The sequence below is a fragment of the Bradyrhizobium sp. CIR18 genome (assembly GCF_014198295.1).
Classification (GTDB): domain Bacteria; phylum Pseudomonadota; class Alphaproteobacteria; order Rhizobiales; family Xanthobacteraceae; genus Bradyrhizobium.
In genome coordinates this window covers 1-57,671 of the sequence record NZ_JACIHF010000014.1, presented here as the reverse complement: position 1 = coordinate 57,671, position 57,671 = coordinate 1, and the positions used below count along the sequence as shown (strand labels likewise).

Sequence of the window (57,671 nt, the reverse complement as noted above, 5' to 3'; positions counted from 1 at the left end):
CACGCCGTCGGCGGTCTTCGGCTCCGGCTTGGCCACGAAGGCGCCGACCGAAGTGGAGACCGCCAGATATTGCGAGGTGATGTCCTTGGCCGTGGTCTGTACCGATGCCAGCCCCGCCAGCGCGGCAGTATCGGCGAGGTCGTCGAACTTGAAGCGGATCTTGTTGCCGACGCTGTTGAGCTCATCGGCCGCGATCTTGTTGTTCTCGCGCGTCAGGACGATGATCTCTCCGAACACCTTCGTGAAGCGCTGAAACTCGGCCTCCAGCTTGCCGACCTGCTCGCGGCGGGCGGCGCCTGTCGTGGCGGACATCGACTTGGCGATCGCGCTCTTCAGATTGTCTTCGGCAGCCTTGGCTGCGGTCTCGTCGTCCACCGCGCCCGTCAGGGTATAGGCCCGGGCCAGTCCCTGATAGGCGATCAGCTCACGATCGACCGTCCGCGCGAGGTCGGCTTCCGATACGCTGGTGCGGTAGGAAGCCACGGCGGCCTGGATCCGCTCGAAGCCGAAATAGGCGAAAGCCATGCTGACGGCGAGGATGGCTAGCACCGCCACGAAGCCGAGGATGATTTTTGCGCGAAAGCGCAAGGTTGGCAGCTTCGATTGGTTCGACTTCGACTTGGACTTGACCGACATTCCCCCACCCCATTCCATTCGCGGAAAACCAGGCGCAGCCCGGAAGCAGCCCGCTTCCTGACTCGCCCGCACGGTAATCGGCAAAGGATAAGCTGTGGTAAATTTGTGGCGCCGCAACTCGCGGTTAGGTGACGCGGGGAAGATGCGTACTCCGCTGTCGTCCCCGACAAGCGAAGCGCAGATCGGGGACCTCCGCGCTTGCGCTCGTCGCCATAGCCACAGTGGTTTGGCGAAGACTCGGAGTTACGGGTCTTGCGTCCCAACTTCTCCCTGGGGTTATGGGTCCCTGCGTTCGCAGAGACGACAGCGGAGAGCTGGCGATAGCGGAGCGTCTAACGCTCAGCGAGCCTTACGCCGCCCGAATATTGGCCATGAACCGATCGAGCTCGGCGCGCAGGCGGGTGCTTTCGGATGACAGCGTCTTGGCCGAATGAAGCACTTCCTCCGAGGCCGAACCGGTCTCGGCGGCGCCGCGGTTGACCTCGCCGATGTCGGTGGCCGCGGTCTGGGTGCCCTGCGCGACGGTCTGGACGCTGCGCGCGATTTCCTGCGTCGCCGCGCCCTGCTGCTCGACCGCGCTCGCGATCGACGTCGAGATCGACGAGATCTGGCCGATGGTCGCACCGATCTCCTTGATCGCGGCAACCGATTCGGCCGTGGCGCCCTGCATGCCCGTGATGTGCGAGGAGATCTCGTCCGTCGCCTTCGCGGTCTGGCTCGCCAATGACTTCACTTCGCTGGCGACCACGGCAAAGCCGCGGCCGGCTTCACCGGCGCGTGCCGCCTCGATGGTGGCATTGAGCGCCAGAAGATTGGTCTGCTCGGCAATCGCGGTGATCAGCTTGACGACTTCGCCGATCTGCTGGGCGGCATGCGACAGCTTGCCGATGCGACCGTCAGTCTCCTTGGCCTGCACCACGGCAGCTTCCGCAATCCGGCTGGAATCGCGGACCTGACGGCCGATCTCCTCGACCGAGGCCGAGAGCTCTTCCGTCGCGGTGGCGACCGACTGCATGTTGGAGGATGCCTGCTCGGACACGCCGGCGACCTGGCTCGACAGGCTCTGGGTGGTCTCGGCAGTGCGGGTCAGCGTGGACGCCGCCGATTCCAGCTGCACGGCCGAGGCCGACACGTTGGAGACGATGGCACCGACCGCGCTCTCGAAATCATCGGCAAAGCGGATCAGCTCGGAGCGGCGGGCAGCGCTCGCCTCCCTGTTCTGGGCTTCGCTGGCGGCGGCATCGCGCTCGGCTTTTGCCACGGCCTGGACCTTGAACTCCTCGACCGCGCCGGCCATCTCGCCGATCTCGTCCTTGCGGCCGAGACCGGGCAGCACCACGTCGAAATTGCCAGAGGCGAGCTCACGCATCGCCTTGCACATCGCGATCATCGGACGCGAGATGCCGGTGCCGAGCAGGAAGGCGAGGACCGCCCCAAGCAGCGTACCGCCAATGGCCAGCATCAGCACCAATTGCTCGGTCTGCCCGATTGTCGCTTCCGACTCCGTGTCCAACCGCTGCTGTTCGGCGACGAGGTCCGCCTTCATGGCGGTCGCGCCTTGCTGGATCGCACCAGCCGAGCCGCTCATCTCGGTGACGAGTTCGTCGACCATCTTGGCGTTGGCGATCAGCTTCTCCAACGCCTCGCGATAGGCGCCGAGGATGGTCTTGGCCTCCTTCAGGCCGGCGACGATCTTATCGTCCATGGAATAGACCGCGCCGAGCGAGTTCTCGACGAATTTCAGCCGCGCCAGCGCGCTGGTCGCGATGGCCTGATCGGACGTCAGCACGAAATTGGTGGCTGCAGCACTCGCGGTTTGGAACTGAGCGTTGACCTGCTTGGTGCCGAACTCGATCGCCTGCGCCTCGGAATCGGAAGCGTTGTTGCCGACGTCGTCGAGCTTGTACTTCAGGAGATTGGCTTGGCGCTGCAGCTGGTTCTGCACCAGCAACGTGCTGTCACGCTTGGCCTGCAGAACCTTGCCGAAGGTTGCGGAGAAATTCGCGAACTCCTTGGCGAGCTTGTCGAGACTCTCCTTCCGTGCCGGGGTCTTGGCGCTCTTGACGGCCTGGTCGATGGCATTCTTCAGGCTGGCCTCGGCCTCGAGCGCCGACTTGGCGTCATCTTCCTTGCCGGTCACGACGAAATATTTGACGGCCGAACGGTAGCCGAGCAGCTCGCGGTCGATGTTGCGGGCGAGGTCCGCCTCCGACACGCTGCTACGGTAGGACCCGACCCCGGCGGAGACTCGCTCGAAGCCGAAATAGGAGAAGGCCATGCTGCCGGCGGAGATCGCCAGCACGACCGCAAAGCCCAGGATGATCTTGGCGCGGAACCTCAGGGTGGGAAATATTGTGCGCTTTGACGGCGACGCGATACGCCCGGACATTCCCACCCCCATTATTCCAAACAGCCGCGATCCGAAGGCGCCCCGCCTCCCCGACCGCATGCGCAAAACTAAGGCAGAATCGTCAAGGGGCGGTAAATTCCTCCGGCCCGCAATCCCGGGCTGCGCAAGCACCAGACCGGCAACTTCCAGTCCGGGTCGGAGACCGCGCGACGTGTTGCGGGTAGACTGGAAAAGCCCTAGTGTTTTCGGCACTTGGCGGCAGATCTTGGCGACAGACCAAGCCGGTCCTTGAGGAGAGAAACGAAGTGGGGCAGGCCGATCTTCGGTTTGGCGGTTCGTCCGGCGTTGCGGTCGCGAAATCGAAAGCTCCGACCGTGGACGAGGCCGTTGCCGAGCTGGTCGCCCAGCTTCCGTCGGACGAGCTGGCCCTGGTCCTGGTCTTCCTCTCCCCCTGCTACGATCCTCATCGGTTCATCGCCGAGATCACGCGACACTTTGCGGACACGCCGGTCTGCGGCTGCACGACGGCCGGCGAGCTGGCGCCGGACGGCTGGGACGAGAACAGCGTTGTCGCGATGACGTTCAGCCAGGCCGACTTCAACGCCGTGGTCCGGCCGATCCTGAATCTCGCCAATTTCCGCGTCGAGGACGGCCGCCGGATCGGCAGCGAGCTTCGCCACGAGTTGCTGCGGACGACCTCGGAGGTCAGTGGCGGCAACCCGTTCGGCCTGGTGCTGATCGACGGCATGTGCCGCCGCGAAGAGGCTGTGATGTCCGCCCTCTATGCCTCGCTCGACAATATCCCGATCGTCGGCGGGTCGGCCGGCGACGGCCTGCGCTTCGAAAGGACCTGGGTGTTCTTCGACGGCAGGGCCCACACCGACGCGGCTCTCCTCATTCTCCTCAACACGTCGCTGCCGTTCCGCGTGTTCAAATGCGACAATTTCGAGCCCACCACACAGAAGATGGTGGTCACCGAGGCCGATATCGAGCAGCGCGTCGTCAAGGAATTGAACGCCGAGCCTGCCGCCGCGGAATATTCCCGCGCCGTCGGAATCATCGACGCCAAGCTCGACCCGTTCTCCTTCGCGTCCCATCCGGTGCTGGTCCGGGTCGGCGGGTCCTATTATGCGCGGTCGATCCAGCGCGTCGATCCCGACGGCTCGCTGCGCTTCTTCTGCGCGATCGATGAGGGCATGGTACTGACGACGGCAACCTCGTGCAGCCTGGTCGGAGCCACCCGCGACGCCTTCGCGGAAACCCGTGACCAGATCGGTGACGTCTCTCTCTATATTGGCTTCGAGTGCCTGCTACGCCGGCTGGATGCCGAGCAGCACCAGCTCTCACGCGAAATGTCCGAGCTGTACCGGCAGAACCGCGTCGTCGGATTCCATACCTACGGCGAACAGTTCGGCTCGATGCACGTGAACCAGACCTTCACCGGCGTCGCCATCGGCAGGCGGCCGACGTAACGGAGCCGATGTGGCAGAGACCTGGCAGGATGCCGAAACGATCGAGCAGCTCCGGCGGGAGTCCGTCAAGCTGAAGAAGATCAACGCGGCGCTGATGTCCCGCGTCGAGCGGTCGATGGATCAGCAGCTCAATGCGTTCTCGCTGTTCGAAACCGCAATTTCGCTCGACCATCAGATTCGCGACCGGACCCATCAGTTGCGGGATGCTCTGCGTTCGGTCGAACGGGCCAATGAAGGCCTGTACCGCGCCAAGCAGCAGGCGGAGGCTGCAAGCTCGCTGAAATCATCCGTGCTGATTTCGGTCACCCACGATCTCCTCCAGCCGCTGAACGCGGCGCGCCTGACCCTGTCGGCACTCACCGAGATGATGGAGTCGCAGGAAGCGGGCCTGCTCATCGACCAAGTCGACCGGTCCCTGGTCACGCTGGAAGACCTGCTGCGCTCGCTTCTGGAGATCGCGAAGCTCGATGCGGGCGCGCTCCGGCCCGACGTGCGGCCGATCGCGCTTAAGCCGCTGCTCGACCAGCTCCGCGACGAGTTCGAGCCGATCGCCTGGAGGCAGGGACTGTCCCTGCGCATCCGCACCTCGCCGCTTGCGGTCCTGTCCGACCCGCTGATGCTCCGGAGGATCCTGCAAAACCTTCTCGCGAATGCGATCCGCTATACCCGCAGCGGCGGCGTCATCCTGGGATGCAGGCGGCGTGGCGATCGCATCGCGATCCAGGTCTCCGATACCGGACCCGGAATTGCGCAAGCGCAGCAGGAGGCGATCTTCCGGGAGTTCCAGCGCGGCGATGCGAGCGCGACCGACCAGGCCGGCTTCGGTCTCGGACTTTCGATCGTGCGCCGCTTCGCGACGGCGCTCGGGCACGAGGTGCGGCTGTCGTCGCATGTCGGCCGGGGATCGACCTTTGTGCTCGACCTGGAGCCGGCCGATCGCGCCGATGTCAGCGACGATCTCCAGGAAATGAAGCCCGCCGATCTGCACTATGGCGCTCTGGGAGGGGCCAAGATCCTGCTCATCGAGAACGACGCCTCGGGCGCGGAGGCGCTGGCCGCCTTGCTGGAGGGATGGGGCTGCGATGTCGCGACCACGAGATCCGCCGCGGACGCCGCCCAGCGTTTGAGTGAGCTAGGCGGCTCGCCGGACGCCATCATCGCCGATCTCCATCTCGATCACGGCGAAAGCGGATTGTCGGCCGTCGAGGAAATCCGGCGCCAGTTGAACTCGGACGTGCCGGCGATGATCATCACCGCGGATTATTCCGAAAAGGCTGCGGCGGAAGCCAGCCGCTATGGGCTGGAAGTGCTGAAGAAGCCGATCAGGCCGGCGGAAATGCGCGCACTGCTGTCGTTCCTGCTGAGCTAGTTCATCACCCCGCGCCGCATCGACGGTGATAGAGGCTGCATCATGCGGGCGGATCGGTCCGGGCGCGGTCGCGCTTCGCGGCAGCTCCGGAGCCCGCCAGCGTGGCAAAATCGATCTTCGACATTTCGACGATCGCCTTGGTGCGGCTCAGCACGTTCAGCTTGCGCAGGATATCCGAGACGTGAACCTTCACGGTGGTCTCGGAGATCTTCAGCTCAAAGGCGATCTGCTTGTTCTGCAGGCCGCGCTTGAGCATTTCAAGGACGCGCAATTGCTGCGGCGTCAGATCGTGAAGGCGCTTCAGGAGATCCTGGGCCGCGATCGGCGAGCGCTGCGGGCGGGCCAGCGCGCGAAAAGCGGCCGGCAGACACACCGCGCCGCGCACGACTTCGCTGATCGAATGCGCCAGCTCCTGCTTGGACGAGGATTTGAGGATGTAGCCGGATACGCCGAGCGACAACGCGCCCGAGATGATCTGCGCGTCCTGGTGCCCCGACACGATGACGACGGGAATGCGGGGAAACGCCTTGCGGATGCGGATGATGCCGGACAGTCCGGTCGTCCCGGGTATCGACAGGTCGAGGAGAATGAGGTCGACATCGGGTCTCGACGCCAACAATTCGAGCGCACCGTCGATCGAGGTGGCCTGAAGCATATCGGCATCCGGCGTCGCCATTTGCAGCGCCCCCTCGAGCGCCTCGCGAAACAGCGGATGATCCTCGACAATCAGAAATCGCATCAGATTTGGGCCGTTCCCAGCTCGTCACCGAAGTCAGCGATCAGAGCGGCGAGCATGCCGTCGCCGGAGCAATCCGGCTTGATCCAGATCAAGTCGGACCAGCAGCTCATTGCGGCCTCCCGCGATCGGTCCTTAGCTGGGGCCGCTGCCGCGGATCCGGCAGATCGACCTTGCCGATCTCGACGATCGCCTTGTTGCGGCTGAACAGTCCGAGCTTGCGCAGGATCTCGGTGATGTGCGCCTTCACGGTCGATTCGGCGAGTTGAAGCTCCTGCGCGATCTGCCGATTCGGATAGCCGCGACGAAGCAGATCGAGCACGCGAAGCTGCTGCGGCGTCAGTTCGCGGAGCTTGACCTTGAGTGCCTTGCTGCTGTCGGCCCGCTTCCGCTGCGGCTCCGCCACGAAATCCTTCGGCACGGACACCGATCCGCCGAGCACGCCTTCGATCGATTGCGCGAGCTCGCGCTTGGACGTGGATTTTGGCAGATAGCCGGCAGCACCCAGCGCCAGCGCCTCGCGGACCACATGCTGATCCTCCTCGCTCGAGACGATGGCGACCGGCAGGCGCGGATAGGTCTCGCGCAGCCTGAGAAAGCCGGAGAAGCCGGTTGCGTCGGGAAGCGAGAGATCGAGCAGCGCCAGGTCGATCCCGCGTTCGACCGAAAGCACCCGCAAGGCGTCCTCGATCGACATCGCTTCCAGAATGCGGGCCTCCGGCAGCGCCAACCGCACGGCATTGCCGAGCGCCTCGCGAAACAGCGGATGATCATCGATGATCAGGAAGCTGGTCATGGCACCTTCCCCGGGGTCCATCGCGCGGGCGCATCCATCGGACGTTGGTGCCGATGGATGCGAAACGGACCCTAGAACATCTCCCCGATGCCCTCCGGTCAAGACCATTCAGTCGTTCGATTCGACCTGAACCGTCAGCAGAAAGGCGTAGATGTTGTCGAACTGGCTGTCGGTGAAGACCTCTTTCCAGGACGGCATGCCCTTGGCCGGACGCCCCTCATGCACCGTGGTCAAGAATTTCTCTCGCATCTCGTCGCCGTAGCGGTGACGCAGCAGCCTCAGATCGATCTTCCGCTCGCTCTGGATCGCGTCGGGACCATGGCAATGCGCACAGGTACCGTTGAAGATCTCCTTGCCCTGACCGACAGCTTCGGCATTTGACGCCAGCGCGTCGCCCTTGGTCTCGGTCGCGACGACGTTAGCCACTAGCGCCACGCCGGTCCCGGCGCCGGTCGTGGTTCCCGCCGGTGTCTGCACGGCGCTGAGGCGGAGAGGCTGACCGGTCGGCAGGCCATACTTCACCTTGAGATCGGCGATGGTCCGCTCGAGGTCCGGCAAGACCGCATCGATCTGGTCGCGCAGCTCTGTCGAGGCCTTCGCGAAGCCGATCGCCGCGTCCCACGACAAACCTTCGCCTTCGGTGAGCTGAACGCGATAGCGATCCTGGTAGACGGTCTTGTTCAGCCAGCCGGCCACGGGTCCCCAGATAAAGGCGACGTCGGCCTTGCCCCGATCCAGCGCCTGCATGCCTTCCTCGGGCGACAGCACCGTCACCTTCTGGATGTCGTCACGCATCGCCAGAAGGTTTTGCGGCGTGCTGGCGAACTGCACGGCGACCCGTTTGCCCCGGAGATCGTCGATCCCTGAGATCGTCCGGTCCTTTGCGGTCACGAGGGCATAGCCTTCACGCGCAACCGTGCTCGAGAAGATCACGGCCGGCCCCATGAAATCCTCGGAGCGCGGCAGGCCGATCATGGCGTCGCATTGCTTGCCGAGCAGTGTGACGCGGACAGTGCGCTTGCCGAAATACGATTTGTACCAGTCGTAGGCGATCGGCCGCCCGAGCGCCCGCGCCAGCGCCTGCCCGATCTCGACATAGAGGCCGGGTTGCGAGGGGCTGTTGCTCGAGAACGGAAGATTGGTCGGATCGGCACAGAGCCGGAACGGCTGCACTTCGTTCGCGCGGCTCGGGGCGGCTGGCACGATGAGCGCGGAGCCGGCAACACATGCGAGCAAAGCTGCGATGGCGCGACGTCTGCTGTGGCCAAGGCCAGAACGATTTGGACGCATCCTCACCTCCCGTGGTTGGGCATCGTTGGCGTGACGTTGGGACAAGGGCTGGCCTCGGCCGCAACGACGCGATCACATTTTGGGAAAAGAGCGCGTGTATCCCGTCACCCGGGATACACGCGCCAGTGGTCACTGGACGGAGAACACGAAGAGCGAGCCGCCCTCGGGAGCTGCAGCCGTCATCTTCTTGCCAACCTCGCCCAGGAACGCGGGCAGCGCTGCCGTGCGGCCGACGACGATGGCGACGTATTGCTTGCCGTCGACCATGTAGGTCACAGGGCCCGCGCCGATGCCGGAGCCGAGATTCTTGCTCCAGAGCATTTTGCCGGATTTCGCATCGATGGCACGGAAATCGCCATGGATGTTGCCGGCGAACACCAGGCCGCCGCCAGTGGTCAGCGTCCCGCCATTGAAGGGCAGGTCTTCCTTGATGGACCAGACCTTCTTCTGGTTGACGGGATCCCAGGCCACGAGCTCGCCGAGGAAGCCACCGGGGCCTTCCTTGGTCGGGAATTCGGCTCCGAGATAGAACACGCCGCGCTTGTAGGCGACGTCGCTGACCGACCAATCCATGCAGACATTGTTGGAGGGAATGTAGACGAGACCGGTCTGCGGGTTGAACGACATCGGCTGCCAGTTCTTGCCGCCGATCAAATTGGGGCAGATGTCCTTGGCGGGATGGCCGGGGCCCGGACGCTTGTCGGGATCCTCGACCGCGCGCATGGTGGCGAGATCGAATTTCTGCGCCCAGTTCGAGAAGACATACTTCTCCGCCGAGAGAACCTTGCCGGTCTCGCGGTTGGCCACGAAGAAGAACCCGTTGCGATCCGCCTTCATCAGCGCCGGAACGTTGCTGCCGCCGATGTTGAGGTCGGCGAGCACGGCCTCATTCACGCCGTCATAATCCCAGGCGTCGGCGGGTGTGGTCTGGATATGCCATTTGATCTTGCCGGTGTTCGGGTCGAGCGCCAGCGTCGAGGCCGTGTAGAGATTGGTCAGCTTGCCGAAATCGCCGTTGCCGGTCGAGCGCACGGCAGTGTTCCACGGCCCGGGATTGCTGGTGCCCCAATACACGGTATCGGTCTTGGGATCATAAGAGCCGACCAGCCAGGCCGCGCCGCCGCCATGCTGCGCGGAATCGCCCTTCCAGGTATCGCCGCCGGGCTCCTCCGGCGTCGGAACGGTGTAGGTCTGCCAGGCGAGCTTGCCGGTGTTGATGTCGAAGGCCTGAAGCGCGCCGCGCACGCCGTACTCGCCACCGCCGAAGCCGGTGATGACCTTGTCGCGCACGACCAGCGGCGGCGAGGTGATGACCGAGCCCTGTTTGTAATCGACCACCTTCGCCGTCCACAGCGCCTTGCCCGTCGCGGCGTCGAGCGCGGTCAACTTGCCGTCGAGCCGGCCGACGAAGATCTTGCCGTCGGCGTAGGAGACGCCGCGATTGTTCACGTCGCAGCAGGCGTATTGCAGCACGTCGTCCGGAATCTCCGGCTCGTAGGTCCACTTTCGCGCGCCGGTCGCAGCGTCGAGCGCATAGACGTATTTCGGTCCCCATGATGTCGAGACGTACAACGTGTTGCCGATGACGATCGGCGAGGATTCGTTCGAGCGCAGCGATGCAAGCGAGAACGAATAGGCAAGCGACAGCTTGCCGGCGTTCTCGGCGTTGATCTGGTTGAGCGGGCTGAAACGCGTGTTGGCGTAGTCGTGGCCCGCCACCGCCCATTGATTGGAATCGGATTGCGCTTTGAGCAGTGAATCGTTGGCGCGAACGCCAACCGTGCCGGCGCCCAGCATCGCGATCATCGAAATGCCGGCCAAGAAGCCCCTCGTTCCAAAGGTCATTTATTCCCTCCGTGATGTTGCTTTGCGCGCCACGTTGAGCGCCGATGCGCTTTTGCGCTTTTCGATACGCAGTTCGACTGCGAACCATCACGGAAATTACAGCATCGCCTTTTCGCGCTTAGTATAGGCGGAAGGTAGTAGTGCAAATCGTTGTCAGGCTTGGCCGCTCATCTCGTTGTCGGCACTCGTTTCTTGTCGCTTGTTGGCAGCTCCAAACCAGCGATCGGATTGCGGCAACATCGTGTGGCCATCCGCGCGTTCCGTCGAAAGTCGGCATCAGCGACGACCGCAAATCACGACGACGGCTCAACCGCGGCGAGGGCTGCTGAGCGGTTACAATATCCGTCAATGTCGCTGTATCGTTGCAGCTCGCTTTGACCGGCCCGCATTCAGGCACGAGGGTGATGCTCGGTCGGCGAAACCATCTCGAAAGATTGGTTGTCTTCTTCGCGTCCATCGATCGCCAGGGATCAGGGCGGACTTGGGCAGGCCGCCTCCCGGCAGGCCCGCCAAGCCGGCCCGGCTCGTCATGGCGGATCAACATTCCAATAAAATCAATGGCTTATCGTGCAAGACCCTACTACCAAGATCGCGATTACAAAGTTGCCCGGCCGTGCTCCTATTTGCGGAGCGACGACAGGAGTCGTCCCAAGGGAGAGACAATCGGCGGCGCCAGGACCGACATCCACGGGGCGAGCAGCCTTCGCGCGATGGCAGAGCAGGACGCCGCGGAAGACGCGAGAGACCATCTCCTTGCAAGTTTCAGACAGGTCGCGCCATGCACTGGCGGCGACACGGATCGGTGTTGTCTGATCGCGGCGCCTCGACGACCGTTTCGTGACACCCGGCGACCCAAAATCCCAGTTGCAAAGTTTCATCGCGCTGTTTCTAATTGGAATAACTACAAACATTCTGGGAGGACGACACCGTGTCTACAGTCAAACTGACAGTGAACGGCAAGGCCGTTGCTGTCGACGTCGAGGACCGCACGCTGCTGGTCCAACTGCTGCGCGATCATCTCAATCTCACGGGGACCCATGTCGGCTGCGACACCAGCCAGTGCGGCGCCTGTGTCGTGCACATGGACGGCCGAGCGGTGAAATCCTGCACCATGCTGGCGGGCCAGGCCGACGGCGCCAGCATCACCACCATCGAAGGCATCGCCAAGGGCGACGAGCTGCACCCGATGCAGGCCGCCTTCCGCGACAATCACGGCCTGCAATGCGGCTATTGCACGCCGGGCATGATCATGTCGGCGATCGACATCGTGCACCGCCATGGTGGCCAGCTCGACGAAGCCACCGTCCGCACCGAGCTCGAAGGCAATATCTGCCGCTGCACCGGCTACCACAACATCGTCAAAGCCGTGCTGGATGCAGCCGGGCGCATGAAGGTCTCGCAGGCGGCCGAGTAAAGCGGCGCGCCTCGAAAAGAACCACGGCTGCAGCTTTCGAGGGAAAGCGCGGTCAAAGAAATTTCCGGTCGGGAGGACCAGACATGGGTGTTGAAGGCATCGGCGCGCGAGTCGTGCGCAAGGAAGACAAGCGTTTCATCACCGGCAAGGGCCGGTACGTGGACGACATCAAATTGGTGGGCATGACCCATGCCCATTTCATCCGCAGCCCGCACGCCCACGCCAAGGTGAAGGGGATCGATTCCTCCGCCGCGCTGAAGATGCCGGGCGTGGTCGCCGTGCTCACGGGCCGAGAGATTGTCGACGACAAGGTCGGCAATCTCATTTGCGGCTGGGCCATCACCTCCAAGGACGGCAGCCCGATGAAGATGGGCGCATGGCCGGCGATGGCGCCGGAGACGGTGCGCTTCGTCGGGCAGGCCGTCGCGGTCGTGATCGCCGAAAGCAAGAATCTCGCGCGCGATGCGGCCGAAGCCGTCGTCGTCGATTACGAGGAACTTCCCGCAGTCGCCGACGTCCAGGCCGCGATCAAGTCTGGCGCACCGCAGCTTCACCCCGAAGCTCCCGGCAACCAGGTCTATGACTGGGTGATCGGCGACGAGGGCGCCACCGATGCCGCCTTCGCCAAGGCCGCCAATGTGGTCAAGCTCGACGTCACCAACAACCGCCTCGCCCCGAACGCGATGGAGCCGCGCGCGGCGATCGCCGATTACGACGCGGCGGAAGAGCATTTCACGCTCTATACGACCTCGCAGAACCCGCACGTCGCCCGCCTCGTGCTCTCGGCGTTCTACAACATCGCCCCCGAGCATAAGCTGCGCGTGATCGCCCCTGATGTCGGCGGCGGCTTCGGCTCCAAGATCTTCATCTATCCCGAAGAGATGGTGGCGCTGTGGGCCTCCAAGAAGGTCGGCCGTCCCGTGAAATGGACCGGCGACCGCACCGAGGCCTTCCTCACCGACGCGCACGGCCGCGACCATGTGACCCATGCCGAGATGGCGTTCGACGCCAACAACAAGATCACCGGCTTCAAGGTGAAGACCTACGCCAATTTCGGCGCCTACATGTCGCTGTTCTCGTCCTCGGTGCCGACCTATCTCTACGCGACGCTGCTGTCGGGCCAGTACAACATCCCGGCGATCCATGCCGAGGTGATCGGGGTCTACACCAACACCACGCCGGTCGACGCCTATCGCGGCGCGGGCCGCCCCGAGGCGAGCTATCTGATCGAGCGGCTGATGGAAACGGCGGCGCGGCAGCTCAAGGTCGATCCGGCCGAACTGCGCCGGACCAATTTCATCACCCAGTTCCCGCATCAGACGCCTGTGATCATGGCCTATGACACCGGCGACTTTAACGCCTCGCTCGATGCCGCGATGAAGGCGATCGACTATGCCGGCTTCGCCGCGCGCAAGGCGCAAGCCAAGTCGCAAGGCAAGCTGCGCGGCATCGGCGTGTCCTGCTACATCGAGGCCTGCGGCATTGCGCCGTCGAAGGCGGTCGGCAGCCTGGGCGCCGGCGTCGGCCTGTGGGAATCGGCCGAGGTGCGCGTCAACCCGGTCGGCACCATCGAGATCCTGACGGGATCGCACAGCCACGGCCAGGGCCACGAGACCACGTTCTGCCAGCTCGTCGCCGATCGCCTCGGCGTTCCCATCAGCCAGGTCTCGATCGTCCATGGCGACACCGACAAGGTGCAGTTCGGCATGGGCACCTACGGCTCGCGCTCGGCGGCCGTCGGCCTCACCGCGATCCTGAAGGCCATGGAGAAGATGGAATCGAAGGCCAAGAAGATTGCGGCCCATGCGCTGGAAGCTTCCGAGGCCGACATCGTCATCGAGAACGGCGAGTTCAAGGTGACCGGCACCGACAAGGCGATTGCCCTGCCGATGGTCGCGCTCGCGGCCTACACCGCGCACAATCTGCCTGACGGGATGGAGCCGGGTCTGAAGGAGAGCGCCTTCTACGATCCGACCAACTTCACCTTCCCGGCCGGCACCTATATCTGCGAGCTCGAGGTCGATCCCGGCACCGGCAAGACGTCCTTCGTCAACTTCGTCGCGGCCGACGATTTCGGCCGGCTGATCAACCCGATGATCGTCGAGGGCCAGGTCCATGGCGGCCTTGTTCAAGGCATCGGGCAGGCGCTGCTCGAGCACGCGATCTACGATGCCAACGGCCAGCCGGTCACGGCCTCGTTCATGGACTACGCCATGCCGCGCGCCGACGATGTGCCCTCCTTCAACCTCTCCCACACCACGACCCTTTGCCCGGGCAATCCCCTGGGCATCAAGGGCTGCGGTGAGGCCGGCGCGATCGGCGCCTCTGCGGCCGTGATCAACGCGATCACGGATGCGATCGGCAAGAACAATCTGGAAATGCCCGCAACCCCTGATCGGGTGTGGCGCACGATCAACGCGGCTTAAGAGGGAGGAACGAAGATGTACCAGACCACCTATCATCGCGCTTCCTCGGTCGACGAGGCTGCAAGCCTGTTCGCCAAGGGCAGCGAGTCCAAGTTCCTTGCCGGCGGCCAGACGCTGCTGCCTGTGATGAAGCAGCGCCTCGCAAGCCCGTCCGACGTGATCGACCTCGGCAAGATCAAGGAGCTGCAGGGCGTCGAATTGTCGGGCGACACGCTGACCATCAAGGCCGCCACGATCTATTACGACATCATGACCAATGCCGATGTGAAGAAGGCGATTCCTGCGATCGCCTATCTCACCTCGGTGCTCGGCGACCCCGCCGTGCGTTACCGCGGTACGATCGGCGGCTCGATCGCCAACAACGATCCCGCCGCGGATTTCCCCGCTGCATTGCTCGCACTCGGCGCCACCGTGAAGACCAACAAGCGGTCGATCTCGGCCGAGGACTTCTTCCAGGGCCTGTTCACCACGGCGCTCGAAGACGGCGAGATCATCACCGCCGTGTCGTTCCCGGTGCCGGCGAAAGCAGGCTACGAGAAGATGCGGCATCCGGCCTCGCGCTTTGCGCTGACCGGCGTGTTCGTCGCGCAGACCAAATCGGGCGAGGTTCGCGTCGCCGCGACTGGTGCCTCGCAATCCGGTGTGATGCGGGTGCCCGCGATTGAAGCCGCGCTGAAGGCGAACTGGTCGCCGTCGGCGATCGATGGCGTCAGCATTTCGGCGAGCGGATTGCTGGCTGACATCCACGGCACTGCCGAGTACCGCGCCAACCTCATCAAGGTAATGGCGCAGCGCGCGGTGGCCGCGGCGCGCTGATAGCGCCTCGACACAAATTTTCCGCGGCGCGCACTTCGGTGCGCGCCGTTTTATTTTGGCGGTGCGGCATCAAAAGCGCTTGCCTCGCTGGCATGAAGGCGAGAAAAGTTAATCAGCCGATTAACTCGCTCCAAGAATAATGTCAGCGGCGATACCGAACCATCGGCATCCGCCCGCGACCCGAGGAAACAACAACGTGCTCGATAAATCAGCGCCCACCTCGACCGTCCGCGCCTCCGGCCCGCTCTCGGGCTTCCGCATCGTCGAATTCGCCGGCATCGGCCCTGGCCCGTTCGCCTGCATGATGCTGGCGGACATGGGCGCCGACGTCGTCACGCTCGACCGGGTCGGCGCGAAGAAGAGCATGAAGTCGGTGGCGGGACGCGGCCGCAAGGTGATCGAGCTCGACCTGAAGGACAAGGCGGCGATCGCAGAGGTGCTCGACCTGCTTGCCAGCGCCGATGCGCTGGTCGAGGGCTTTCGTCCCGGCGTGATGGAGCGGCTCGGGCTCGGGCCGGACGTCGTGCTCGCTCGCAATCCCAAACTGGTCTATGGCCGCATGACCGGCTGGGGCCAGGAAGGCCCGCTCGCCAACGCGGCCGGCCACGACATCAATTACATCTCCATCACCGGCGCGCTGGCCGCCATCGGCACGAAGGAAGCACCGGTGCCGCCGCTCAATCTGGTCGGCGATTTCGGCGGCGGCGCGCTCTATCTCGTCGTCGGCGTGCTCGCAGCCCTGCTGGAAGCGCAGCGATCCGGCAAGGGCCAGGTCGTCGATGCCGCGATGTGCGACGGGGCGGCCTCGCTGATGTCGTTCTTCTTCGACATGACGACGCTGGGCCGCTGGACCGAGGGGCGCAACCAGAACTTCCTCGACGGCGGCGCGCATTTTTACGGCGTCTATGAATGTGCCTGCGGGCACTTCGTCTCGATCGGCTCGATCGAGCCGCAGTTCTACGCGCTGCTGCGCGAGCATGCGGGCCTGACGGATGCCGATTTCGACGCGCAGATGAACCCCAAGGCCTGGCCGGCGCTGAAGGAGAAGCTGAAGGCGGTGTTCAAGAGCAAGACGCGCGAGGACTGGTGCAAGATCATGGAAGGCACCGACATCTGCTTCGCGCCGGTGCTGACCATGTCGGAAGCAACCCAGCATCCGCACATGGTCGCCCGCAACGTGTTCGTCGAGCGCCACGGCGTGAAGCAGCCCGCCCCGGCGCCGCGCTTCTCGCGGACACCGTCGGCGGTGCGTGAGCCGGAGCCGGCGGAAATCGGCGCGGTGATGCAGGCGTGGAAGAGGTAAGTCTCACCCGGACAAAGGTCGCGTAGGGTGGGCAAGGGCGCGCAGCGCCGTGCCCACGTCTTCGCATCAACTGGGCAGGACGTGGGCACGCTTCGCTTTGCCCACCCTACGGCAGTGTGCGTGAGGCTGGAACCTACGCCGCATCCACCTTCAAAACCCCGCGCCGGATCTGATCCTCCTCGATCGATTCGAACAGAGCCTTGAAATTGCCCTCGCCGAATCCGTCGTCGCCCTTGCGCTGGATGAACTCGAAGAAGATCGGGCCGATCGCGTTGGCCGAGAAGATCTGGAGCAGCACCTTGGTCTGGCCGCCCTCGACCACGCCCTCGCCTTCGATCAGGATGCCGTTCTTCTGGAGACGCGCGAGGTCCTCGCCATGCTTGGGCAGGCGCGCGTCGATCCGCTCGAAATAAGTCTCGGGCGGCGGCGGCATGAACGGCAGGCCGGCGTCACGCAGGTCTTCGATGGTGCGGTAGATGTCGCGGCAGCCGCAGGCGATGTGCTGGATGCCCTCGCCGCGATAGGTCTTCAGATATTCCTCGATCTGGCCGGAATCGCCGGCATCCTCGTTGATCGGAATCCGGATCTTGCCATCCGGGCTGGTCAGCGCGCGGGAGAACAGTCCGGAGGCGCGGCCCTCGATGTCGAAGAAGCGGATCTGGCGGAAGTTGAACAGCTTCTCGTAGAAGCCGGCCCAGACATCCATGCGGCCGCGGTGGACGTTGTGGGTGAGATGGTCGAGATAGAACAGGCCGGCGCCGGCAGGCCGCGGATCGCGTGCGCCGAGCCATTCGAACTCGGCATCATAGGCCGAACCTTTAGCACCGTAGCGGTCGACCAGATAGAGCAGGCTGCCGCCGATGCCCTTGATCGCGGGCACGTCGAGCGTCTTCTGCGCCGATGACACATCGGCAGGCTCCGCACCGAGCGAAATCGCGCGGTCATAGGCCGCCTTCGCATCGACGACGCGGAACCCCATCGAGGGCGCGCAGGGCCCGTGCGTGGCAACGAACTCGTAACCGTGGCTGCCCGGCTCCTCGTTGACGAGATAGTTGATGTCGCCCTGGCGGTAGACCGTGATCTTCTTGGTCTTGTGGCGCGCGACGGGCGCATAGCCCATCAGCTTGAACAGCGCATGCAGCTCTTCTGGATTGGGATGCGCATATTCGACGAACTCGAACCCATCGGTGCCCATCGGATTGTCGGCGCTAACAGTGGCCGGCAGTGCATCGTGCGGAAACGGTCCCATAGGCGGCTCTCCCAAATTGCTGCTGGGAGGAACTATCCTTCATGGAGCCCGCAATGAGCGTGCAAACGAGACGGTCTTTGGCTATCATATGCACAATCCGTGCATGATAAGGGCAAACGACGCATGATTTCGGTTGACGCCTTCGACCTCAGGATCCTGGGCGCGCTCCAGGACGATGGCCGCCTCACCAACCAGGAGCTCGCCGACCTCGCGGGGCTTTCGGCCTCACAATGCTCGCGCCGGCGGATGCGGCTGGAGGAGGAGAAGGTGATCGCGGGCTATCACGCCGATCTCTCCAGCGAGGCACTCGGCTTCGGCGTGGTCGCCTTCATCCAGGTGACGCTCGCGACTCACTCGCCGGATAACTCGAAGCGGTTTCGCGCATTGGTTGGCCGTATCGACGAGATTCAGGAGGCCTATTCGCTCACCGGTGACGCCGACTACGTGCTGAAGGCGGTGCTGCGCGATCTCAAAGGGCTCTCCAACCTCGTCAACGACGTCTTGATGCCGCATCAGAGCGTGGCGCATGTACGCTCTTCCATCGTGCTCGACAGGCTGAAGGAGAGCTCGCGATTGCCGCTCAGGGAGATCAAGGCCGGCTGAAATCGAGGGAACTACGTCATTCGCGCTTCCCCCGCGATCTGCGATGATCCCGGCCAATCCGGAGATTCAGCCATGGCCCTCCAGCTTCGACCGAACTGCGAATATTGCGACCGCGACCTGCCGCCCGATGCAATTGATGCGCGGATCTGCTCCTACGAATGCACGTTCTGCGCGGATTGCGTCGAGACGAAACTCTCCAACGTCTGCCCGAACTGCGGCGGCGGTTTTGCGCCGCGCCCGATCAGGCCGACGCAGGAATGGCGGCCGGGCGTCTGCACGAACAAGCAGGTGCCGTCGGACAAGCGGGTGCATTTGAAATACAGCGTCGAGGACGTCGCGGCACATTGCGCGCGGATACGGGACGTGCCGCCGGAGAAGCGGTAGATCTCGTAGGGTGGGCAAAGGCGCGTTAGCGCCGTGCCCACGTCATCGATATGGTGGGCACGCTTCGCTTTGCCCACCCTACGAGACCGGAGCGCGCCGTAATCACTCCGCCGCCAAAATCGTCCCCTCGACCTCGCCGAAGCCGACGCGATAGCCGTTGCCCTGGCACCAGCCGCGCATCACGAGGCTGTCGCCGTCTTCCAGGAAGTAGCGCTTGGCGCCGCCGGGCAATTCAACTGGCTCGGTGCCGTTCCAGCTGATCTCGAGCAAGCTGCCGCGCTGGTTCTTTTCCGGACCGGAGATGGTGCCGGACCCTAAGAGATCGCCGACATTCATGGCGCAGCCGGAGGAGGCATGGTGCATCAGCTGCTGCACCGAGGACCAATACATGTATTTGAAATTGGTGCGGCTGATGCTGGCGGGCGCGTTGGCGCCGGCGGCGCGCAAGGAGACGTCGAGCTCGACATCGTAATTCTGCGGCCTGCCCTGCCTGAGATAATCGAGCGGCACCGGCTGCTGCTCCGGTCCATTCAGGCGGAACGGCTCCAGCGCCTCGCGCGTCACCACCCAGGGGCTGATCGAGGTCGCGAACGCTTTGGCCAGGAACGGACCGAGCGGCACATATTCCCATTGCTGGATATCGCGCGCGCTCCAGTCGTTGAGCAGCACGAAGCCGAAGATCATCTCTTCCGCCTGTTGCTCACTCAGCAGGCCGCCCATCGGCGAGGATTGGCCGATCACGACGCCCATCTCCAGCTCGAAATCGAGCCGCTTGCAGGGCCCGAAGCTCGGCACCTCGACGTTCGGCGGCTTCAGCTGCCCGCGCGGCCGCTTCACCTTGGTGCCTGAAACCACCACAGTCGAGGCGCGGCCGTTATAGGCGATCGGCATATGCAGCCAGTTTGGCTGCAGCGCATTGTCCTTGCCGCGGAACATCACGCCGACATTGGTGGCGTGCTCCTTCGACGAATAGAAGTCGGTATAGCCGGAGACGGCGAACGGCAGATGCAGCCTGGCATCGCGCATCGGCACGAGCGCGCGGCTACGCAGTTCCCCATTGTCACGCAGCTCAGGATGATCGGCCCGCAGAAGCTCACTGATCCGCGCCCGGGTCTTGGCCCAGACCTTTGGCCCCAGCGTCATGAAGGGATTGAGCGAGGGCCCGGAGAACACCCCAAGCGGGCCGACATCGAGCCGGGAATCCTGCTCGAGCTCCCAGAGATCGAGCACGTAATCACCGATCGCGACACCGACCCGCGGCATCGGATTCCCCGCGGTCGAGAACACGCCATAGGGCAGGTTCTGGATCGGGAAGTCGGAGGCGGGATCGATCTCGATGAAGGAGCGGAGGCTGGGGTCGTTGGGATGGGGCATGGGTTTCCCGTTGCGCAGCGGTGACGGTGTCACCCTCCCCTGGAGGGGGAGGGTAAGAGAGACTACGGCTTGTTCGGATCGAACCGCTTCTCGAGCCCCTTCCAGCAATCCGCGTAGTCGTCCTGCAGCGTGGACGCGTTCGCGGCGTGGGCGGTGACGCGCTGCGGGTAGCGGGTCTCGAACATGAAGGCCATCGTCCCCGTCAGCTTCACCGGCTTCAATTCGCCGTTGCTGGCATGCTCGAAGGCGTCGCGATCGGGGCCGTGCGGCAGCATGCAATTGTGCAAGGAGATGCCGCCGGGGACGAAGCCTTGCGGCTTGGCATCGTAGACGCCGTAGATCAGGCCCATGAACTCGCTCATGATGTTCATGTGGTACCAGGGCGGCCGGAAGGTGTTGTCGGCGACCATCCATCGCTCGGGGAAGATCACGAAGTCGATATTCGCGGTGCCCGCCGTCTCCGACGGCGAAGTGAGAACCGTGAAGATCGAGGGATCGGGATGATCGAAGCCGATCGCGCCGACCGGCGAGAAGGTGCGCAGATCGTATTTGTAGGGCGCGTAATTGCCGTGCCAGGCGACGACGTCGATCGGCGAATGCGGCAAGGTCGTCTTGAACAGCGCCCCGCCCCATTTCACGTAGAGCTCGGTCGGCGTGTCCTTGTCCTCGTAATGCGCGACGGGGGTGAGGAAGTCGCGGGCGTTGGCAAGGCAGTTGGCGCCGATCGGCCCGCGCTCCGGCAGCGTGAACGCACCGCCGTAGTTCTCGCAGAGATAGCCGCGCGCCGGCCCGTTCGGAATCTCGACGCGGAACTTGACGCCGCGCGGGATCACGACGATCTCGCCCGGCTCGGCGTCGATGCGGCCGAACTCGGTGACGAGACGAAGATTGCCCTGCTGAAGCACGAACATCAGCTCGCCGTCGGCATTGTAGAAATGCTGGTCCACCATCGACTTGGTGATGAGATAGACGTGCGCGGCCATGCCGGCCTGCGTATTAACATCGCCCGCCGTCGTCATGGTTTGCACGCCCTGCACGAAGCTGACCTCGTCCTTCGGAAGCGGCGTCGGGTCCCAACGCATCTGCGCGATCGGCAGATCGTATTCATGGCATGGCGCCGAACGCCACAGGCCGGCATCGGCCTTCTCGAAGCGTCCGGAATGCTTCACCGAGGGACGGATGCGATAGAGCCATGAGCGCTCATTGGTGCCGCGCGGCGCGGTGAAGGGCGAGCCGGACAATTGCTCGGCGTAGAGCCCGTAGGCGCAGCGCTGCGGCGAGTTGCGCCCGATCGGCAGCGCGCCCGGCAGCGCTTCGGTCTCGAAGCTGTTGCCGAAGCCGGACATGTAGCCCGGCGTCACCTGCGCCGAGCTTCGGATGATCTGATCGGGCGAGGTGTTGATGTTCATCACTATCCTCCTCCTTGCAGGGCTGCCCACATGTCCTGGTCGCGCTTGTCGGTCCAGATCACGGGATCGTCGATCCCCGACGCCTCGTCATAGGCGCGAGACACGTTGAACGGCAGGCAGTGCTCGTAGATGGCGAAGCTGTGGAATTTCGGATCCATGACCTCGCGGGTCGCCGCCATCGATTCCTTCAGCGTGCGACCCTTGGCCACCGAGATTTCGGCAGCGCCATAGAGCGAGGTGACGAAATCGCGGGTCATCGCGATGGCTTCGCGCACCGTGGCCGTGCCCTTGAGCGCGTCGCCACGACCCGGCGCGATCGCCTTGGGATTGAAGTTGCGGATCTCGTTCAGCGTCAGCGGCCATTCGCGAAAATGCGCATCGCCGCAATAGCAGGCCGAGTGATATTCGATGAGATCGCCGGAGAACATCACTTCGGCATCGGGCACCCAGGCGACGATATCGCCGGAGGTGTGGCCGGCCCCGAGTTGCATCAGCCGCACTTCGCGCTTGCCGAGATAGATCGACATCTCGCCTTCGAACGTGAGCGTCGGCCAGGTCAGGCCGGGGATGCTCTGCGCGTCCTGGAACAGCCGCGGGAAGCGGCCGTACTCGGAATCCCAATCCTGCTTGCCGCGCTCCTCGATCAGCCGATAGGTCTCCTGCGAGGCGACGATGCCTTGCGCCTTGTAGGCGGAGGCCCCCAGCACGCGCACGGCGTGATAGTGCGACAGCACGACGTACTTGATCGGCTTGTCGGTCACGGTGCGGACGCGCTCGATCACCTTGTTCGCCATCGCCGGCGTCGCCTGCGCGTCGAATACCAGGCAGCCGTCGTCGCCGACGATCACGGCGGTGTTCGGATCGCCCTCGGCGGTGAAGGCATAGAGATCGGTGCCGATCTCGGAGAAGGTGATTTTCTTTTCCGAGAGGTCACCGGTGGATGCGAAGTTCTTCGCCATCAATTCGTCCTTTGAGTCTTTTGGGCTATTGTTGTTGCTGCTGTTGCTGTTGTTGCTGTTGGCCGTCGATCATGCGGCGCTTGGCAAGCTCGATTGCCTCGCGCAGCACACCGATGTCGCCGATATGGTTGGCAAGGATCAGCACCAGTGCCGCGTCGAAATCGGCGCTCTGCTCCTCGGTGAACCCGCGATGCGCTTCGACGATGGCGCGAAAGGCATCGTCCGGCCGCGCAAAGTTGGAGCTGGTAGACAACGGCATGCGAAACCTCAATTGAGCCCTTGAGCCTGCGACAACGCCGCCGCGATCGCGGCGCGCGTCGGATGGCGGAAGCGCGCGGCGACATAGCCATCGGGCCTCAGCAGATAGGCTGTATCAGGCGCGGCGTCGTAGCGCCTTGCGGCAAGGCCCGAGGGATCGGCAAGTCCGCCCTCGCCACCGATGCGAATATTCTTGATGCCATCGGGCACATCGATCGCCGCGCCATTGTTGAACGAGAGCAGGGTGAAGTCCGTTCCACCCCTGCGGAAGGCGTCCGTCAGATAAGCCTGCTCGGCAATTGGCGCATCGAGCATGGAGCAGCCGGGAGAGGGTCCACCGCCCCACACATCTGCATCCGGCGACGACAACGGAGAGTCGTAGCTGCACGGCACCGACAGCCGTCCGCCATTGACCATGCGCTTGCCGAACTCGGTCTCCTTGGCCAGCGACAGCACCGCCTTGCGCAGCCGCGCTTCCTGATGCGAATTCGGCGCCATGAAATCGGTCGAGCGGGTGGATTCGCGGATGTTCTCGTCGGCCGCCAGGCTGCGCTCGGCATGATAGCTCTCGAGCAGGCTGGCGGGCGAGGTGCCGCGCAGCACGCGGTCGAGCTTCCAGGACAGATTTTCCGCGTCCTCGAGTCCCGAGTTCGCACCGCGGGCACCGAATGGCGAGACCTGATGCGCGGAATCGCCGGCGAAAATCACGCGGCCATGGATGAACCGGTCCATCCGCCGGCACTGGAATTTGTACAGCGAGATCCACTCGAACTCGAACTTGTCGTGGCCGAGCATGCGCGCGATCCGCGGCCGCACGTTCTCCGGCTTCTTCTCGACCACCGGATCGGCGTAGCGATTGAGCTGGAGGTCGATGCGCCAGACATCGTCGGGCTGCCGGTGCAGCAAGGCGGAACGGCCGGCGTGGAACGGCGGATCGAACCAGAACCAGCGTTCGGTCGGGAATTCCGCGGTCATCTTGACGTCGGCGATCAGAAACTGGTCCTCGAACACCTGCCCCGCAAACTCGGCGCCGACCATCTGCCGCAGCGAGGAGCGGGCGCCGTCGCAGGCGATCACATATTGCGCATGCAAACGGTAGGCGCCCTCCGGCGTTTCGATCGTCAATGCGACGGAATCATTGCGCTGCTCCAGCGCCGTCACCTTGTTGCGCCAGCGCAGGTCGATCTCGGGCAGATCGCTGATGCGATCGACCAGATAGGCTTCGGCGTAGTATTGCTGGAGATTGATGAAGGCGGGCCGCTTGTGGCCGTCCTCGGGCAGGAGGTTGAACTGGTAGAGCAGGGACTCTCCGTGGAAGATCCGGCCGACGCTCCACACCACGCCCTTGGCGACCATGCGGTCGCCGACGCCGAGCCGGTCCCAATATTCCAGCGACCGCTTCGAGAAGCAGATCGCGCGCGAGCCCTCGCCGATGCGGTCGGCATCATCCAGAAGGACGACGCGCTGGCCGCGCTGGGCAAGGTCGATCGCGAGCGACAGCCCGACCGGGCCGGCGCCGACAACCACGACCGGATGCTCGGCCGGGCCTTGGCCGGCGCGGTCCTGATCGGCATGGCGGCGATAGCCGAACTGGGCTTTGGCCTGATAGGTCGTGGCCTGCGCCATACTCGAACCTCGGCTCTGGTCAGGAGAGGCCTGATCTGCTAGATAGTCTCACGTGCAACTATTTTGGACCGGAGCCGGCCGGCCGTCAACTGGAATTCGGAGCGCGCGCCTTGGCGAGGACATCCAGCGACATCGCACTGAAGGCACGCGAAGCCGACGAGGCCTCCGTGCGGCCAAAGGCACGGCTCGACCTGTTCAAGTTCGTGCCGTTCCGCCTCAACCGGCTCGCAGCGGAAGTCAGTTCCGCGCTCGCGGTCGAATACCAGGAACGGCATGGTCTCGACATTCCGGCCTGGCGCGTGATCGCCACGCTCGGGTTCCGCAACGATGCGTGTAGCGCGCAGTACATCGCGCAATGCACCCGCACGCACAAATCCACCATCAGTCGCGCGGTGACTGCGCTGCTCAACGAGGACCTGATCGAGCGGGTCGAGAACGAAGCCGACCGCCGCGAATTCCGCCTGCAACTGACGAAGAAGGGCCGCGCGCTCTACGAAGAGCTGTTCCCGCAGTTGCTGCGGCGGGAAGACGAAATCCTCGCCTGCCTCTCCGCGCAGGAGCGCAAGCAGCTCTCGGTGCTGCTCGGCAAAATCGAAGCGAATCTCGATCTGATCCAGACCAGCGAAGAGGCCGACGCGAAAGAGGCGTATTAGGACGCGTACTCATGGAGGCGCAGACGTCGGCATTTGGGAGTCCGGTTGAGAAAGCTTGGTAGGCCCGTGACGGCAGTGGCGAATATAGCGATGCTACTTGTGGCCTTTGCTGCAACTCGTGCATACGCCGCTGACATAGGTCATCGGGCTCCCCCTGGAGTCGCTGCAAACGAGTTTCCCTCACCGCAGCGCCCTGTCGCTCGAATCGTCAGCCCGCGCCGCTCCGCCGAAGAGCGCCGCGACGCCCTCAATGAGGCCGGTCAAATCGCACGCGTTCTTGAACTGAAACCAGGTATGACAGTCGGTGACATTGGAGCAGGCAGTGGTTACCACACGGTCAGGCTCTCGCACCTCGTCGGATCCGCCGGCTCTGTCGTTGCCCAGGACGTCACGCGGGATTACGTCGTCGAACTCGCCAGGCGAACAAAACTTCTGAAGTTGACGAACGTGCAATTCGCGCTCGGCGAACCCCACGACCCGCGTCTGCCCGCTTCCTCGCTGGACGCCGCAATCCTTGCGCACATGTATCACGAGATAGCCCAACCCTATGCCTTCCTCTACAATCTCGCGCCCGCCTTGAAGCAGGGTGCGCGGGTCGGAATTGTCGATCTTGAGCTTCCGACGTCGAAGCATGGCATGCCAATTGCGCTCTTGCGCTGCGAATTAACTGCCGTCGGCTATCGCGAGGTCGCCACATATAAGCTCGCAGGGGACGGAGGATACCTGGCGATATTCTCTCCCCCGGAGCTAGCAGCTCGAAAATCTCCCCGCGATATCGTTGCTTGTGTGGATCCTGCCGGCACTCGTTGAAACCATATCTGACGCCCGTCTCGGAGACCGCACACGTCCGAAGAAAAGGTCAGACCGGAATTGCCGATCGAGACTCAAACCGGGCGCTCTCGATCCGGCTCGGCGAGATCGAAGCGAGTCTCGATCTGATCCAGACCAGCAAAGAGGCCGACGCCAAGCAGGCGTATTAGCCGACGCTGTCATTCCGGGGCGCCGCAAAGCGGCGAACCCGGAATCCAGAGATTGTGGCGCGCGATTCTCAAGTGCGCAACTGCGCACCGTAGTTCGCGCTTCGCGCGCCCCGGAATGACGGCTTCGCCCTCACTTCGCAAACGACCGCGACGGCTGCAGATGCAGCGCCCAGGCGTCGACCTTGTCGCTGGCGCGCGGATAAATTTCCGTCACGATCGGATCATGGCCGGGAATGAACCTGTCAGGATGGCCGGCGAGACGCTCGATCGTCTCCCAACCCACCGCCATGTCGCCGACATTGTAGACGATCGGGAACGGGCTCTTGCGCTGCAGATTGGCGTAGTAATGCGCGGCATCGGATGCCAGCACCACCGGCCCGCGCGCGGTCTCGACCCTGACTACCTGCAGGCCGTCCGAATGGCCGCCGACGCGATGCACGGTGACGCCGGGCGCGACCTCGCCGTCGCCGGAATAAAACGTGACACGCTCGCCATAGACGTGGCGCACCATCTGCGTGACGTGCTCGACCGAGAACGGATGTCGCAGCAGTCCGTTGCACATGCAGCGCCCGGTCGCGTAGGCCATCTCGCGCTCCTGGAGGTGGAAGCGCGCATTCTGGAAGCGATCGAGATTGCCGGCGTGGTCGTAATGCAGATGCGTCACGATGACGTCGCGAATGCTTGACGCCGCGACGCCAAAGCGCTCCAGCGCATCGACCGGATTGAGCGTCAGCTTGCGCGCCCGCGCGCTCGCCTCCTCGGCATTGAAGCCGGTGTCGACCAGGATGTCGCGGCCGTCCCCGCGGATCAGCCAGACGAAATAGTCGAGGTCCTGCGCCGCGCTGTCATGCGGATCGGGCTGAAGGAAGTTCATGCTGGGGGTGCGCGGCGACATCGTCGCATAGCGCAGGGCGTAAATCTCGTAGGCGTTTCCCATGGTTTTTGCTTTTGCTTTGCTTTTTTGAGTGGATCTTCGGCACGATCCTGCGCACCAAGCCATTCTCCGCTGCAAAGGTCAAACGCCGCGCCGCATCACGGCGGCAGGCCATTCAATGTGAGACCAATCACATTTTCGTCGCCATGGAGTCCCTAACGTCCGCCGGTAAGATCGAGCCGGATCACGTCGAGCACAAAGATGACAGCCTGTTTATCCTCCCTGCGGCGCACCCAGGCGTTGCGGTCAATCGTCGCGATAACGCCGAATCTCCAAGCAGTTGACGCCCCCCGTCCCCGGTTTGATAATGCAGGAAGCGTAAGTTAAGGTCGCCGCGGCGCAAGCTGGGAACGGCGCCTTTTTGGCTGGACCGCGCTGATTATGAAAATTCGCTTCTTTTTTCTTCTGCCCTTGCTCGTCTCGCTCGTCCCGACTGCCCCATCGCTTGCGGCCGGTGACCGCTTTGCGCTGGTCATCGGCAACGCCAAATATCCGGATGCGGATGCTCCGCTGAAGGAACCGATCAACGATGCCCGTGACGTCGCCGACGAGCTCAAGCGCGACGGCTTTTCGGTCGAGATCGGCGAGAATCTGACCGGCGACGGCATGCGCCGCGCCTTCGACAAGCTCTACGGCAAGATCAAGCCGGGATCGGTGGCGCTGGTGTTCTTCAGCGGCTTCGGCATCCAGTCGGCGCGCCAGAGCTACATGCTGCCGATCGATGCGCAGATCTGGACCGAATCCGACGTGCGCCGCGACGGTTTCAGCCTCGAGACCGTCCTCGGCGAGCTCAACACCCGCGGCGCCGGCGTCAAGATCGCGCTGGTCGACGCTAGCAGGCGCAATCCGTTCGAGCGCCGGTTCCGCAGCTTCTCGGCCGGCCTGACCCCGGTGATCGCGCCGAACGGAACGCTGGTGATGTATTCGGCGGCGCTGGCCTCGGTGGTCTCCGACGCCGGCGGCGAGCACAGCCTGTTCGTCCAGGAGCTCCTGAAGGAAATCCGGGTCCCCGACCTGATGGCCGAGGAGACGCTGAACCGGACCAAGATGGGCGTCACCCGGGCTTCGCGCGGCGAGCAGGTGCCTTGGATATCCTCTTCATTGGCCGAAGATTTCTCGTTCAGCCCGGGAGCCGGCGGATCGCGTCCGGCACCGTCGACGCCGCCCGCGCCTCCCGCGCCGCCGCCGGTGGTCGCCAACAACCCGCCGCCGTCACCGCCCGCGGCGCCGACACCGCCTCCGCCGCCGAAGCCGGCCGACACCGCGGCGGCACCCGCGCCTGCTTCTCCACCTCCTGCGCCTGCGCCGGCCCCCACGCCGAAGCCGCAGGTCGAGGCCGCCCTGCCCCCGCCGCCACCGCCGGTCAAACCGATTGATCCCGCTCCGGCACCGAGCACCGACAGCGGGCCGAGCGCCGCCGCGCTGGCCGACGATCCCACGATCAAGAGCCTGACCTCCAAGATTGCCGCCAATCCGGACGACGTGAACGCGCTGTACCGGCGCGGCCAGGTCTATGCCAGCAAGGGCGCCTACAACCTCGCCATCAAGGATTTCGACGACACGCTCCGGATCAACACCAAGGATGTCGAGGCGCTGAACAACCGCTGCTGGACCCGCACCGTGGTCGGCGACCTTCAGGGCGCGCTGAAGGATTGCAACGAGGCGTTGCGGCTGCGGCCCAACTTCGTCGACGCGCTGGACAGCCGCGGGCTCGTCAACCTCAAATCGGGCGCGGTCAAGAATGCCATCGCCGATTTCGATGCGGCCCTGAGGATCAACCCGCGCCTGACCTCATCGCTCTACGGACGCGGCCTCGCCAAGCAGCGCAATGGCTCCGCCCAGGAAGGCGCGCTTGATATCGCCAATGCCAAAGCGATGGATCCGAACATCGTTCAGGAGTTCGCAAGCTACGGAGTGCGCTAGGATTTTTTTGAATTGAGGCAGGCGGCGCCTCGAACCCCTGGTGGCCCAGGGAAGACTAACGAACGGATGCCGCAGGCGGCCTTCCCCGGGGGGCTCATTGCAGGAACTTTGGCAGGAATTTTCGAACCGCGCGAGCTCGCTGCGCAGGAGGGACTGGCTATGAAATCGGCTGCAAAGGGACTTACCGCGATTCTGTCCATCATCACTCTTGGCGCTGCGCTGTCGCTGCCGGCCTCGCCGGCCTTCGCCGGCGATGACGGCAACAGCAAGAACGTCACCGAGGACGACATCGTCCGCGCGCTGGCGCCGCCGGCCAAGAAGCCCCTGACCCGCGGCCTCTCGCTCGCCCCCCAGGCCGATCCCGCGCCGAACGCCGCCGAGAGCAAGCTGATCCAGTCGGTGCGCGGCCGCTCGACGCGTTCGCTGTCCTCGACCGAGCGCGAAGAAATCGCATCGGTCGCCAAGGACAAGCCGAACATCGATCTCGAAATCACGTTCGACTACAACTCCGCCAATATCAGCGCCAAGTCGATGCCATCCGTGCAGGCGCTCGGTCGCGCGCTGACCAGTCCCGACCTGAAGGGCTCCACCTTCGTGGTGGCCGGCCACACCGATGCCGCCGGGGGCGAAACCTACAACCAGGACCTGTCGGAACGCCGCGCGGATGCGATCAAGCGCTACCTCGTCGACAAGTACAGCATCTCCGCCACCGACCTCGTCACCGTCGGCTACGGCAAGAGCAAGCTGAAGAATCCGAGCCAGCCGATGGCCGAGGCCAACCGCCGCGTGCAGGTCGTCAACATGGAAAACAAGACCACCGCATCGAAGTGAGCACGACAAAATCCTCTGAAGTGACAAGTCGTGATGTGGTGTAAAGTCTCGCTTCCAGAGCGCGTCCCGCAGCCTTGCGGGACGCCGCTTTGTTTCAGGGAAATGCTCTCGATGGGCCTCGCGCGGATGGCCGTGAGCCAGGCCAGGATGATCCGGCGATGAACCTCTCCGAATATCTCAAACCTGCCGGAACCGTGATGTTCGTCGTCGCGCTCGGCGTCGGCTATTACCTGTTCGAGCATCGCAAGCGCGCCGAGCCGAAGGAGACGCAGAGCGAGGCGCTCGTCATCGTGACGAAGTCGACCAATGCCTGCTTCTCCGACCTTGTACGGGTGACCGGCTTCTTCGTGCCGCGCCGCGAGGCCGTGGTCATCGCCGACCAGGAGGGATCCAAGGTCACCGATCTCTTCGTCACCGAGGGCACCGTCGTTGCCGACAACCAGGAGCTGGCGCGCCTGACGGCGCCGCCGCAGATCCCGGGCCAGCCGCAGAGACCCGGTCCGCAAGGTCCGATCTCGCTGAAATCACCTGCGCCGGGCCTCATCACCGAGGTCCGCACCATCGTCGGCGCGCCCGCTTCCCCGCAGGCCGGCCCGATGTTCCGCATCGCCGTCAACAACGAGATCGAGCTCGATGCTCAGGTTCCGGCGGTGCACATGCCCAAGCTCAACTCCGGCGCCACCGTGCGCATCAGCCGCGATGACGCGCCCGATCTGATCGGCCGGGTCCGGCTGGTTGCGCCCGAGATCGACCGCGCCACGCAGCTCGGCCGCGTCCGCATCAGCGTCACCAACAATCCGTCGCTGAAGGTCGGCGTGTTCGCCCGCGCCTCGATCGACGCCAAGCGAAGCTGCGGCGTCTCGATCCCCAAGACCGCGATCGACCATCTCACCATTCAGGTCGTCAAGGGCAACATCATCGAGACGCGCAAGGTGCGGGTCGGGCTCTCGTCCGACAACGCGACGGAAATTCTGGAGGGCCTCGACGTCGGCGAAATCGTCGTGGCCGACGCCGGCTCTTCGCTCCATGACGGCGACCAGATCAAGACCATGTTCGCCGATGAACTCGATCGCACGCGGGTACGCTGATGGCTCTCAATATCTCGGCTTGGTCGATCCGGAATCCGCTGCCGTCGGTCGTCTTCTCGATCATTCTTCTGATCCTCGGCTGGGTGTCTTTCACCAAGCTCGCGGTGACGCGGCTGCCTTCGGCCGACATTCCCGTGATCTCGGTCGTGGTGTCGCAGTTCGGCGCGGCGCCCGCCGAGCTCGAATCGCAGGTGACCAAGACGGTCGAAGACGCCGTCTCCGGCGTCGAGGGCGTGCGGCACATCACCTCACAGATCACAGACGGTGTGTCGGTCACCACCATCCAGTTCGCGCTGGAGACCAACACCGACCGCGCGCTCAACGACGTCAAGGACGCGGTGACGCGTGTGCGCTCGAACCTGCCACAGAATGTCACCGAGCCGCTGATCCAGCGCGTCGACGTCATCGGCCTGCCGATCGTCACCTATGCCGCGATCTCGCCCGGCAAGACGCCGGAGCAGCTGTCCTACTTCGTCGACGACGTGGTCAAGCGCGCACTGCAAGGCGTGCGCGGCGTCGCCCAGGTCGAGCGCATCGGCGGTGTCGAGCGCGAGATCCTGGTCTCGCTCGACCCCGACCGCCTGCAGGCGATGGGGCTGACCGCGGTCAATGTCAGCCAGAGCCTGCGCGGCACCAATGTCGACGTCGCCGGCGGCCGCGCCGAGATCGGCAAGAACGACCAGGCCATCCGCACGCTCGCCGGCGCCAAGACGCTGAGCGACCTTGCCGGCACCATGATCCCGCTGTTCGGCGGCGGCGAGGTCCGGCTCGACGATCTCGGTACCGTCACTGACACCATCGCCGACCGCCGCACCTTCGCCCGCTTCAACGGCGAGCCGATCGTCGCGCTCGGCATCAAGCGCTCCAAGGGCGCCAGCGACGTCAAGGTGGCCGAGGCCGTGCAGAAGCGCATCGACGTGCTCAAGGCCGCCTATCCCGACGTCGACCTGAAGGTGATCGACACCTCGGTCGAATATACCAACGGCAATTACCACGCGGCGATCTCGACCCTGTTCGAAGGCGCCATCCTCGCCGTCGTCATCGTGCTCTTGTTCCTGCGCGACCTGCGCGCCACCATCATCGCCGCGATCTCGCTGCCCTTGTCGATCTTCCCGGCCTTCTGGGCGATGGACCTGCTCGGCTTCTCGCTGAACCTCGTCAGCTTCCTCGCCATCACGCTGTCGACGGGTATTCTGGTCGACGACGCCATCGTCGAGATCGAGAACATCGTCAGGCACATGAACATGGGCAAGTCGCCCTATCGTGCCGCCCTGGAAGCCGCCGACGAGATCGGCCTCGCGGTGATCGCGATCTCGCTCACCATCATCGCGATCTTCGCACCGGCGAGCTTCATGTCGGGCATCGCCGGACAGTTCTTCAAGCAGTTCGGCATCACCGTCTCGGTGCAGGTGTTCTTCTCGCTGCTCGCCGCGCGCTTCGTCACGCCGGTGCTCGCCGCCTACTTCCTCAAGCCCGGCACTCACGAAGAACCGCCGCCCGGCCGCGTGCTGCGGGCCTATCATCGGATCGTGGCCTGGTCGGTAAAACACTATTTCATCACGGTGCTGGTCGGCTTCGGCATCTTCGCCGCCTCGATCTGGAGCATTACGCTGTTGCCGCAGGGTTTTCTGCCGGCGCAGGACAGTTCGCGCTCACTGCTGGCCCTCGAGCTTCCGCCGGGCACCCAGCTTGCCTATACCGAAAAGGTCACCGAGGACATCGTCGCGCGGCTGCGCAAGCGGCCCGAGGTGAAGAGCATCTTCGTCGACGGCGGGCGCGTCCCGCCGGGCACCCAGGAAGTCCGGCGCGCCGCACTGATCATCAACTACACGCCCAAGGATGCCCGCGACATCACCCAGCGCGAGCTCGAATTCTCGATCAGCCAGGAGCTGGAGAACATTCCAGACATCCGCTTCTGGTTCCTCGACGAGAACGGTCTGCGCGCCATCTCGCTGGTCGTGACCGGTGTCGACGCCAACATCGTCAACAATTTCGCGAGCGAGCTCGCGACGCAGATGAAGCGGATTCCGACCATCTCCAACGTGATCTCGGAAACCACGCTGGAGCGGCCCGAGCTGCGCGTCGAACCGCGCGCCGATCTCGCGGCGCGGCTCGGCGTCTCGACCGAAAGCCTGTCGCAGACCATCCGCGTCGCCACCATCGGCGACGTCGGACCCGCGCTCGCCAAGTTCGACGTCGGCGACCGTCTGGTGCCGATCCGCGTGCAGCTCGAGGATGCCGCGCGCGGCAATCTGAAGACGCTGGAACAGTTGCGCGTGCCACTCGGCGAGCACGGCGAGAAGGGCGGCGTGCCGCTCTCGGTCATCGCCGACGTCAAGCTCGACCAGGGCCCGACCAGCATCAACCGCTACGATCGCGAGCGGCAGGCGACGGTCGCCGCCGACCTCGTCGGCTCCGCCGCACTCGGCGACGCCACCAAGAAGATCTACGATCTGCCGGTGATGAAGAGCCGGCCGAAGGGCGTGAAGGTCTCTCCCTCCGGCGACGCCGAAAGCCTCAACGAACTGTCCGACGGCTTCGCCACCGCGATCACGGCGGGCCTGATGATGGTCTACGCCGTGCTGGTGCTGCTGTTCGGCACCTTCCTGCAGCCGATCACCATCCTGTTCTCGCTGCCGCTATCGATCGGCGGCGCCATCGCGGCCCTGCTCCTCACCGGCAAGCAGCTGACCACGCCGGTGTGGATCGGCATTCTGATGCTGATGGGCATCGTCACCAAGAACGCGATCATGCTGGTGGAATTCGCGATCGAAGCCATTCACGCCGGCAAGCCGCGCGAAGAGGCGATGATCGACGCCGGCATGAAGCGCGCCCGGCCGATCGTGATGACCACGATCGCGATGGCCGCGGGCATGATGCCGAGCGCGCTCGCGGTCGGCGCCGGCGGCGAGTTCCGCTCGCCGATGGCGCTCGCGGTGATCGGCGGCCTGATCTTCTCCACCATCCTGTCGCTGGTGTTCGTGCCCGCGATGTTCATGGTGATGGACGATTTTGGCGCCCTGATCTGGCGCTTCGCCAAGCGGCTGATCGTGCACAGCGAGGACGCCGAGACGGACAGTCATCACGGCGCGGCGCCGGCATCGAAAGACGTTGCCCACCGTGCTGCGGAGTAAGATTTCGGGCGAGTGGCCGGAGGGGCGCGTTAACGCAGGGCGCCTTCAAGGCGCTATGTTACCCCAATAGCTTTCACGCGGATCACACTCGGCCCTGGGTCTGCACCGGCAAGCCCTGCATTCGCGGGCTGTGCGGCTGAGCCCTACTCGTTCCGCGCGATCGCGGTCAGCTTGGTCATGTTCCTGAGCAGGATGCGGCCACGCTGAAGATCGAGGATCGCTTCCTTGCGCCAGGCCTGGAGCTGGCGGTTGACGCTCTCGCGGGCGGCGCCGACGAAGACGCCGAGCTGCTCCTGCGAGATGTGCACCTCGGAACCGAAATCGGCGGCCAGCGCGCAGAGCCGCCGCGCCAGGCGCACCGGCAGCGGCTGCAGCATCGATTCCTCCATGCGCTCGCTCTGCCAGCGGATGCGCTGGCAGAGCAATGCGATGATCTTGATCGCGACCTTCGGCTCGCGCTCGAGGAAGCTGAGGAAATCTTCGCGCCGCAGCACGAACAATTCGCTGGCCTCGCCAGCGGTCGCATCCGCGGTCCGATTCTGGCCGTCCAGCACCGCGACTTCGCCGAACAGGTCGCCGGGGCCCATGAAATTGAGCGTGAGCCGGCTGCCGTCGGAGGCACCTGTCTCGATGCGGACCTGGCCGCGGCGCACGCCGAACAGCGCGTTGCCAGGATCGCCCTTCTGGAACAGCACCTCGCCGTTCCCCAGATGCTGGGTGTGACAGAGATTGGACAGCCGCTGGAGCTCGTCTGCACCGAGATCCGCGAACATCGCGTTCATCTTCAAAATGACCGCAAATTCGGCCTGCTTGCTCATTTCAATGTCCTTGTGAAGTCCTGGTCAGTCATCTTGTCAGACGCTTGGCAAATCGCTTGAAACCATCACCATCAGGATCGCGTAAAACCGCGCCGGGGAAGTGTGTCATAAGTCACATAACTTTGCAGCACCCCCTGACTATTTTTACGCGCTTGGAGCCGCTTCCCGTCCGGGGATAAACTCGGCCGCGAAGGATGGATAACCGGCGGGATTCGACGCCGATTGTCCGTCAGTGGAAAGTCGAGATGAGAGTAGTAAAATTCGCCGGCGCGGCATTGGCCGCCGTCATCATCGTGATCGCACTCCTGCTGGTGGTCGGAATCCCCTCGGGCTTCCTGACCTCGACGATCGCCTCGCGCGTCGAGAGCGCGACCGGCTACCGTCTGTCGATCGACGGCACCACGAAGATCAGCCTGTGGCCGACGCTGAACGTCACCCTGAACGACCTCTCGCTTGCCGATCCCCGGGATCGCAGCGGCATCACGCGCCTGACGATCGACAGCGTGCAGGCCGACATGTCGCTCTCCAGCGTGTGGTCGGGCCGCCCTGAGATCCGCGAGCTGATCGTCACCCATCCGGTGCTTTACCAGCCGCTGCTGCGGGAGCGCCTGCCGAATGCGGGAGGCTCGTCGAAGCCGCCACTCGCGCTCGACGCGGATGGCGCGACCATCGACCGCGTCAAGATCACCGACGGCGAAGTCGCATTCTCGCGCGTGCGCGACCGCGTCGAGGGCCGCATCAGTGCCATCAACGCCGACGCGACCATCGGCCGCGACCGCAAGGTCAACATCACCGGCACCGCGCGCGTCGGCGACCACCCGACCAAGTTCGACATCAAGGCGACCACGCCGGCGCCGCCGGCCGACCGGCCGACGATCCCGGTGGATTTCGCCATCGACATGCCCGACGTGTTGAAGTCTCAGCTCAACGGTCATGCCGAGATGCGAATGAACGGCGACGTCGTGATGATCAACGGCGTGAATGGCCGGCTCGGCGATGGCACATTCAACGGCTGGGCTTCGGTCGACATTGCCAGCAAGCCGCTGGTCAAGCTCGACCTCGACTTCCAGCGGCTGGCGATTCCGCTGGCGAAATCGCCGGAGGGCGCCGCCGGGCAGCCCTGGAGCAATGCGCCGATCGACGTCTCCGGGATCAATTATGTCGATGCGCAAGTGCGGATCTCCGCGAACGAAGCCGTGATCGGCGATGCCCGCATCGCACCTCTGGCGCTCGATGCGAAGCTCGCCGGCGGCGTGCTGAAGGCGGGGACCGCCAATCTCGGCGCCTATGGCGGCCAGGTCTCCGGCGAGGTGATCCTCGATGCAACCACCGGCGCGCCGAGCTTTGCCATGCATTGCGATCTCGTCGGCGTGCGTGCGCTGCCGCTGCTTCAGGGCCTCGCCGAATTCGACCGCATCGACGGCAAGCTGCAGGCCAAGCTCGCTCTTCGCAGCGCGGGCACCAGCCAGCGCGCGCTGATGGCGAACATGCAGGGCACGGCCTTCGTCAATTTCCAGGACGGCGCCATCCGCGGCATCAATGTCGCGCAGATGATCCGCTCGCTGACATCGGGCACGCTGTCCGGCTGGCAGGACAACCAGAATGCCGGCCAGGAGCAAAGCACCGACCTGTCGCAGCTTTCGGCCTCGTTCCGCATCGACAAGGGCCAGGCCGTGACGACGGATCTCAACCTGATCGGGCCGCTGGTGCGCGTCACCGGCGCGGGCACCATCGCCCTCGACACCAAGATGATGGGTTTTCGCGTCGAGCCGAAGCTGGTGATGACGACCGAAGGTCAGGGCCGCGCCAATGAGCCGGTCGGCTTCGGCATTCCCGTGATGATCCAGGGCAGTTGGTCGCAGCCCAAGATCTACCCCGACATGGCCGGCATGCTGGACAATCCGGATGCCGCCTATGCCAAGCTGCGCGAGATGGGCAAGGGCCTGTTCGGTCCTGATGGCGCCGGGCTCGGCAACATTCTGGGCAGCCTTGGTCTCGGCGGCACGACTGCGCCCGGGGGCAATGCGGCCGGCAACGCCAATCCGCAAGCCCAGCAGCCGGGCCAGAACAATCTGCTCGGCGGCCCACTGGGCGAGGCGATCGGCAATTTGATTCAGCAGGGGCTGTCCAGCGGCGCGGGAAGCAGCACTGGCGCCGCGCCGGGCAGTGGCCGCAGCCGCAGCCTGCCGGCAACGCCCCCCACGCCCGCGCCGCAGTCCTCGCCCGCGGCTCCGGCCCTTGAGGACCCGCCGGTCGCGCAGCAGGACAGTCAGCCAATGAACGACGTGCTGCGGCAACTCTTTAACCGGTGATTGGCGGATTGGCGGGCTTAGCTCCACGGCAATCCCCTTACATCAGCTTCCCCGCCACCGGCTTCCTCCGAACGGATGAGGCTGCGGCAACTCACCGGCCTTTCGCCGGCCCCCGCGTCCACAGGGAGTAACCACGCCGGCCGGTCCCCGGCCCGCGCGGCGGTCCTTTGGCCCAAATTGTGATAGAACGGCCGGGAAGGGCCTGCATGGCCCGTGAGCGCCGGCGTCGATGGCGGCGCGAGAGGATCGGGATGGCAGGAGCGAACGACAAGACACGGTTTCTGCGCGAGGGCCTGTTCGCCAAATACGTCGTCTCCCTCGTCGGCCTCGTCGTGTTCGTGCTTGCCGTCAACGGCGCGATGGAGACCTGGATCTCCTACCGCGCCACCAAGACCCAGCTGACCGACGGGCTGGAGGACAAGGCGCAAGCCGCCGCCCGGCGGATCGAGCAGTCGATCTCGGAGCTCGATCGCCAGATCAGCTGGGTGACGCGGGCGAGCCAGGACACCCTCGAAAAGCGCCGTGCCGACTACGCATCGCTGCTGCACCAGGTCTCGGTCGTCAACCAGCTGTTCCAGCTCAACGGCGAAGGCCGCGAGGTGCTGCGCGTCTCGCGCTTGTCGACCACCACCGGCAGCAATGCCGACCTCTCCCGCGACATGCGCTTCACCGACACCGTCGCCCGCGGCGTCAGCTATGCGCCGGCCTGGTTCGCCGACCGGACGCCGTTCATGTCGATCTCGGTGGCGCATTCCGGCTTCAATGCCGGCGTCACCGTGGCAGAGATCGACCTCAGCTTTCTCTCCGACTTCCTGTCCGACGCGCAGGTCGGCAAGGCCGCCTTCGCCTATGTCGTCGACCCCCGCGGCCGCGTGCTGGCGACGTCGTCGAAAGGGCCGGATGTCGGCAAGGATTTGTCGAAGCTGCCGCAGGTGGCGGCCGCGATCGCGCCCGGCCATGAGGGCGACAGTTCGGGCACCGATTTCAACGGCCATGCGGTGATGAGCGCCGCGAGCACGGTGCCGAAACTCGGCTGGAGCGTGCTGTTCGAGCAGCCGACCACGCAGGCCCTGACGCCGATCCGCGACCAGCTGGTGCGCATCGCGCTCTTGATCGGCATGGGCCTCATGGTCGCGATCCTCGCCGGCACGCTGCTCGCCCGCCGCATGATCATTCCGATCACGGCGCTGCGCGACGGCGCCTACAGGCTGGGCGAGGGCGATTTCAATCACCGCATCGAAGTGCGCACCTCGGACGAGCTGGAAGATCTTGCCGGTCAGTTCAACCGCATGGCCGGCCAGATCCAGGAGACCTATTCGGACCTGGAGACCAAGGTCGAGGAGCGCACGCGCGATCTGGCGCAGTCGATCAACGAGCTGAAGGTGCTGGAGGAGGTCGGCCGCGCCGTCGCCTCCTCGCTCGATCTCAACGCCGTGCTGCCGACGATCGCCGCGCGCGCGATCGAGATCACCCATGCCGATGCGGTGCTGATCTACGGCTTCGATGCCGAGACGCGGCGCTTCAACCTGGTCGAGGCCAACGGTATCGACAAATCCGCCGACGGCGCCCATGTCACCATCGACGAAGGCCAGAACATCCTGAGCGATGCCGCCGAAAGCGGCGAGCCGATCGCGATCGCCGAGCTTGGCGCCGCCGCCGAGCAGCCGCTGCGCGAGGTCGCCATCGCGGCCGGCTTCCACTCGGTGCTGGTGGTGCCGCTGGTCGACCAGCAGGGCACGCTCGGCTCGCTGGTGGTGCTGCGCCGCGCGAGCGGCGAGTTCGCCGCCAGCATCATCGGCCTGATGCGCACCTTCGCCAACCAGGCCGTGCTGGCGATGCGCAATGCGCGGCTGTTCACCGAGGTCGACCACAAGAGCCACGCCCTGGAGACGGCGAACGAGACCGTGCGCGCCCAGGCCGACAAGCTGCGCGAGCAGACCGAGCAACTGAAGAACTGGAACAAGTCGCTGGAGGAGCGTGTCAAGACCCAGCTCGGCGAGATCGAGCGCATCCGCAAGCTGGAGCGTTTCCTGGCGCCGCAGGTGGCGCAGCTGATCGCCTCCTCCGACAGCCCGGAAGGGCTGCTCACCAGCCAGCGCCGCGAGGTGACCGTGGTGTTCTGCGATTTGCGCGGCTTCACCGCGTTCACGGAGGCGACCGAGCCGGAAGAGGCGATGAACGTACTGCGCGAATATCACGCCGCGCTCGGCAAGCTGATCTTCAAATATGAAGGCACGCTCGACAAATATGCCGGCGACGGCGTGATGATCCTGTTCAACGCGCCGATCCAGTTCGAGGACCACACCAAACGCGCCGTGAAGATGGCGGTGGAGATGCGCGACACCATCGGCCCGCTGACCGAGCGCTGGCGCAACCGCGGGCACAGCCTCGGCTTCGGCATCGGCATCGCGGTCGGCTATGCCACGCTCGGCCAGGTCGGCTTCGAGCAGCGGCTGGAATATGCCGCGATCGGCAGCGTCACCAACCTCGCCTCGCGCCTCTGCGGCGAAGCCAAGCCCAACCAGATCGTGGTGAGCCGCCGCGTCTACGGCATCGTCGAGCCCTGGGTCGAAGCGCGCGCCCTCGATGATCTCCAGCTCAAGGGTTTCAATCATCCCGTGCTCGCGATGGAGATCTTGAACTGGCGCGAGGAAGTCGAGAACGTGGTGGATACCTCGGCGGTGCGACGAAGGGGGTAAAGCTGGCGTTGGCGCTGGTGTAGCCCGGATGGAGCGAAGCGAAATCCGGGGTCGTGCCACAAGCGACGGCAGTCCCGGATTGCGCTTCGCTCCATCCGGGCTACAGGCCCTTGTATCGCTCACCGACAGCATTTCGCGATCCCGCGGCACATTGCGCCCGGGTTTTGCTTAGGTCTCGCTACCCTTCGAAATGGAAGGGCGCAGGGAAGACCGGGCACCGGCTGGCACCCGCAAGACCCCTGTGCATGAGTGCGTGGTATTCGCTCACAGGGGAGAAACAGGTGCGGCCGAATGCCCGGCCTTCCCTGCGCAGTGGTTGAAACGGCTTATGTCGCGCTCTCGCCGGTGAGTCGATCCCTTTGCCACCGTCGTCTTGCAGCTTTCGAGGGATGCGCAGGTCCGGTCGGACCAGCGCACCGCTGCAAGACTTGACGCCGGATATTCGGGCGTCACGACCACACGATTTTGCCCTACGCGAGGCAAGCACCGTCGTACACGCGCCCGCTGATCGCTCACGGGGACACCCCGCCCTGCGACCGCATCTGGCGCCAACGCCGCCCGCGTCCACCGCCCCTCATCCCACGAACCCTGACGATCGCGATCCGTCCCTTTACCATGGGATGAGTTGGGAGGGAGCATAGGGTGTTTCGTTTTTCCAGTAAAGCGAATTTTGGATTATTCGAATGACAAATTCGGATATCGAGCAAACAACCCCATGCACAGTAGACGGGGGTTGTCGGATCAATGGGTTATGAGGAGACTGGGAACACCACCCAACACGCCGTACTCGGGCCCGCCTGCGGAGCTTTACAGCAAACCCGGTGACTTGCGGCGTCGATCCGCTCGATGTCAGGCGCGGGGGACAGTGGGCCCCTTCCGGGGTCGTCCCCGCGAACGCCGGGCCCCATACCGCGTGATCTATCGGTTGCGTGAGGTAGAAGTACCGAACACCTCATCTTCGCCAAACTTCTCCCTGTGGTTATGGGTCCCGGCGTTCGCCGGGACGACAGCGGAGCGTGAGGCGACGGCGGTGCCGACAATCCCCTTCCCCGAACCATATCCCTTCTCCCCGCGACTAACCCTCGCCTCAACGGCGAGGCGATTCCAATGGAGACCACCTGTGGCGCTTGCCTTGCCTTCGCGTGCTTATGATCTGCAGATGCTGGACCGTCCCGCCGATCGCGCGCGTGACCACGGCTGGGTCTTTGGCCTGCCGCCGGGCATCAGCAGCGAGCAATGGCCGCTCGATCCCGTCACCGGCTATCCGCTGATGCACGGCTTCACCTTGCTGCTGCCGGAGGATTACCGCGTCCATGGCGAGGATATCGTCGCAGTGTCGTTCTTTGCCACCGCGCCCGATCACAATGACGGCGGCGCGCCCGACGATCCTGAAATCCGCGAGGCCGTGCAGGCGCGCACCTCGCATCCCCGGCTGTCGCGGATGACCGATATCCTCGACTACGAATATGCTGCGCTGCTGCTGACCAGGGCCGAATATGACGGCCCGTTCGCGACACCGCCGGCGCCGCTTGCGCTGGCGACGGCCGACCGGCCGCGCTGGCTCGATATCGGCGGCGCCAGCGCCTTCTTCGAGACCGCCGCGCCGTTCGCGCAGAAGATGTTCGCCGGCCCGCCGCGTGCCGAGCTGGCCGCGAACCTCGCGATCGCGCTGACACCGCGCGCAACCGATCCCAACGCCGGCAAGGCTCCGCAGGACCCGCACATTCCGCGCGACCCGCCGACCGGCTATCAGTCCTCCTACTACTTTGAGGGCGGCGTCCCGACCGCCGACAATTACCGCCTGCACGATTGGTGCAAGGACCACGCCCGCAACCATCTCGGCGGCACCATGCGGCCGTGCCAGGCGGTGCCGGAGATGAGCCCGTTCTACATCGAGTTCGAGGAATATTTCGGCGGCTACAATTTCGGCAGCGGCAACGCGCAGCTCGACTTCAAAGACATGAAGTTCGACTGGGCGTGCGACTGATCATGCTCCCCGCTTCGGCCCGATCGCCTCGAACCACGCCTTCTGCTCGTCGCTCAGATCAGCCTCGAAATCGTCGAGCGCATCGGTGACGCCGTTCACGGCTTGCAGCATCGTCTCCAGCCGCGCCTTTGCGGCGGTGAGGCGCGCCTGCGGAGTCGCAGCGGCTTCCGCCGGGCAGGCGCTCAGCGTCTGCATCGTGCGCAGCGTGGTGTCCTGCAGCACCTCGAAGCGGGCGCGGGCGGTCTCGTCGAGGCGGAGCGTGGTGGCAATGTCGCCCGCGGGCCATTGCTGCTGCACGAGCTGCTCGTACTGCCGCTGCAGCTTCTCGTCATAGCGCGGATCGCTGTCGGGGTCGCAGGCGTTTGAGGCCTGCGCATCCTTGCTCGTATCTTTGCGCTGCATGGCCGCGAGCGCGGCACGGCGCTCATTGCCGAGAGCGTTGAGCCGGGCCTTCTGATCGTCATCGAGCGACCTGGTAAACTTCGCCAGCGGCGGCGCGATCGCATCAGTTGCCTTGATCATGGCCTCGAGCCGCTCGCGCATCAGGCCGAGGCGCTCCGCCGCGGTCGCGGGCACTTGCGATGGGCAGGCGGCACGGATGCTGTCGCGGGCTTCGCTCCAGGCATTTACGAGCTCGTCGAGCGCGGTGCGTTGCAATTCGTTGGGCTGCACGGTGGCGGCGATGCGATCCACCGGAAAGCCGGGGGGATCGCTGGCATCGCAAACGTTCTGCGCCGACGGAATTCGGCGCGCGCGTTTGCCCTGCGGCGCGGTGTAGGCGGCCAGCTCGGCGGCCGCGTAGGGCGCAAAGATCGCAGCGTAGATGTCGCCATAGCCATAGAGCGAGAGGCTGGTCGCATCGCCGAAGATCACGGCATTGGTGAGGTCGTCATGCGCGAACGGCCAGAACACCGGCCCGACCCAGCCGTAGCTGCCGTCGGGATGACGCCACCAGCCCTGCGGGCGGCGACCGCCCTGCCAGCCTGAAAGCGCGGCTTGCGCGGTGAGCGCCGCGCGCAGGACGTAAGGGTTGGCTGGCTGGCCGCGCTCGGCCCCGCGCGGATCTTGTGATCTCAACGCGGCGGAGCGGTATCGGCCGCCCCGCACCACCATGCGGGAATGGCGCAAGCGCGACATGCCGATCATGTGGCCGACGGCGAACCGTGCGACCCCAAGCGGGCCGCCACGCAATCCGAACTGCGCTTCAGCCTTACCGGGCAGCAGCACGGCCGCAATCAGGATGGTCGCGCCCGCCAGCGCCAGTCCCACGCGTCCTGACACGACCGCTGACCTGACCAATTCGGCCTCCTCCCAGCCAAGCGCGCACTGCGTCGCATTGAGATGACGCGCCGGGGAACCAAATGTTCCTTGGGGATACAGGGCAAAGCGTCGCGGTTGATCTCCCAGGCTGGGCAATTGCCTTGTGGTGCAGGATCGGCGCTCGGCTTCCTCACCCGCAAGCGGGAGAGGAAGAGCAAGACCGCCCCCTCACTCCGCCTTTTGCGGCATCACAAACGTCTGGCCGGGATAGATCAGATTGGGATTGTGGATCTTGTCGCGGTTGGCCTTGAAGATCACGGCGTAGCGGGCGCCGTCGCCATAGGCGAGCCGGCTGAGTGCCCACAGGCTGTCGCCGCGGGAGATCACCCGGCTGCCTGTCTCTGCCGGCGCAACGCTGAGGGCGTCCGCCGGCGAGGCAGATGCAACGGTCGTCGCCGCTGGCGCCCTCGCCATGACCCGGGGCTTCGGCGCGCCGCCCAGCCTCGGCCGGGCCGCGGGCCTGTCGGATGCCGAGGCGGGGTGCGGCGAGGCCGACGGCAGGGATGCCACGACATCCGATTTGTCGTCCGGCTTCTCGGCCTGCTTCGTATCTTGCCTCACGTCTTGCCTCGCGACCGGCGCCGGACGCGCGGGCGGCGGCGCCACCTCGGCGATGGTCACCGGCATGGTCCGGCTGGACTGCGTGACCGTGCCATCCGGCGCCCTGGCGCGGAGCGTCAATTCATAGGAGCCGGCGGGAAGCTGCGGCGGGGTCATCACGAACTGGCCCGAAGCGTCGGCGACAACCGTATCGAGCGGCTTGCCGTCGCGCAGCAGCTCGACCTTTGCCCCCGGCGCGGCCTGGCCCGCGATCACCGCGGCCTCGCCGTGATCGTCGACGCGGGCGACGTCGAAACGGGGGCCGGCGTCGGCGACCGCCGGCGGCGGCTTGACCGGTGCGAGATCGGCGAGCGCGGCCGTGACCTGCTTCTGGGTCTCGGCCAGCCCGGCCGCCTTCGGCTCGGGGGCTGGCGCGGGCGCAGGCGGCGTGGCGGCGGCAAGCTTTGGCTGTTCCGGTTTGGGTTCTTCCGGTTTCGGGGCCGGCTTGAGTTCGGCCTTGGCCTCGACCTTGGGTTCGACCTTGGCCTCGGGCGTGGCTGCGACGACGGTCTTGGTCCCGTCCGGCAGCAGGCGGCGCAGCTCGGTCGGGCCGATCACCAGCACGGTGCCGACCAGGGCGAGCAGGCAAAGAGCAATGAAGGCCTTGGATGCGGTCATCATCGGAAAAGAACCTTGGATGGCAAATCAGCCGAGGGGGCAAGGTGCGCCGAATTGGCTGCGGCAGCAAGACGGTCGATGGGATGAGACCGCCGTCCCCGCACTCAGGGATGAACCGGTGCCACCCCGCTGGCGTCAAATCACGCGAGACTGAATCGCGGCATTTTTTGAGGAATTTTCCCGTGACCGCATTTTGCCGTTCCGCCCCAAATCTGGCGCTCGGTCTGGCCCTCGGGCTGGCGCTTGCCCTGACGCTCACAGCTTCCCCAGCGCTCGCAGCCTCCGGCCCGCCGCCGGGCTTCGTCCTCACCGACAATGCCGACCTCGCCTTCACCTCGCCTGACGGTGCCACCAGGCTCGAGCAATACATGAAGGACAGTGAAGACCTGTTCGAGGTCAAATGGCAGGTCTGGGCGCGACGCGGCGACCAGATGACGGAGCTGAAGCCGGAGCAGGGCTACGGCGCGGGCTTCCGCTTCACCAGCGACTCGCAATGGCTGGTGCGGATGCAGAAGACCGGCTCAGGCTCGCAGGATCTGTTTCTCTATCATGTCGAGAACGGCGCCTTCGTCAGCGCGACGAAACAATCACTCAGCGATCTCGCTTGGGCCTATTTCCACAGCCGTGCCGACACGAAGAAGATGAAGCTCGACTACCATATCTCGGCCAATCTGATGAAGGGCACCGAAACTGCCTATCGCTGGCTCGGCGTCGACTGGCCCAACAACCGCTACCTGCTGATCTCGCTGTCGGGCGAAATGGACAAGCATCCGAAGAACGTCGCCGTGAAAGGGCTCGCGGACTGGAAATGCCGCTATGACCTCAAGACCGGCCGGTTCGATGTCCCCAAGATGTTCGCCAAGGGCAACGCGGAAGCGCTGAACTGGGAGATCAAGCGGTGAATGATGGCCTCGTAGGGTGGGCAAAGGGTAGCGTGCCCACCGATCACGTTGGATGATGCGGATAGGGGTCGTGGGCACGGCGCGAAGAGCGCGCCTTTGCCCACCCTACGGCAGCTTCCGCGATCGATGGAACCAACCCACTGATTCCGTTCCGATTCATAGTTCCCTAACCTTCGCTGGTAACGGGGTCTTGTCGGTTTTGCTGCACCTTGCATCCCACGGGAGGGCTGCATGGGCACATCGATCCGATGCACCGCGCGCATGCGCGCGCTGCTCCGTCGCTGGCGGGGAGCGCCACTGACATGGCTGATCGTCGGCGGCTTCGTGCTGATGGCCGCGACCGCAATCGGCACCGCGCTCACCGTCGACCGCTTCCGGCAGAATGCGATCGAGAGCGGCCGCGACAGCCTTGAAAACACCGTGCGCCTGCTGGCCCGGCATTTCGACCGCGAGTTCGAGGATTTCGCGGTGCTGCAGAAGAGCATCATCACCGAGCTCGAGAGCCGCGGCATCGAATCCGCCGACGTCTTCCGCAGCGAGATGGGCACGCTCGCCATGCACGAGGTGCTGCGTGCGAAAGCCAGCGGCTGGGCCGATGTTGCCGGCGCCAATGTGTTCGATGCCAGGGGCATGCTGATCAACTCGTCGCGGCGCTGGCCGGTCGCCGACGTCTCGGTCGCGGACCGCGGCTATTTCAACCGCCTCAAGAACGATCCGACCGCGCAGGAGGACGTGGAGATGGTGCACGGCCGGATCGGCAACGGACCGGCGATCGTGTTCGCGCGGCGCGTGTCCGGCCCGCATGGCGAATTCCTTGGGGTGGTCTCGCGCGCGATCGCGCCCGAGCAGCTCGAATCCTTCTTCGCCTCGACCGGGCTCGGCGAGGAATCCTCGATCGCGATGCACCACCAGAACGGTCAATTGCTGGCGCGCGTTCCGCGTGTCGATGCGATGATCGGGCAGAACTTTCGCAAGGGCACGCCGGAGCAGATGGCGGTGTTCGACCGCACCTTCGTCTCGATGCAGATCGCCAGCCCGATCGACGGCAAGGACCGCATCGTCGCCTCGCGCCTGCTCGCCGGCGAGCCGCTGGTCGTGGTCGCGACGAAGTCGCTGGATGCGACGCTTGCGACCTGGCGCACGCAAACGAAATTCTTCGTCACCATCGCCGTGCTGTCGATCAGCCTGCTGGTGCTCACGCTGTTCCTGATCTTCCGCCAGGTGACGCACCGGCTCTCGCTGGAGAAACAGCGGCTCGACACCGCGATGAACACGATGACGCAAGGGCTCCTGATGTTCGATCAGGACGAGCGGCTGATCGTCTGCAACCGGCGCTATATCGAGATGTACGGCTTGTCCCCTGAAGTGGTGAAGCCCGGCGCCACTTTCCGAGACGTGATCCGGCACCGCCATGACACCGGCTCGTTCCACGGCGACGTCGAGACCTATTGCAACGACATTCTGAGCCATATCGGGCGCACCCAGAGCGCCATCGTGGAGACCGCGGATGGCCGCCTGGTCGAGATCAAGAACCAGCCCGGCGCCGCCGGCGGCTGGCTCGCGACCCACGACGACGTCACCGCCCGCATCCGCGCCGACGAGCGCATCGCCCATATGGCGCATTACGACGCGCTGACCGACCTGCCCAACCGCGTGCTGCTGCGCGGTCATCTGGAGCGGCGCGTCGCCGAGCTCAGCCAGAACAAGCCGTTCGCCATCCTCTATATCGACGTCGACGAGTTCAAGGGCGTCAACGATTCGCTCGGACACGAGGTCGGCGACGAGTTGCTGCGGCAGGTGGCGAACCGGCTGCGCGCCTGCGTTTCCGGCAACGACCTCGTCGCGCGGCTCGGCGGCGACGAGTTTGCCATCGTCAAGGCCGGTACTCGCGATCCGGCCGAGCTGTCGGCGCTGGCGGAAGATATCCTCAAGGCGTTGCGCGCGCCGGTGGACTGCAAGGGCCAGGACATCCCGACCGATGCCAGCATCGGCATCGCGATCGCGCCCGACCACGGCGACAATCTCGACGACCTGCTCAAGCGCGCCGATCTTGCGATGTACGCGGCGAAATCGGAGGGGCGCCGCACCTACCGCATCTTCACGCCGGAATACGACGCCAAGGCGAGGCTGCGCCGTCAGCTCGAGCTCGATCTGCGTCAGGCGCTGGCTCGCGGCGAGTTCGAGGTGCACTACCAGCCGCTGGTCGATCTCGCGGCCAATGTCGTGACCGGCTGCGAGGCGCTGCTGCGCTGGCGTCATCCCGAGCGCGGCATGGTCTCGCCCGCGGACTTCATTCCCGTCGCCGAAGACACCGGACTGATCGGGGAGATCGGCGAGTGGGTGCTGAAGCAGGCCTGCCGTGAGGCCGCCTCCTGGCCCGGCCAGATTCACATCGCCGTCAACGTCTCGCCGGTCCAGTTCCGCACGCGGACGCTGGCGCTGAAGGTCGCGGCCGCGCTCGCGGAGTCCGGACTTGCGCCCGGACGGCTCGAGCTCGAGATCACCGAGACCGTGCTGATCCGCGACGACGAGGAGGCGCTGACGATCCTGCAGCAGTTGCGCGAGCTCGGCGTGCGTATCGCGCTCGACGATTTCGGCACCGGCTATTCGTCGCTGAGCTATCTGCACCGCTTCCCGTTCGACAAGATCAAGATCGACCGCAGCTTCATCAGCGACATCGGTCAGTCCGAAGATTCCTCGCCGATCGTGCAGGCCGTGGTGCACATGGCCGCCGCGCGCCACATGGCGACGACCGCCGAAGGCGTCGAGACCGAAGCTCAGCGCGAGGTGCTGCGCCAGCTCGGCTGCAGCCAGATGCAGGGCTGGCTGTTCAGCCCGGCCGTGCCGGCGGCGAAATTGAAGCAGCTGCTGGCGACGCAGGCGGTTGCGGCTTAGCGGCGCCACGTCTGGCTTTAAGGCCAAATCCGGACTTGATGAGCCGCACCCCTGCTCAACAACTCATGACTGCTGGTTTGCCTCGCTCGTTACCGTGAGGAAGTGCTTGATCGGTCCCAAGGCGTCAATGGCTGGAATACTCTCGCAGGCCTGGGCGTTTGAACACCAGGGATACGGCAAGGCCGCGAGCCATTGCATGATCGGCTTCGACATCTCGGCTGGAAGTACACTCATGACTTCGATTTCGATCGCGAGCTTCTCGACGCGGCCGTCATGGCCGGAACCGAAGCGCCAGTCATAGCGTCCGCAGCCGACGCGAACCGCACCGCCTTGCCTTGCCGACATCCCGACGAGCCAATCGCAACGGAAACGCGGTAGCTGCTGTGAGGTCGGACGGGAGAGGCAAAAAGTCCGGACGTTCTGGTATTGATCGCCGAAGCTCGTCACCAGTACTTCGGTAACTTGCTCCAGCCCTTTTGCGGAGCTTGGGAATGAGATGGCGTCGGTCTTTACGACCATCTCCAATTCGCAGTCTGAGGCAAAGGCGTCCCTCATCATCTGCGGTCGATTGCCATCCTTTGCAAAGACGTACGTGCTGATCGCGTCGGCGGCGCTGATGGGTGCGGATGGGCTCATTCAATTTCCCCTGGCACATCCAAGCCGGACCAAAGCCGGCGCCGGCGATTGAAGCTGAACAAGCCAATCGAGACAAGGCTTCAAGGCGTCCGCAAAGGGTCACAGGCGGTCATCGCCGACGACGCCTGGCGCGGGCTCAGAGCTTCTGTTTTGCCGCGGTGATCTCGACGAACTCTGCGTCGGGGTGGCTGACGATGGTGGCGACCATGATGCCGCTGATGATCAGCGACCAGGCGGTGTTCCAATAAATCCAAAACACGAGCCAGCCTCCGTTTTGATCTGTCACGCCCGCGGGACCGGGGTAACGGCACAGCGATGCCGCCGTTCCCGACGCGCGGCGCGGCACGGCCGCGCGGCGAGGCGCTATTTTGATTTGGTCGGCGGCGAGGCGTGATCGGTTTGGCCGGTGTGGCGCTTTGCCACGACGTCCTCATCGTGTTCGCCTTGGTGTGGGCGCGGCGGCGACTTGGGCTGGCCGGCTTGACCGCCATGTTTGCCGCCCATGTCGGGCTTACCTTCGAGATCGTTTTCACGGGGCATGCCGGTTCAATGCGCTCGCGCGGCATTGGTTCGCCTTGCGCCTGCCGTTTTCGCCTGTGAACGAGTTCATAGGATTGCCGCGGTTTGCAGTGCACGATTCCGGGTGCCCCGCGACTTCATGACAGCGACGGATTCGACCAGATGCGGAAACGGCTCATCGCCTGGACCATCCTGACGTCCGCTCTGGTTGCGGTCGCGGTCTGGGCCGTGCTCGGACCACCCGCTCATCCGTCCAGCCCGCATCTGCCCTCCCGGACCGCGGCGATGCGGTAGTCCCTCCCCGGCGACCGATACAATTTCGGCATCGATCAATCCCAACTGGAATTTGGTGCGGCGGCGCGCCGCCCGCTATCCTCGCCGGCAAAACGACAAGGCCGCGACCGGCCCTCAGGAGGAGCCCATGTTGAGACCGACCCGACGCATCGCATCCAAAGCACCACGCGCTGCAATCGCCACCACCCTGTTCGCAGCCCTCACTCTCATTTCTGGAGTCCACGCCGGCATGGCCGAGACCTTCGCCTATGTCGGCAACGCCGACAGCAACGACATCAGCGTGTTCAAGATGACCGAGAGCGGCGAGATGATTCCGGTGCAGACGGCCGCCTTCAAGGGCGTCGACAAGCCCGGCTCGTCGACGCCGCTCGCGATCACGCCCGACCACCGCGTGCTGATCGCCGGTGTCCGCTCGCAGCCGTACCTCGCGGTCAGCTTTGCGATCGATCCCAAGACGGGCCAGCTCAGCCCTATCGGCAGCGGCCCGCTCGCCGACAGCATGGCCAACATCGCGATCGACCGCAGCGGCAAGTTCCTGTTCAGCGCCTCCTATGGCGGCAACAAGGTCGCGCTGAATCCGCTTTCCGCCAACGGTGTCGCCGGCGAGCCGAAACAGGTGATCCCGACCGGGCTGAACGCGCACGCCTTCCTGCCCTCGCCCGACAATCGCTTCGCGTTCGCGACCAATCTCGGCTCCGACCAGGTGCTGGCCTTCGCGTTCGATGCCACGGCCGGTACGCTGACGCCGAGCGATCCGCCAGCCCACAAGGTGCCGGAGAAATCGGGCCCGCGGCACTTCGTATTCCATCCCAATGGTAAGTTCGTCTATCTGATCCACGAGTTGAACGGCGACGTCGCCGCGTTCACCTACGAGGCCAGGAGCGGCGCCTGGGACGAGATCCAGCGCACCACCGCACTGCCGGAGGGCTTTAACGGAAAAGAGTCTGCTAAGAAGCCTTGGGCCGCCGACATCCACATCACTCCGGACGGCCGCTTCCTCTACGCCTCCGAGCGCACCACCAACACGCTCACCGCCTACAAGGTCGATGCGGCCAGCGGCAAGCTGACCACAATCGGCAGCGTGCCGACCGAGAAGCAGCCGCGCGGCTTCCACATCGATCCGACGGGGCGCTACCTCGCCGCGGTCGGCGAGCTCTCCGACAGCATGACGGTCTATGCGATCGACCAGGGCAGCGGCGCGCTTGCCAAGCTGAAATCCTACCCCACCGGCAAAAAGCCGAACTGGGTGGAGTTCCTGAACCTGCCGTGAGGGGCGCCGCCGCCGACCTACGTAATCATCCGTAATTTCGGAAAGCGCGCCTTGTCGTCATATCATCGGTCATGGACCGTCAGATCGTCTTCAAATGCCCGCAGACCGGCATGAACGTGCAGCATCGGCTCGGCGACGAGCCGGCCGACCGCACGCATGTGTCGGTGTCCTGTCCGGCCTGCACGCGCCTGCATTTGATCGACCGGGCCAACGGCAAGCTGCTGGGTGAGCGCCGCGGCTGACGGGCCGTTTACGGCCGCGCCGCGACCTGTGCCGTTGACCGATGAGAGGACCGTGATCGACGGCACTTTCGAATAGTGCCGACCCGCGGCGCGCCGCCCGGGAATGCGAACCTGTTCTCCAATCCCGCGACTAATCAAAGACTTGCTGCGTCGGCCCGCGGTGGCGTGGCCTTCCTTTTTGGGACAACGCTGCCGTAGTCCGCAGCCCTGCCATCTGCTATCGATTGGAGGCATAGAACCCGTGGAATTTCCGATGCGTCATTTGCCCCGTGCCGTTGCTCGAAGCCTGTGTCCCGCAGCCGTCGCCGGCATGCTCATCCTCGGTCCATATCCGGCCCGAGCCGCCGATGACGACGCGCCCAAGGGGCCGGCGGTCACGGTGCTGAAAGTCGCAAAGTCCTGCTTCTCCGACATCGTCGAGGCCACCGGCACGATCATCGCGCGGGAGGAAACGTCGGTGCGGCCCGAGCGTCCGGGCCTGAAGGTCACCGACGTGCTGGCGGAAGCCGGCGACACCACCACCGCCGGCCAGGTGCTGGCACGGCTGGCGCTGCCCGAGGGCGGCACGCTGCAGGTCACCGCGCCGGTGGCGGGCGTGATCGCGACGTCGACCGCCCAGATCGGCAACTTCGCCTCGGCCAAGGGCGAGGCGCTGTTCACGATCGTCGCGCGCAGCGAATACGATCTCGTCGGTCTGGTGGCGACCACCGATATGCGCAAGCTCGCGGTCAATCAGCCGGCGACCGTGCGGATCGCCGGCGCCGGCGACATCGACGGCAAGGTGCGCCGCATCGGCCCGACCGTGGAGCCGAACATCCAGCAGGGCATGGTCTATATCGGCATCTCCTCGCAGAAGCGTCTGCTGCTGAAGGCGAGCGGACGCGCGCTGATCAAGACCGGGCAGAGCTGCAATGTCGCGGTGCCGCTGACCGCCGTGCAATATTCATCCGCCGGCACCGTGGTGCAGGTGATCCGCCGCAACCGGGTCGAGACCAAGCGTGTCGAGGTCGGATTGATGTCGGGCGGCAATATCGAGGTCCGCGACGGCCTCAACGACGGCGATGTCGTCGTCGCCCGCGCCGGCGCGCTGCTGCGCGAAGGCGATCCGGTACGCCCGGTGATGGCCGCGGAAGCAGCGAAGTAGCCGGCGGTCTCGTAGGGTGGGCAAAGCGAAGCGTGCCCACGTCTTCTATCGAAATGACGGAGAAAAATGGTGGGCACGGCGCTTTGCGCCTTTGCCCACCCTACGAGAGCTCGCGCGCCCTCGAAAAAACTAGCCGCCGGCTTCGCCGAAATGGACGTCTTCGAGCAGCGAGGAGGAGACGGTCGGGACCTGGTCGCCTTCGCTGGCGCGGGAGATGGCGACGCGGGTCTTGTTGAAGACGCTTTCGGCGCTGCCCTTTGCACTGAGGTTGTTCAGGAACTCGCTGACCAGCACGCTGTGCTCGCCCTTGCCGTCGTCGACGACCTTGCCGGGCGAAGCCGAGGACAGGATCAGCGCATTGTCGGACGCGTTGATCGGCGCGAGGCCGTGGCTGTAGGAGCGGAAGCGACGCTCGTAAGGGTTACGGCGAGAGGCATCGACGACGACGAGCTTGGCCTTGGCGCCCTGCTCCTTCATCATGTCGATCACGCCGTCGATCGAGACGCCCTGGCGGCGGACGTCGCTTTCCTTCCAGATCACCGCATCGACCGGCAGCATGTAGCTCTCGCGTCCCGCCTGCACGCCGTAGCCGCCGAAGAACAGCATGACGACGGTGTCGCGCTTGATCCGGGACTTCAGGCGATTGACGGCGCGGACCATGTCGTCCTTGGTCGCGTCTTCCACCATGTCGACGTCAAAACCGTTCTTGCGCAGGGACGAGGAGAGCGCGCGGGCGTCGTTGATAGACTGCGTCAGCGGCGCGCTGGCGTCGGGATAATGTCCATTGCCGATGACGAGGGCGAGGCGCGAGGTCTGGGCGATCGAGCCCGTGATCTGGTCGGTCGAGACGGCCTTGGCGGCGTCGATCGCGCGCATGTTCAGAGCAGCATGGGCGCCGATCACGAGCGACACCGTGCCGATGAGGGCCGCGGCCAACGCGATCGTGCGTCGGGAAATGTCGAGCTGCCTAACATTCATCTCGCTTCATTCCTGTCAGTGCCAAAGACCAGCCAAGCGCGCGCACACTGTTTGAGTAGCGCGATAGCGTCTTTAGGTTTGAGGGATTGGCCGGGGATGTGCCCCCGAATTGCGCGCAATTTGCGGCGCCGCACCAAACAAACCCTTAACCGGATATCGCCTCCCCGGCAATAGATTGCCCAAAAATTGAGCTAAACGACTGAAGATGTTCGTGAATTCTCCGAGCCAGATTTGTGCGTTTTTGCCCCCTGGCACCCATTTCGAGCCTCGATCATGCAGCCTTCGTGCCGGCTTTTTCCGTGACCTCCATCACATTTGTATTTCCTGCGAATCCGGGTAGCCTTTTCAACGACTTGGCAAGGGGGCGGCGCGCAGATGGGAGCGTGCCGGCCCCCGACCAAGGCCCCGCGACCAGGTATTTCATGAGCCTTCATTATTTTGCCGGCGCCGCCTGCCGGGCGCTGACCGCCCGGAAGGACGGCCCCTCGCTTTACGACGTCTGCGACCCCGTATTGTCGGTTACGGCCAGCGGCGATCCGCATCTGGCCAAATTCTACAAGACCGCGCTCGGCAATCCGGCGTTGCGGGTGCTGCTGCGGCGGGCCGGGCTGCCCGAGCTGCGTGACGAGGCCAGGCTGACGGCGCTGCGCCAAGCGCTGGTTCGCGCCCGCGACGAGGCCGAGCCCGATTGGGCGGCGGTCGGCCAGCCGGTCGCCGATCTCGTCGACAGCATCGCGCTCGACCATCCCAAGCCGCCGCCGGCCATGTTCACCGGCTCCGCGCCGCCAGAGTCGCAGATCGACGGCGTGATCCGCGACTGCGCGCAGCATCTGCTCGGCTCCTACCGCAAGAACGGCTTCCTGCCGACCTACGCCGCCTTCAACCTGATTGGCGATCCCGATTTTCGCGGCCGCGAGCTGATCATGGCGCTCACGGGCCTCAATGCGCGCGGCTACAAGAATTCCTCGCTGCTGTTCAACCTCGCCCGCGTCTTCATCGCGCGCTCGCCAGCCCGGGCCGTCGTCAATCCACCCTGGCGAGGGATCGCCGAGCCAATGTGGGAACCGGTGCAGATCCGCCACCGCTCGGCCTATTACGATGCGTTCTTCATCGAGGCGCTGCTCAGCTATGGCGAGACCGGACTCGCCTCCCAGGCCGACAAGATTGCGGCCGAACGCGCCATCGCCGACATGGTGAATTTTTGCGTCAACATCAGCCGCGAGGAGGTCGAGGGCATCGACGGCGCGCGCTTCAACGTCGTCACCGCGCTGGCGCCTCCGCCGCATCCGCGCTTTTCCCGTTACTTCGCGCAGATCAAGCAGGATCTCGGCTTCGGCGTTTACGTGCCGGATTGCGACACCACGGCCTGCTCGATCTCCGCTGCGACGCAGGCCGGCTGCCTTGATGAGATCATCGACCAGCCGCTGCTGGATTTCTACGCCGGCTACCAGGTGCGCGCCGGCGTCAACGAACCGCGCGTGACCGTGCCGCTCAATGACAATATCGACTATGACGGCGGCGTCGCGACCTGGATCGACAACCTCAAGGGCGAGCGTCCCTATGGCAACGATCTCGATCCGACGCTCAATCTCGACATTCTCGAGGTGAGCTTTCGCAACCTCGCGCGCTGGAAGGTCCTGGAGACGCCGTCGCGGCTCGCCACGGTGCATCGCATCATCGGCTTCCAGAAGCGGCTGGCGGCGAGCGGCGCCTTCGCCAATCCGCGCTCGCACATTTACTATCTGCCCGAGCTCTACAGCGCCTATTTCGGCCGCTGCTATGCGGCGTTCCTGGCGCTGCCGCTGGCCGCGCAGGCCGCGATCGATCCCGCCGGCGATTTCGACTTCATCCGCCATCGCGTGCTCTCCTACGTCAAGGGCGAGCTGATGGCCGCGGAGATGAACGTGTTCGATGCGGCGCTGGCACTGATCGCGCTCGGCCATCTCGGCGCCGACCCGCGCGCCTTCGCGCCGGCGCTGAACGTGATCGTGGCTGGGCTCGGTGAGGGCGGCCGCCGCGGCCCGTTCCGCGCCTATGAGTGGAACAAGATGAAGACGCCGACGCGGATTTTGGTGGGCGGCCCGGAGGTGACGTCGGCCTTCGTGCTGATGGGGCTGGCGGTGGCGAAACGGGCGATGACGGGGCGGGGGTAGGTTTCGTGCCCGGGACGCAGATCTCGTAGGGTGGGCAAAGGCGCGCTCTTCGCGCCGTGCCCACGATCTCTCGCCACGAAAGACATCGTGGGCACGCTTTCGCTTTGCCCACCCTACGGGACCTTCGACCAATGACGGGAAGTTGAAAGCCTATCTGTTAGGCATACGCTGGCCCGACGGCCAAAAGCCGACCACAATTGCGCGATCTATCGAGATTTTCATCACACGCGGACCGGCATGCTGCGAAAAATCCTGATTGCGCTGTCCTTGCTCGCCCTGCCCTCGCTGGCTGAGGCCACCGACATCACCGGCATGGCCAAGGTCCGCGCCGGCGATGCCGTCGTGATCGGCAACACGCGGATCCGGCTCGGCGGCATCGACGCGCCTGCGGTCGACCAGCTCTGCCTGAACACCAAAAGCGAGCGCTGGACCTGCGGCGTCGCGGCGCGCGACGAGCTCGCCAAATATGCCGAGGGCAAGAGCTGGGTCTGCCACACCCGTTCAATCGACCGGCGCGGCCGCACTGTGGCGCGCTGCGAGGTCGGCGGCGAGGACATCCAGAAATGGTTGGTGCGCAGCGGCTGGGCGCTTGCCTACACCCGCATCTCCAAGGACTACGAGCCCGACGAGGCCGCTGCGCGCGAGGCGAAAGCCGGGATGTGGCAGGGCGCCTTCATCGCGCCCTGGGACTGGCGCGTCCGCAACAAGAAGACCGCCATCCTCGGCGCCACCAAGCCGCCCGACGGGGCGCATGCGGTGCTGCTCGCCTCGGCCTCGGGACCGGTGGCGCCTTCCCCGGACTGCACCATCAAGGGCAACGTCAACAGCGCCGGCGAGTGCATCTTTCACCAGCCGACCAGCCGCTGGTACACCCAGATCAAGATGAAGATCAGCAAGGGCACTCGCTGGTTCTGCTCGGTCGAGGAGGCGGAAGCCGCCGGCTGCCGCGAGACCAAGAGATGAGAGCCCCCAGACCTGCGCTTTGCGTGCTTTTCTTGGGGGTCCACGGCGCGTAAAACGTGAATCAGCAAACCCACCAGTCCGTTCTCAAGCAACAAGGACCAACAGCAATGACCGTTCGCGCGGGCCGGGAATTTCTGGCCATCCCCGGGCCCACCACGATGCCCGACGAGGTGCTGCGGGCAATGCACCGTCCGGCGATCGACATCTACTCCAAGGAGATGCTCGACCTGACCGAGAGTCTGCTCAGTGACATCTCGAAACTGTTTGCGACCAAGGGCAAGTCCTACATCTACATCGCCAACGGCCACGGCGCCTGGGAAGCGGCGCTGAGCAACGTGCTGTCGCGCGGCGACAAGGTGCTGGTGCTGGAGAGCGGGCGCTTCGCGATCGGCTGGGGCAATGCGGCAGCGCTGATGGGCGCCGAGGTCGAGGTGCTCAAGGGCGACTGGCGCCGCGCAGTGCGGCCGCACGAGGTCGAGGAGCGCCTGCGGCGCGACAAGGAGCACACCATCAAGGCCGTCGTCGTGGTCCAGGTCGATACGGCCTCGGGCGTGCAGAACGACATCGAGGCGATCGGCAAGGCGATCAAGGCGAGCGGCCATCCGGCGCTGTACATGGTCGACACTGTCGCCTCGCTCGGCTGCATGCCGTTCGAGATGGACAAATGGGGCATCGATGTTGCGATGTCGGGCTCGCAGAAGGGCCTGATGACGCCGCCTGGCCTTGGCTTCGTCGCCGCCAATGCGCGTGCGCTCGAGGTGCACAAGAAGGCCGACATGTCGACGCCCTATTGGAGCTGGAGCGAGCGCGAGGGCACCGAGAATTATCGTAAATACGCCGGCACCGCGCCGGTGCATCTCTTGTTCGCTTTGCGCAAGGCGATCGACATGCTGCACGAGGAAGGCCTCGAGAACGCCTTCCGCCGCCACAGCCTGCTCGGCGAAGCCGCACGCCGCGCGGTTGGCGCATGGTCGGAAGGCCAGGTGCTCGGCTTCAACGTGGCGGAGGCCAACGAGCGCTCCAACACCGTGACCACGGTGACCATGAGCAACGGCCACGATCCCGCGGTGCTGCAACGCTATTGCAAGGACAAGTGCGGCGTGGTGCTCGGCACCGGCATCGGCGACCTCTCGGGCCAAGCCTTCCGCATCGCCCATATGGGCCACGTCAACGCGCCGATGTTGCTCGGCACGTTAGGGGTGATCGAGATTGGCCTGAACGCCCTGAAGATCCCGCACGGCAAGGGCGGACTGGAAGCGGCGGTCGCGTATCTCGGGGAAGAGGTGGCGGTGTAGAGGCGCCAGCCACAAACGCCACTGTCGTCCCTGCGAACGCAGCGCTCCTTTCTTCCTTCTCCCCTTGTGGGCCGTTGCGTAATTCGCCAGTTGTGATTCCCTAGGGCAAAGCCTTGGGGGAATGACGATGGCGGTGAAGCGGACAGGACAGCCGAGCTTTGTGGAAGC

General features: G+C 64.9%; 47 protein-coding genes and 1 pseudogene (1 of these 48 running past the window's edge). 29 read left to right on the top strand and 19 right to left on the bottom strand.

What is annotated here, in order from left to right; all coding sequences use genetic code 11:
• Both GGD65_RS31445 and GGD65_RS31440 read right to left on the bottom strand, forming a co-directional pair.
• Positions 1–636: the 5' portion of a methyl-accepting chemotaxis protein gene (locus GGD65_RS31445; protein ID WP_183237799.1), read on the bottom strand. The gene continues 1,404 nt to the left of window position 1, outside the view; the window shows 636 of its 2,040 coding nt (coding positions 1–636); it begins with the start codon at positions 634–636; its stop codon lies off the left edge, out of view.
• Positions 637–985: 349 nt separating this feature from the next.
• Positions 986–3,025: a methyl-accepting chemotaxis protein gene (locus GGD65_RS31440; RefSeq protein WP_183237798.1), complete on the bottom strand. Its 2,040-nt coding sequence runs from the start codon at positions 3,023–3,025 to the stop codon at positions 986–988.
• A gap of 266 nt (positions 3,026–3,291) precedes the next feature.
• Between GGD65_RS31440 and GGD65_RS31435 the strand changes: the two genes are divergently transcribed.
• Both GGD65_RS31435 and GGD65_RS31430 read left to right on the top strand, forming a co-directional pair.
• Complete coding sequence (locus GGD65_RS31435) at positions 3,292–4,458, top strand: FIST N-terminal domain-containing protein (protein ID WP_183237797.1); 1,167 nt, start codon at positions 3,292–3,294, stop codon at positions 4,456–4,458.
• 10 nt (positions 4,459–4,468) lie between these two features.
• Complete coding sequence (locus tag GGD65_RS31430) at positions 4,469–5,827, top strand: ATP-binding protein (RefSeq protein ID WP_183237796.1); 1,359 nt, start codon at positions 4,469–4,471, stop codon at positions 5,825–5,827.
• 40 nt (positions 5,828–5,867) lie between these two features.
• On the opposite strand, the gene GGD65_RS31425 is transcribed toward GGD65_RS31430, so the two are convergent.
• The 4 genes from GGD65_RS31425 to GGD65_RS31410 all read right to left on the bottom strand — a co-directional run bounded on the left by GGD65_RS31425 (position 5,868) and on the right by GGD65_RS31410 (position 10,494).
• A complete protein-coding gene (locus GGD65_RS31425; protein WP_018321558.1) occupies positions 5,868–6,566 on the bottom strand; it encodes a response regulator transcription factor in 699 nt (232 codons plus the stop codon).
• Positions 6,567–6,672: 106 nt separating this feature from the next.
• On the bottom strand, positions 6,673–7,359 hold the full coding sequence (locus GGD65_RS31420; protein ID WP_092261400.1) for a response regulator transcription factor: 687 nt from the start codon (positions 7,357–7,359) through the stop codon (positions 6,673–6,675).
• A gap of 108 nt (positions 7,360–7,467) precedes the next feature.
• Positions 7,468–8,649 (bottom strand): c-type cytochrome, encoded by a 1,182-nt coding sequence (locus tag GGD65_RS31415; RefSeq protein ID WP_210317401.1) that lies wholly within the window; start codon positions 8,647–8,649, stop codon positions 7,468–7,470.
• A gap of 129 nt (positions 8,650–8,778) precedes the next feature.
• Positions 8,779–10,494, bottom strand: coding sequence for a PQQ-dependent methanol/ethanol family dehydrogenase (locus tag GGD65_RS31410; RefSeq protein ID WP_063707628.1), 1,716 nt, complete (start codon positions 10,492–10,494; stop codon positions 8,779–8,781).
• A 928-nt stretch (positions 10,495–11,422) separates the two neighbouring features.
• Here GGD65_RS31410 and GGD65_RS31405 point away from each other — a divergent pair.
• The 4 genes from GGD65_RS31405 (at position 11,423) to GGD65_RS31390 (ending at position 16,453) form a co-directional block, all read left to right on the top strand.
• Positions 11,423–11,908: a (2Fe-2S)-binding protein gene (locus tag GGD65_RS31405; protein ID WP_018321562.1), complete on the top strand. Its 486-nt coding sequence runs from the start codon at positions 11,423–11,425 to the stop codon at positions 11,906–11,908.
• Between the two features lie 83 nt (positions 11,909–11,991).
• Positions 11,992–14,334 (top strand): xanthine dehydrogenase family protein molybdopterin-binding subunit, encoded by a 2,343-nt coding sequence (locus GGD65_RS31400; RefSeq protein ID WP_018321563.1) that lies wholly within the window; start codon positions 11,992–11,994, stop codon positions 14,332–14,334.
• Between the two features lie 15 nt (positions 14,335–14,349).
• Positions 14,350–15,150, top strand: a complete 801-nt coding sequence (locus tag GGD65_RS31395) for a xanthine dehydrogenase family protein subunit M (RefSeq protein ID WP_092261368.1) — start codon at positions 14,350–14,352, stop codon at positions 15,148–15,150.
• 196 nt (positions 15,151–15,346) lie between these two features.
• Complete coding sequence (locus GGD65_RS31390; protein ID WP_179739702.1) at positions 15,347–16,453, top strand: CaiB/BaiF CoA-transferase family protein; 1,107 nt, start codon at positions 15,347–15,349, stop codon at positions 16,451–16,453.
• A gap of 133 nt (positions 16,454–16,586) precedes the next feature.
• On the opposite strand, the gene hppD is transcribed toward GGD65_RS31390, so the two are convergent.
• Positions 16,587–17,702: a 4-hydroxyphenylpyruvate dioxygenase gene (gene hppD / locus GGD65_RS31385; RefSeq protein WP_183237795.1), complete on the bottom strand. Its 1,116-nt coding sequence runs from the start codon at positions 17,700–17,702 to the stop codon at positions 16,587–16,589.
• Between the two features lie 123 nt (positions 17,703–17,825).
• On the opposite strand from hppD, the gene GGD65_RS31380 reads away from it, so the two are divergent.
• Positions 17,826–18,305: an Lrp/AsnC family transcriptional regulator gene (locus GGD65_RS31380; RefSeq protein ID WP_026202578.1), complete on the top strand. Its 480-nt coding sequence runs from the start codon at positions 17,826–17,828 to the stop codon at positions 18,303–18,305.
• A gap of 72 nt (positions 18,306–18,377) precedes the next feature.
• Positions 18,378–18,689: a DUF1272 domain-containing protein gene (locus GGD65_RS31375; protein ID WP_183237794.1), complete on the top strand. Its 312-nt coding sequence runs from the start codon at positions 18,378–18,380 to the stop codon at positions 18,687–18,689.
• Between the two features lie 102 nt (positions 18,690–18,791).
• Here the strand turns inward: GGD65_RS31375 and fahA are convergent, their stop codons facing one another.
• The 5 genes from fahA to GGD65_RS31350 form a co-directional block, all read right to left on the bottom strand.
• Positions 18,792–20,063: a fumarylacetoacetase gene (fahA, locus tag GGD65_RS31370; RefSeq protein WP_183237793.1), complete on the bottom strand. Its 1,272-nt coding sequence runs from the start codon at positions 20,061–20,063 to the stop codon at positions 18,792–18,794.
• Between the two features lie 62 nt (positions 20,064–20,125).
• Positions 20,126–21,472, bottom strand: coding sequence for a homogentisate 1,2-dioxygenase (hmgA, locus tag GGD65_RS31365; RefSeq protein ID WP_183237792.1), 1,347 nt, complete (start codon positions 21,470–21,472; stop codon positions 20,126–20,128).
• 2 nt (positions 21,473–21,474) lie between these two features.
• Positions 21,475–22,431: an MBL fold metallo-hydrolase gene (locus GGD65_RS31360; protein ID WP_183237791.1), complete on the bottom strand. Its 957-nt coding sequence runs from the start codon at positions 22,429–22,431 to the stop codon at positions 21,475–21,477.
• A 25-nt stretch (positions 22,432–22,456) separates the two neighbouring features.
• A complete protein-coding gene (locus tag GGD65_RS31355; protein WP_183237879.1) occupies positions 22,457–22,690 on the bottom strand; it encodes a DUF2783 domain-containing protein in 234 nt (77 codons plus the stop codon).
• Between the two features lie 8 nt (positions 22,691–22,698).
• Positions 22,699–24,315, bottom strand: a complete 1,617-nt coding sequence (locus GGD65_RS31350; RefSeq protein WP_183237790.1) for an FAD-dependent oxidoreductase — start codon at positions 24,313–24,315, stop codon at positions 22,699–22,701.
• A gap of 110 nt (positions 24,316–24,425) precedes the next feature.
• On the opposite strand from GGD65_RS31350, the gene GGD65_RS31345 reads away from it, so the two are divergent.
• The 3 genes and pseudogenes from GGD65_RS31345 to GGD65_RS41030 all read left to right on the top strand — a co-directional run.
• Positions 24,426–24,968: a MarR family winged helix-turn-helix transcriptional regulator gene (locus GGD65_RS31345; protein WP_018321574.1), complete on the top strand. Its 543-nt coding sequence runs from the start codon at positions 24,426–24,428 to the stop codon at positions 24,966–24,968.
• A 90-nt stretch (positions 24,969–25,058) separates the two neighbouring features.
• Positions 25,059–25,778 (top strand): class I SAM-dependent methyltransferase, encoded by a 720-nt coding sequence (locus GGD65_RS31340; protein ID WP_183237789.1) that lies wholly within the window; start codon positions 25,059–25,061, stop codon positions 25,776–25,778.
• 98 nt (positions 25,779–25,876) lie between these two features.
• Positions 25,877–25,948 (top strand): annotated as a pseudogene (locus tag GGD65_RS41030) (MarR family transcriptional regulator); the annotation flags it as partial.
• 130 nt (positions 25,949–26,078) lie between these two features.
• On the opposite strand, the gene GGD65_RS31335 reads toward GGD65_RS41030, so the two are convergent.
• Positions 26,079–26,885 carry an N-acyl homoserine lactonase family protein gene (locus GGD65_RS31335; RefSeq protein WP_183237788.1) on the bottom strand — a complete coding sequence of 269 codons (807 nt, stop codon included), beginning with the start codon at positions 26,883–26,885 and terminating at the stop codon, positions 26,079–26,081.
• Between the two features lie 11 nt (positions 26,886–26,896).
• Here GGD65_RS31335 and GGD65_RS31330 point away from each other — a divergent pair, with 11 nt between their 5' ends.
• The 5 genes from GGD65_RS31330 to GGD65_RS31310 all read left to right on the top strand — a co-directional run bounded on the left by GGD65_RS31330 (position 26,897) and on the right by GGD65_RS31310 (position 33,858).
• Entirely contained in the window at positions 26,897–27,166 is a 270-nt protein-coding gene (locus GGD65_RS31330) for a hypothetical protein (RefSeq protein ID WP_183237787.1), read from the top strand.
• Positions 27,167–27,263: 97 nt separating this feature from the next.
• The gene (locus GGD65_RS31325; RefSeq protein WP_179739717.1) at positions 27,264–28,805 is read left to right on the top strand and encodes a caspase family protein; all 1,542 of its coding nucleotides are present in this window, start codon (positions 27,264–27,266) and stop codon (positions 28,803–28,805) included.
• A 159-nt stretch (positions 28,806–28,964) separates the two neighbouring features.
• Positions 28,965–29,636 (top strand): OmpA family protein, encoded by a 672-nt coding sequence (locus GGD65_RS31320; RefSeq protein WP_183237786.1) that lies wholly within the window; start codon positions 28,965–28,967, stop codon positions 29,634–29,636.
• Positions 29,637–29,794: 158 nt separating this feature from the next.
• Positions 29,795–30,724, top strand: coding sequence for an efflux RND transporter periplasmic adaptor subunit (locus tag GGD65_RS31315; protein WP_018321581.1), 930 nt, complete (start codon positions 29,795–29,797; stop codon positions 30,722–30,724).
• Positions 30,724–33,858, top strand: a complete 3,135-nt coding sequence (locus tag GGD65_RS31310; protein WP_092261379.1) for an efflux RND transporter permease subunit — start codon at positions 30,724–30,726, stop codon at positions 33,856–33,858. The genes GGD65_RS31315 and GGD65_RS31310 overlap by 1 nt, the downstream gene beginning before the upstream one ends.
• Before the next feature lie 143 nt (positions 33,859–34,001).
• On the opposite strand, the gene GGD65_RS31305 is transcribed toward GGD65_RS31310, so the two are convergent.
• Positions 34,002–34,676: a Crp/Fnr family transcriptional regulator gene (locus GGD65_RS31305; RefSeq protein WP_018321583.1), complete on the bottom strand. Its 675-nt coding sequence runs from the start codon at positions 34,674–34,676 to the stop codon at positions 34,002–34,004.
• Positions 34,677–34,921: 245 nt separating this feature from the next.
• On the opposite strand from GGD65_RS31305, the gene GGD65_RS31300 reads away from it, so the two are divergent.
• The 3 genes from GGD65_RS31300 (at position 34,922) to GGD65_RS31290 (ending at position 41,674) form a co-directional block, all read left to right on the top strand.
• Positions 34,922–36,988, top strand: coding sequence for an AsmA family protein (locus tag GGD65_RS31300; RefSeq protein ID WP_183237785.1), 2,067 nt, complete (start codon positions 34,922–34,924; stop codon positions 36,986–36,988).
• A 251-nt stretch (positions 36,989–37,239) separates the two neighbouring features.
• Positions 37,240–39,687 (top strand): adenylate/guanylate cyclase domain-containing protein, encoded by a 2,448-nt coding sequence (locus tag GGD65_RS31295; RefSeq protein ID WP_183237784.1) that lies wholly within the window; start codon positions 37,240–37,242, stop codon positions 39,685–39,687.
• 1,159 nt (positions 39,688–40,846) lie between these two features.
• The gene (locus tag GGD65_RS31290; RefSeq protein WP_210317397.1) at positions 40,847–41,674 is read left to right on the top strand and encodes a hypothetical protein; all 828 of its coding nucleotides are present in this window, start codon (positions 40,847–40,849) and stop codon (positions 41,672–41,674) included.
• On the opposite strand, the gene GGD65_RS31285 is transcribed toward GGD65_RS31290, so the two are convergent.
• Positions 41,675–42,973: a Spy/CpxP family protein refolding chaperone gene (locus tag GGD65_RS31285; RefSeq protein ID WP_183237782.1), complete on the bottom strand. Its 1,299-nt coding sequence runs from the start codon at positions 42,971–42,973 to the stop codon at positions 41,675–41,677.
• A gap of 189 nt (positions 42,974–43,162) precedes the next feature.
• Positions 43,163–44,215: a LysM peptidoglycan-binding domain-containing protein gene (locus GGD65_RS31280; RefSeq protein ID WP_183237781.1), complete on the bottom strand. Its 1,053-nt coding sequence runs from the start codon at positions 44,213–44,215 to the stop codon at positions 43,163–43,165.
• A 179-nt stretch (positions 44,216–44,394) separates the two neighbouring features.
• On the opposite strand from GGD65_RS31280, the gene GGD65_RS31275 reads away from it, so the two are divergent.
• On the top strand, positions 44,395–45,114 hold the full coding sequence (locus GGD65_RS31275) for a hypothetical protein (RefSeq protein WP_409362773.1): 720 nt from the start codon (positions 44,395–44,397) through the stop codon (positions 45,112–45,114).
• Positions 45,115–45,345: 231 nt separating this feature from the next.
• A complete protein-coding gene (locus tag GGD65_RS31270) occupies positions 45,346–48,009 on the top strand; it encodes an EAL domain-containing protein (RefSeq protein ID WP_183237780.1) in 2,664 nt (887 codons plus the stop codon).
• Positions 48,010–48,072: 63 nt separating this feature from the next.
• On the opposite strand, the gene GGD65_RS31265 is transcribed toward GGD65_RS31270, so the two are convergent.
• The gene (locus GGD65_RS31265; RefSeq protein WP_183237779.1) at positions 48,073–48,645 is read right to left on the bottom strand and encodes a hypothetical protein; all 573 of its coding nucleotides are present in this window, start codon (positions 48,643–48,645) and stop codon (positions 48,073–48,075) included.
• Positions 48,646–48,781: 136 nt separating this feature from the next.
• The gene (locus GGD65_RS40845; RefSeq protein WP_256375112.1) at positions 48,782–48,904 is read right to left on the bottom strand and encodes a hypothetical protein; all 123 of its coding nucleotides are present in this window, start codon (positions 48,902–48,904) and stop codon (positions 48,782–48,784) included.
• A 131-nt stretch (positions 48,905–49,035) separates the two neighbouring features.
• Between GGD65_RS40845 and GGD65_RS31260 the strand changes: the two genes are divergently transcribed.
• The 5 genes from GGD65_RS31260 to GGD65_RS31245 all read left to right on the top strand — a co-directional run bounded on the left by GGD65_RS31260 (position 49,036) and on the right by GGD65_RS31245 (position 52,114).
• Positions 49,036–49,245 carry a hypothetical protein gene (locus GGD65_RS31260; RefSeq protein WP_183237778.1) on the top strand — a complete coding sequence of 70 codons (210 nt, stop codon included), beginning with the start codon at positions 49,036–49,038 and terminating at the stop codon, positions 49,243–49,245.
• An 81-nt stretch (positions 49,246–49,326) separates the two neighbouring features.
• Positions 49,327–49,458, top strand: a complete 132-nt coding sequence (locus GGD65_RS40840) for a hypothetical protein (protein WP_256375113.1) — start codon at positions 49,327–49,329, stop codon at positions 49,456–49,458.
• A gap of 127 nt (positions 49,459–49,585) precedes the next feature.
• A complete protein-coding gene (locus GGD65_RS31255) occupies positions 49,586–50,728 on the top strand; it encodes a lactonase family protein (RefSeq protein ID WP_183237777.1) in 1,143 nt (380 codons plus the stop codon).
• Between the two features lie 71 nt (positions 50,729–50,799).
• Positions 50,800–50,970: a hypothetical protein gene (locus GGD65_RS31250; RefSeq protein ID WP_018321596.1), complete on the top strand. Its 171-nt coding sequence runs from the start codon at positions 50,800–50,802 to the stop codon at positions 50,968–50,970.
• Positions 50,971–51,223: 253 nt separating this feature from the next.
• Complete coding sequence (locus GGD65_RS31245; RefSeq protein ID WP_183237776.1) at positions 51,224–52,114, top strand: efflux RND transporter periplasmic adaptor subunit; 891 nt, start codon at positions 51,224–51,226, stop codon at positions 52,112–52,114.
• Between the two features lie 129 nt (positions 52,115–52,243).
• Here the strand turns inward: GGD65_RS31245 and GGD65_RS31240 are convergent, their stop codons facing one another.
• Positions 52,244–53,092 (bottom strand): caspase family protein, encoded by an 849-nt coding sequence (locus tag GGD65_RS31240; RefSeq protein WP_018321598.1) that lies wholly within the window; start codon positions 53,090–53,092, stop codon positions 52,244–52,246.
• Between the two features lie 422 nt (positions 53,093–53,514).
• On the opposite strand from GGD65_RS31240, the gene GGD65_RS31235 reads away from it, so the two are divergent.
• The 3 genes from GGD65_RS31235 to GGD65_RS31225 all read left to right on the top strand — a co-directional run bounded on the left by GGD65_RS31235 (position 53,515) and on the right by GGD65_RS31225 (position 57,503).
• Entirely contained in the window at positions 53,515–55,245 is a 1,731-nt protein-coding gene (locus tag GGD65_RS31235) for a hypothetical protein (RefSeq protein ID WP_183237775.1), read from the top strand.
• 237 nt (positions 55,246–55,482) lie between these two features.
• Positions 55,483–56,208, top strand: coding sequence for a thermonuclease family protein (locus GGD65_RS31230; RefSeq protein ID WP_179739741.1), 726 nt, complete (start codon positions 55,483–55,485; stop codon positions 56,206–56,208).
• A 107-nt stretch (positions 56,209–56,315) separates the two neighbouring features.
• Entirely contained in the window at positions 56,316–57,503 is a 1,188-nt protein-coding gene (locus GGD65_RS31225; RefSeq protein ID WP_183237774.1) for an alanine--glyoxylate aminotransferase family protein, read from the top strand.
• Positions 57,504–57,671: the final 168 nt, after the last annotated feature.

What these genes read in the sequence shown, in the direction of transcription:
- GGD65_RS31440 (WP_183237798.1), bottom strand. Translation starts at nt 3,025, where the DNA reads ATGTCCGGGCGTATCGCGTCGCCGTCAAAGCGCACAATATTTCCCACC.
- GGD65_RS31425 (WP_018321558.1), bottom strand. Translation starts at nt 6,566, where the DNA reads ATGCGATTTCTGATTGTCGAGGATCATCCGCTGTTTCGCGAGGCGCTC.
- GGD65_RS31420 (WP_092261400.1), bottom strand. Translation starts at nt 7,359, where the DNA reads ATGACCAGCTTCCTGATCATCGATGATCATCCGCTGTTTCGCGAGGCG.
- GGD65_RS31415 (WP_210317401.1), bottom strand. Translation starts at nt 8,649, where the DNA reads ATGCGTCCAAATCGTTCTGGCCTTGGCCACAGCAGACGTCGCGCCATC.
- GGD65_RS31410 (WP_063707628.1), bottom strand. Translation starts at nt 10,494, where the DNA reads ATGACCTTTGGAACGAGGGGCTTCTTGGCCGGCATTTCGATGATCGCG.
- GGD65_RS31400 (WP_018321563.1), top strand. Translation starts at nt 11,992, where the DNA reads ATGGGTGTTGAAGGCATCGGCGCGCGAGTCGTGCGCAAGGAAGACAAG.
- GGD65_RS31395 (WP_092261368.1), top strand. Translation starts at nt 14,350, where the DNA reads ATGTACCAGACCACCTATCATCGCGCTTCCTCGGTCGACGAGGCTGCA.
- hppD (WP_183237795.1), bottom strand. Translation starts at nt 17,702, where the DNA reads ATGGGACCGTTTCCGCACGATGCACTGCCGGCCACTGTTAGCGCCGAC.
- GGD65_RS31380 (WP_026202578.1), top strand. Translation starts at nt 17,826, where the DNA reads ATGATTTCGGTTGACGCCTTCGACCTCAGGATCCTGGGCGCGCTCCAG.
- GGD65_RS31375 (WP_183237794.1), top strand. Translation starts at nt 18,378, where the DNA reads ATGGCCCTCCAGCTTCGACCGAACTGCGAATATTGCGACCGCGACCTG.
- fahA (WP_183237793.1), bottom strand. Translation starts at nt 20,063, where the DNA reads ATGCCCCATCCCAACGACCCCAGCCTCCGCTCCTTCATCGAGATCGAT.
- hmgA (WP_183237792.1), bottom strand. Translation starts at nt 21,472, where the DNA reads ATGAACATCAACACCTCGCCCGATCAGATCATCCGAAGCTCGGCGCAG.
- GGD65_RS31360 (WP_183237791.1), bottom strand. Translation starts at nt 22,431, where the DNA reads ATGGCGAAGAACTTCGCATCCACCGGTGACCTCTCGGAAAAGAAAATC.
- GGD65_RS31355 (WP_183237879.1), bottom strand. Translation starts at nt 22,690, where the DNA reads ATGCCGTTGTCTACCAGCTCCAACTTTGCGCGGCCGGACGATGCCTTT.
- GGD65_RS31350 (WP_183237790.1), bottom strand. Translation starts at nt 24,315, where the DNA reads ATGGCGCAGGCCACGACCTATCAGGCCAAAGCCCAGTTCGGCTATCGC.
- GGD65_RS31340 (WP_183237789.1), top strand. Translation starts at nt 25,059, where the DNA reads ATGCTACTTGTGGCCTTTGCTGCAACTCGTGCATACGCCGCTGACATA.
- GGD65_RS31335 (WP_183237788.1), bottom strand. Translation starts at nt 26,885, where the DNA reads ATGGGAAACGCCTACGAGATTTACGCCCTGCGCTATGCGACGATGTCG.
- GGD65_RS31325 (WP_179739717.1), top strand. Translation starts at nt 27,264, where the DNA reads ATGAAAATTCGCTTCTTTTTTCTTCTGCCCTTGCTCGTCTCGCTCGTC.
- GGD65_RS31320 (WP_183237786.1), top strand. Translation starts at nt 28,965, where the DNA reads ATGAAATCGGCTGCAAAGGGACTTACCGCGATTCTGTCCATCATCACT.
- GGD65_RS31315 (WP_018321581.1), top strand. Translation starts at nt 29,795, where the DNA reads ATGAACCTCTCCGAATATCTCAAACCTGCCGGAACCGTGATGTTCGTC.
- GGD65_RS31310 (WP_092261379.1), top strand. Translation starts at nt 30,724, where the DNA reads ATGGCTCTCAATATCTCGGCTTGGTCGATCCGGAATCCGCTGCCGTCG.
- GGD65_RS31305 (WP_018321583.1), bottom strand. Translation starts at nt 34,676, where the DNA reads ATGAGCAAGCAGGCCGAATTTGCGGTCATTTTGAAGATGAACGCGATG.
- GGD65_RS31300 (WP_183237785.1), top strand. Translation starts at nt 34,922, where the DNA reads ATGAGAGTAGTAAAATTCGCCGGCGCGGCATTGGCCGCCGTCATCATC.
- GGD65_RS31295 (WP_183237784.1), top strand. Translation starts at nt 37,240, where the DNA reads ATGGCAGGAGCGAACGACAAGACACGGTTTCTGCGCGAGGGCCTGTTC.
- GGD65_RS31290 (WP_210317397.1), top strand. Translation starts at nt 40,847, where the DNA reads ATGCTGGACCGTCCCGCCGATCGCGCGCGTGACCACGGCTGGGTCTTT.
- GGD65_RS31280 (WP_183237781.1), bottom strand. Translation starts at nt 44,215, where the DNA reads ATGATGACCGCATCCAAGGCCTTCATTGCTCTTTGCCTGCTCGCCCTG.
- GGD65_RS31270 (WP_183237780.1), top strand. Translation starts at nt 45,346, where the DNA reads ATGGGCACATCGATCCGATGCACCGCGCGCATGCGCGCGCTGCTCCGT.
- GGD65_RS31265 (WP_183237779.1), bottom strand. Translation starts at nt 48,645, where the DNA reads ATGAGCCCATCCGCACCCATCAGCGCCGCCGACGCGATCAGCACGTAC.
- GGD65_RS40840 (WP_256375113.1), top strand. Translation starts at nt 49,327, where the DNA reads ATGCGGAAACGGCTCATCGCCTGGACCATCCTGACGTCCGCTCTGGTT.
- GGD65_RS31255 (WP_183237777.1), top strand. Translation starts at nt 49,586, where the DNA reads ATGTTGAGACCGACCCGACGCATCGCATCCAAAGCACCACGCGCTGCA.
- GGD65_RS31250 (WP_018321596.1), top strand. Translation starts at nt 50,800, where the DNA reads ATGGACCGTCAGATCGTCTTCAAATGCCCGCAGACCGGCATGAACGTG.
- GGD65_RS31245 (WP_183237776.1), top strand. Translation starts at nt 51,224, where the DNA reads ATGCGTCATTTGCCCCGTGCCGTTGCTCGAAGCCTGTGTCCCGCAGCC.
- GGD65_RS31240 (WP_018321598.1), bottom strand. Translation starts at nt 53,092, where the DNA reads ATGAATGTTAGGCAGCTCGACATTTCCCGACGCACGATCGCGTTGGCC.
- GGD65_RS31235 (WP_183237775.1), top strand. Translation starts at nt 53,515, where the DNA reads ATGAGCCTTCATTATTTTGCCGGCGCCGCCTGCCGGGCGCTGACCGCC.
- GGD65_RS31230 (WP_179739741.1), top strand. Translation starts at nt 55,483, where the DNA reads ATGCTGCGAAAAATCCTGATTGCGCTGTCCTTGCTCGCCCTGCCCTCG.
- GGD65_RS31225 (WP_183237774.1), top strand. Translation starts at nt 56,316, where the DNA reads ATGACCGTTCGCGCGGGCCGGGAATTTCTGGCCATCCCCGGGCCCACC.